Consider the following 55924-nt stretch of genomic DNA (forward strand, 5'->3'; position numbering starts at 1 on the left):
CACGACCGGAGGTCGTGTCGCGGCCGTTCACGGCCGCGGGCCTGTTCACGACCGCAGGTCGTGTCACCGCAACCGGCCGCGGAGGTGGCAGGGAGGCCGTTCACGGCCGACCGGTGGCTGACGGGAGCGGCGGGCCGTGCCCACGACGGACCGGAGCAGGCTGTTGCTGCCGGGAACGCCGAAGCGGCCGTGCGCCTCGGGAAACGTGAGGTGCACGGCCGCTTCGGCGGAACAGCGGGCTAGCGGAGCCAGGGGACGGAGCGGTCGAGCAGGCCGCGCGTCTTGAGCTCCTTGCGCAGCGGGATCTCCTCGTCGATGTACCCGTTCCAGTTGATGCCCCAGTAGTTGGCCGTGTGCGTGGCCTCGCCCAGCAGCTGGCGCTGGACGGGGGTGCGGTTGGCCCACCACTCGCCGTCGTAGTCGATCGGCATGTCGTCGAGGTTGCGGATCCACCGGTACGTGTACCCGACGAAGAGCATCTTGCGGGTGACGTCCGAGTAGTTCGGCGACCGCGAGTGCCAGAGGCGCCGGTCGAAGATGAAGCAGTCACCCGGGTTGGCCGTGATCTCCACGGTGCCCTCGGGGTCGGGGTTCTCGATCGTGGTGTCCGCGGGGCGGGGCAGCGAGTTCCAGAGGTGGCTGCCCGGGATGACCTTGGTGGCGCCCCGGCCGGTCTCCGACAGGTCGGAGATGACATAGCCGATCTTCAGCGAGAACATCGGCCGCGGCAGGTTGGGGTCCATCGTCTCCGGGTCGGAGTTCTGCCGGTAGCCGTCCTGGTGCCAGCCCCACGAGGGGGCCTCGGTCGCCGCCGCCGGCGGGGTGACGTCGAGGTGGTTGTGGTGCGTGTAGATGTTCCAGCCGGCCAGACCCCACATGTACGGGAACAGCGTCGGCTGGGTCAGCAGGTGCCCGAACAGTTCGTCGCGGGTGAGGAAGCCCAGCAGGTGCAGCGTGCCGTCCTTCTTCATGCTGCTGGAGCCGGCCGCCTGCTCCTCGGCGTAGACCCGGTCCATCGCCGCTTCGAGCTCGGCCCGGTGGTCTTCCTTCAGAACGTTGCGGACCAGCAGGAAGCCCTGATCCAGGAATTCCTTGCGGTCGGCCTCGCTGATCGGCTCATAGCCGGTCAGACCGCCGTAGTCGGGTGCAGCGGACGTCATGTCCTCCCCTTACTTTCGTCAACCAGGGAACGACCGATGGTAACGCGAGGTGCACATGAGGCCGACTCCGGAGTTGGCTGCCGGACAGTGCGGAAACCCCACCCGAACGGCCGACAACCTGCTGGTCGTCTGCAACGTCGTGGTCTGTCAGTAGACCTCGGCGACGACCTGCTGGGCGGCGGCGCCGCCACGCTGCGTGACCCGGGTCCAGCCGCCGCTCTTCGCGGTCCACTCCATGTCGTTGAAGACGACCCGTTTGACGCCGTGGTCCTGGGCGTGCGCCACCAGCCAGTGCGCATACTGCCAGCCGGTCTTCTGCTCGCGGACCTTGAGCGCCACGCCGACCAGGTCGGCGACGTCGGCGGTGCTGACGTTGCCCCAGTCGAGCTTCACGCCGGCGGTGAGGGTCTTCGCCGCCTCGGTGCCGTGGCTGGTGGTCTCGGTGACGGTGCAGGCGACCGCGCTGGTGGCCTCGCCGCTCAGCGCGCGGGCCATGATCTCCGACTCGTCGACCCACTTCTCGTACGCCTCGGGCAGGGCGCTGCGCTGGACCTCCTGCGCGGCGTCGGTGACCCGCATCTTCTCCCAGCCCTTGACCTTCAGCAGGGCGGTGTAGAAGGCGTTCGCCGCGTAGCGCGGGTCGGCGACCTGCTCGGGGGTGCCCCAGCCCTGGCTGGGCCGCTGCTGGAACAGGCCGATGGAGTCGCGGTCGCCGCCGCCGAGGTTCTCCAGCTTCGACTCCTGCCAGGCGGTGGCGAGGGCGACGACGAGGGCCCGCTGCGGCACGCCGCGGCGCAGCCCGACGGCGGTGATGGTCGCGGCGTTGGCGACCTGCTCGGCGTCCAGGGCGACGGCCGAGTCGGCGCCGGAGGAGGTGCCGGAGGCGGTGCCCTTCGCGTTGACCGAGGCGTTGCCGGCGTTGACCACGCAGGCGCGGCCCGGCGGCAGCAGCTGCGGCAGGTGGTCGCCGAGCCGCTGCACGAGCACGTAGACACCGAAGGCCGCGACGACGACGAGTGCCGTCAGGACCATCAGCACGTGTCGTGTACGCATCGTCACCTCCCGACCTTTGAGAACTTGACCAGCGTACGTCCCACTCGCCACTGCCTCCCCGCGTTACACCCGGGGTTGAGGCGAGTCGGGCCGTTCAGCCGACGCCGTCAGGGATCCAGTTTGGTGGTCTTTTGTCCCTGAATGCCGAGATTCCCTCGATTCCCTCCGCCGAACCGAAATACGACACGGACAGCTCGGTCATTGCCGCGAGCTCGTCACGGAACGTGTCGGCTTTTTGTCGGCGCAGGAGTTCCTTCGTGCCGCGGACGGCGCCGGGCGCTCCTCGCACCAACGCCGCGACGAACGCCTCGACGGCCGCGTCGACCTCGTCGGTGGGCACGGCGGCCGTGACGAGCCCGATCTCGCGGGCCCGGGCACCGTCGAACGTCGAGCCGGTCAGGAACAGCTCGGCCGCGGCGCGGGAGGACAGCCGCGGCAGCACCGTGGCGGAGATCACTGCCGGGATCACGCCGATGCGCACCTCGGAGAACGCGAACGTCGCCTCGAGCGCGCACACCGCGAGGTCCGCGGCGGCGACGAGGCCCAGGCCACCGGCCCGCGCGGGCCCGGTCAGCCGCGCGACGACCGGCTTCGGGCACTCCCAGATCGCGGTGAGCACCTCGCCCAGCCGGTTGATCGGCGGCTTGCCCGACCCGAACGCGGCGGCGGTCTCCTTCAGGTCGGCGCCGGAGCAGAAGACGGGGCCGGTGTGGGTCAGGACCACGACCCGCACCGCGTCGTCCCCGGCGGCGGCCGCGAGCGCGGCCAGGAGCTCCTCGATCAGGGCGGTCGACAGCGCGTTGCGGTTCGACGGGCTGTCGAGCGTGACCGTCGCCACGCCATGCGCCGTCTGTGACCGTACGAGTGGCATGCGGGCACACTAGTGAAATGCCCGGAACACTGCCAGAAGGCGAGCCGATCCCGCGCGACGGCGCGCTGCCCGACGGGGTCGCCGACGCGGCGGGGGAGGCCGGGTTCGGGGTCTACGTCCACGTCCCGTTCTGCGCCAGCCGCTGCGGCTACTGCGACTTCAACACCTACACCGCCGACGAGGGCGTGCTCAGCGCCGGCTACGCCGAGCAGGTCCTGGACGAGCTGGCCCTGGCCGCGAAGGTGGTCGCGCCGCCCCGGGTGGACACGGTCTTCTTCGGCGGTGGCACGCCGACGCTGCTGCCCCCGTCGGAGCTGGGCCGCATCCTCGACGGCATCGACCGCACCTGGGGGCTGGCCGGCGACGCCGAGGTCACCACGGAGGCCAACCCGGAGTTGGTCGACGCGGCCGGCCTGCGGCAGCTTCGCGCCGCCGGGTTCAACCGGATCTCGCTCGGCATGCAGTCCGTCGCGCCCGGAGTCCTGGCGGTGCTGGACCGCCGGCACACGCCGGGCCGGCCCGCGGCCGCGGTCGCCGAGGCGCAGGCCGCCGGCTTCGAGCGCGTGAATCTGGATCTGATCTACGGCACGCCCGGCGAACGGCCTTCCGACTTCGCCGCGTCGTTGCGCACGGTGATCGATTCCGGGGTCGACCACGTCAGCGCCTACGCGCTCATCGTCGAGGACGGCACCCGGCTCGCGGCCCGCATGCGCCGTGGTGAGCTGCCGTTCCCCGACGACGACGTGGCTGCCGACCGCTATCTGGCCGCCGAACAGGCCCTCACCGAGGCCGGGATGTCCTGGTACGAGGTGTCGAACTGGTCCCGCAACTCGCCCTGCCGGCACAACGAGCTCTACTGGCGCGGCGGCGACTGGTGGGGGCTGGGTCCCGGCGCGCACAGCCACGTGCGGGGCGTGCGGTGGTGGAACGTGAAACACCCGCACGCCTACGCCGCGCGGCTGGCGGACTCGGCGTCGCCGGGGCAGGCCCGTGAGGTGCTGACGCCGGACGAGCGGCACATGGAGGACGTCCTGCTGCGCATCCGCCTGGCCGACGGGCTCCCGCTCGGCGTGCTCGACGACGCCGGCCTGGCCGGGGCGCGGGAGTGTCTCGCCGACGGGCAGCTGGACCCGTCCGCGTTCGCGGCCGGCCGGGCGGTGCTGACCCTGCGGGGGCGGCTGCTCGCCGACGGGGTCGCGCGGGCCTTGACCTGAGCCGGCTCGGCATGCGGAAAAGGGGCGGCCGGGGCCGCCCCTTTGGTGTCTACGCGTCTTTTACTTGTTACTTGATGAAGCGGTAGGTCATCGGGTAGCGGTACAGCTCGCCGCCGTTGGCCTTCATGCCGCCGATGATGGCGAACACGATGATGATGATCCACGGCACGAAGAGCGAGATGAACAACGTGCACACGGAGAGCAGGGCACCCACGAACAGGATGATGCCCCACGTGATGTGGAAGTTCAGCGCCTCGTTGGCGTGCGCCTTGACCGTGGGCGACTCGTTGCCCTTGGCCAGCAGCGCGACGAGCGGGGCGAGGAAGCCGAAGAAGATGCCACCGAAGTGGGCGACCAGCGCCCAGGTCTTCTCGTCGCTGTTGGCGTAGCCGACCGGGCCGGCGCCGGGGTAGCCACCGGGCTGCTGGTAGCCGCCACCGTACTGACCCGGCTGCTGGTACCCACCGGGCTGCTGATACCCACCGGGCTGCTGGTAGCCGCCCGGCGGCTGGTAGGCGTTCGGGTCCTGGTAGCCGGCACCGCTGGTGGGCGGCGGGTAACCGCCACCGGAGACCGGCGGCTGCTGACCGTAGTCAGGCCCCGGCGGCGGGTACTGCGCCCCGCCCGGCGTCGAGTAAGGGTTGTTGGGGTCCTGCGGCACGCCGTATTCCCCGGGGCGAGGTGGTTCACTCATGGGGGCCACGGTAGGTGCACCGATCAAGTATGGCCAGCGACGCGGCATGACTTCTTTTGGACAAACTTGACGCAGACCGGCGCAATAGCGGCGGTTCACACACATGACGATCATTCCGTGGGCGGCGGGCGCGACGTAGACTGGCACTCGCAAAGTGGGAGTGCCAAGTTCTTGGGGAGGTGCGCATGGCTCTCGACGAGCGCAAGCTTGAGGTGCTGCGCGCCATCGTCGAGGACTACGTCGCAACCCAGGAGCCGGTCGGCAGCAAGGCCCTCGTTGAGCGGCACAACCTGCGCGTCTCGCCCGCGACCGTCCGCAACGACATGGCCGTCCTCGAAGAGGAGGGCTACATCCGGCAGCCGCACACCAGCGCCGGTCGCGTGCCCACCGACGCCGGCTACCGGCTCTTCGTCGACAAGCTGTCCCGGGTCAAGCCGCTGAGCCCGGCCGAGCGGCGGGCCATCGAGCGGTTCCTGATCGGCGCGGTCGACCTCGACGACGTCGTGCACCGCACCGTGCGGCTGCTCGCGCAGCTCACCCGGCAGGTCGCGGTCGTGCAGTATCCGAGCCTGTCGCGGGCCAGCGTGCGCCACTTCGAGCTGGTGCCGATCTCCACCACCCGGCTGATGGTGGTCATGATCGCCGAGACCGGCCGGGTCGAGCAGCGGCTCGTCGACCTGCCCGGCCCGATCCTCGCCGACGACGTGACCGAGCTGCGCCGCAGGATCAACGAGAAGCTGGTCGGCAAGCGCCTCGTCGACACCCCGCCGCTGGTCGTCGCACTCGTCGAGGAGTCCTCGCCGAGCCTGCGCCCGCCGATGACGGCCCTGTCGACCGTGCTGCTGGAGACCCTGGTGGAGCGCACCGAGGAGCGGATCGCCCTCGCCGGCACCGCCAACCTCGCCCGCGGCGGGCTGCTGGACTTCCAGGGTTCGCTGCGCCCGATCCTCGAGGCGCTCGAGGAGGAGGTCATCCTGCTCAAGCTCTTCGGTGAGGTCGAGCCGAGCATGACCCGGGTCCGCATCGGCGACGAGAACGAGATCGAAGACCTGCGCAGCGCCTCGATCGTGGCGACCGGCTACGGGCCGGGCTCCATTGTCGTGGGCGGCATGGGTGTGCTGGGGCCGACCCGGATGGACTACCCCGGCAACATCGCCACGGTGCGCGCCGTGGCACGCTACGTCGGCGATCTGCTGGGACAAAGTTGAACCTCATGGACGAGTCAGGGGCATAGGACTCAGTGGCGAAGGACTACTACGGGACTCTCGGTGTCAAGCGGGACTCCACGGCCGATGAGATCAAGCGCGCCTACCGGCGGTTGGCGCGCGAGTTTCATCCGGACGTCAACCCGGACCCCGTGGCACAGGAGAAGTTCAAGGAGATCAACGCGGCCTACGAGGTGCTGTCCGACCCGCGCAAGCGGGAGATGGTCGACCTCGGCGGCGACCCCCTGGCACCCGGTGGCGGTGGCGGCGGCCCGCAGGGCGGCGCGTTCGTCGGGTTCCAGGACATCATGGACGCGTTCTTCGGCACGACCGCCAGTCGCGGGCCGCGGCCGCGGATCCGGCCGGGCGCCGACGCGATCCTGCGGCTCGACCTGGACCTGCACGAGACCGCGTTCGGCGTCGAGGCGCCGATCACCGTCGACACCGCGGTGGTGTGCACCACCTGCTCCGGCGCCGGCACCGCGCCCGGCACCCACCCCACGACCTGCGAGATCTGCGGCGGTCGCGGCGAGGTCCAGTCGGTGCAGCGCACGTTCCTCGGCCAGGTCGTCTCGGCCCGGCCGTGCTCGGCCTGCCAGGGCTTCGGCACCGTCATCCCGCACCCGTGCGCGACCTGTGGCGGCGACGGCCGGGTCCGCACCCGCCGCACGCTGACCGTGAAGATCCCCTCCGGGGTCGAGGACGGCATGCGCATCCGCCTGGCCCAGCAGGGCGAGGTCGGCCCCGGCGGCGGCCCGCCCGGCGACCTGTATGTCGAGATCCACGAGCGCCCGCACGACGTGTATTCGCGCAAGGACGACGACCTGCACTGCCGGGTCACCGTCCCGATGACCGCGGCGGCGCTCGGCACCCGGCTGACGATCAAGACCCTCGACGGCGAGGAGACGGTCGACGTCAAGGCCGGCACCCAGCCCAACCAGACGCTGCGCATCCGCGGCAAGGGCGTCCCGCACCTGCGCGGCGCCGGCCGTGGCGACCTGCACGTCCACCTCGACGTGCGGACCCCGACCCGGCTGGAGCCGGAGCAGGAGAAGCTGCTGCGCGACTTCGCCCGCACCCGCGGCGAGGAGGTCGCCGAGCTGTCCAAGCAGGGCGGCTTCTTCTCCCGCGTGCGGGACGCCTTCAATGGCCACGCGTGAGCCTGCCGCTTTTCCTGGTCGCCGAGCTGCCATCGGGGGACCGGTGGCGGCTCGACGGCCCTGAAGGTCATCATGCGGCCAACGTGCAGCGTCTCTCCCCCGGAGAGGCGCTGCTGTTGTCCGACGGCCGCGGCGGGCTGCTCGAGGCCACTGTTGCCGCCGCGCACAAGGGCGCCCTCGATCTCGATCTCGGCGCGCTGACCCGGGTCCCCGCCTACGACCCGCAGGTCACCGTCGTGCAGGGGATCGCGAAGGGCGAGCGGGCCGAGCTGGCCGTGCAGCTCATGACCGAGCTCGGCGTCGACCGGATCGTGCCGTGGCAGGCGGCCCGCAGCATCGCCCGGTGGAAGGACGCCAAGCCGGTCGAGCGGTGGCGCGCCACGGTCCGCGAGGCGGTCAAGCAGTCCCGCCGGGCCTGGCTGCCCGAGGTCACCGACGCGCGGACCACGAAGCAGCTCACCCTGACCGGGACCGTCCTGCTGTTGCACGAGGAGGCGTCGGCGCCGCTGTCGACCGTCCCGCTCGACGGCGACATCACCCTCGTCGTCGGCCCGGAGGGCGGGATCGCGCCGGAGGAGCTGGCCGCGTTCCCCGACGCGGTGCCGGTCCGGCTGGGCCGCGAGATCCTGCGCACGTCGACGGCGGGCGCCGCCGCCCTCGCGGCGCTGTCGGTCCGCCTCGGCCGCTGGTAGACCCCGCCAGGGTCAGCGGAAAGGCACGGCGGGGTCAGCGGAAGTAGGACGCGCCGTTCAGGTCGAGCACGGCGCCCGAGGACCATTCCGAGCCGGCGAGGAACAGCACCGCCTCGGCGACCTCCTCGGGCCGGGCGACCCGGTTGAACGGGCTCTGCGCCCGGATCGCGTCGCCGTCCCCGGCGTCCATGATGGCGTTGCCCATGTCGGTGGCGACGAACCCGGGCGCCACCGCGTTGACCGCGATGCCCCGCGGCGCGAGGGCCAGGGCCAGGGACTGGGTCAGCGAGTTCAGCCCCGCCTTCGCCGCGCCGTACGCCGGGTAGCGGGGTTCGCCGCGGTACGCGCCGCGGGAGGACACGTTGACGATCCTGCCGCCCTCGCCGAGGTGCCGGGCGGCGCACCAGCAGACGTTGGCGGGGCCGGTCAGGTTGGCCGCCAGGGTCCGCTGCCAGGCCGCCTGCCACGCGGCGTAGCCGTCCTCCAGGATCGGGTGCTCGACCGCGACGGCCGCGTTGTTGACGACGACGTCGAGGCCGCCGAGCGACAGGGCGGCGCCGTCGACGAACGCCTGGACCGCGCCGGCGTCGGTCAGGTCGCCGGAGACGATCACGTGCCCGTCGCCGGGCAGCCCGTCGCGGACCTTCTCGGCGAGGTCGGCGGAGTCGCGGTGGTGCACCGCCACCACGTCGCCGTCGGCGGCGAACGCGCGCGCGACCGCCTCGCCGATACCGCGGGAAGCCCCTGTCACCAACACCTTGCGTCCAGACATGGCAGCACCCTACAAGCCGAATACGATGCGACTGTGACTGATGACTGCCTGTTCTGCCGCATCGTCGCGGGGGAGATCCCGGCGACGGTGGTCCACGAGACCGACGACACCCTGGCGTTCCGCGACATCGGACCGAAGGCGCCGGTGCACGTCCTGGTGATCCCGAAGGCGCACCACCAGGACATTGCCGCGCTCGCCGCCGCCGACCCGGCGCTCGCCGGCCGGGTCCTCGCCAGCTGCGCCGCGGTCGCCGAGAAGGAGGGGCTGACCGGGGACGGCTACCGGGTGATCTTCAACACCGGTGGCTTCGGCGGCCAGGAGGTCTTCCACGTCCACGGGCACGTCGTCGGCGGCCGCCCGCTCGGCCCGATGCTGTCCATATGACGGCGCTGGAGCGGTACGAGCGGCTCGCCCGCCAGGTCCAGGCCGACGCGCGGGTCCCGGCGCTCAGCGTGGCGATCCACCGCGCCGACCGGCCGCTGTGGACGTTCACCGTCGGCGCCGACGTCGACGCGCGCAGCCAGCTGCGGATCGGCTCGGTCACCAAGACGTTCACCGCGGTCCTGGTGATGCAGTGCCGCGACGAGGGACTGCTGGACCTCGACGACCCGATCTCGCGGCACCTGCCGGTGAAGGCGCACGGCGACCTGACCGTCGGCCGGATGCTGTCGCACCTGTCGGGGCTGCAGCGGGAGCCGTTCGGCGACGTCTGGGACACGATGCAGGCGCCCGACGTCGACACGCTGCTCGACCAGCTGGACCGGGCCGAGCGGGTGCTGCCCGCCGGGCAGCGGTTCCACTACTCCAACCTGGCGATCGCCCTGCTCGGCCACCTCGCCGGGCGGCTGCGCGGCGGCACCTGGGAGGAGGTGCTGCGGGAGCGGATCCTCGACCCGCTGGGCCTGGACGACACGGTCGTCACGCCGAGCCGCGCCGTCGTCGGGTATCAGGTCGACGCCTGGTCCGACTACGCGCACCCGGAGCCGCCCGACGACTTCGGCGCGGTCGGCCCGGCGGCGCAGCTGTGGAGCACCGCCGCCGACCTGGCGAAATGGGCGGCGTTCCTGGCCGACCCGAAGGCCGTCGACCAGTCCTCGGCGGTCCTGGCGGTGGAGACGGTCGAGGAGATGCGGGCGCCGCGGGCCGTCACCGAGGACGTCCTGTGGGCCCGGGGCCTGGGGCTCGGGCTGATCCTGCAGCCGCAGCCGGGCGCCGAGCGGATCGTGCACGTCGGGCACGACGGCGCGATGCCGGGCTTCCTGGCCGGCGCCTACGGGCGGGTCGGCGGCACCGGCACCCCCGGCGCGTTCGGTGCGGCGGCGCTCGGCTCGTCCGGCACCGCCGGTGAGGTCATCGACCTGGCGCACCAGCTGCTCGCCGCGGCGGTCGACAGCGACCCGGCCGACATCACGCCGTGGTCGCCCGCGCCGGCGCCGCCGCAGCGGTACCGCTCGGTGCTCGGCCGCTGGTGGGGTGAGGGCTTCGAGTACGTGTTCAGCTGGCACGGCGGCGCGCTGCACGCCCGGGCGGTGGAACAGCCGGCGAACCGGCCGCCGGCGGTGTTCGCGCCGGTCGACGGCCAGCAGGACGTGTTCCGCACCGTGTCCGGCCGGGAGACGGGGGAGCTGCTGCGGCTGACCCGCGCCGAGGACGGCACCGTCGAGCTGCTGCACTGGGCGACGTACCGCTTCACCCGCGGTCAGGAGACCTTCGACAAGTACCGGTTCTAACGGGAGATGACGGTGAACACGGCGCCGTTGGGGTCCACGACGACCGCGATGCGGCCGTGCGGAGAGTCGAACGGCCCGTGCTGGACCTGGCCGCCCGCCGACCGGACCCGGTCGGCGGCGCGGTCGGTGTCCGCGGCGGCGAAGTAGACCATCCAGTGCGGCGGGATGCCCTCCCACGCCTCGGTCATGGTGAGCCGCCCGGCGACGGGGTCGGCGTTGCCGAGGCTCCACGCCGTGTAGTCGAACTGCTCGTCGGCGTCGACCCGGGTCTGCCGGTACCCGAACAGGCCCTGGTAGAAGGTGTCGACGGCGGCCGGGTCCCGGGTGTTGACCTCGGCCCAGCACAGCGCGCCGTCCTCGTCGAACAGCTGCGAGCCGGTGTGCTGGCCGGGCTCCCACGCGCCGAACGCGGCGCCGGACGGGTCGAGGGCGAAGAGCATCCGGCCGTTGCTCGGGATGTCCATCGGCGCGACGATGACCTTGCCGCCACCGGTGTCGACCCGCCGGGCGGTGTCCTCCAGGTCGTGTGACATCAGGTACAGGCTCCAGGCGGCCGGGGTCTGCTCGGCGCCCGGCATCGGCGGGCTCATCCCGGCGACGACCTTGCCGTCCTTGAGGCACATGACGTAGTGCCCGAAGTCGGCGCCGGTGTCCAGGAACGTCCAGCCGAACAGCGTCGAGTAGAACCGCTGGGCGGCGGCGAGGTCGGGGGCGACCAGGTCGGCCCAGCAGGGCTCACCGTCGACGTAACCGCTGCGCTCGACCATCCGTGTGGGCCCCCTGCCGGTGAGTACAGCCGATGTCTCACCTGCCTCAGTACCACCGTGTGAGCGGGCCTGTCCGGACTTTCGGCGCGAACGACATGATCGGGCGACCCCGATCCGGGCGAGGCGGATGTTCGCCGTATCAGGTACGAACCGGACATCGGCAAGAAATGGGAACGGCCTGAGGGGCGGTCAGCCGATACCATGAAGAGCCTGGACATGAAGCCAGCAGGAGAGCGAGCCCCGGAAGCAGGTGCTTGAGGCCCACCGTGGCCGACGTATGACCGAGACCCCAACCCCCGCACCGGCAGTGTCGTCGGAGCAGCCCGTGCGGGCCATCAGCAAGATCACGGTCCCCGACCCGCACACGATGGTCAGGCTGCTCGGCGCGGGAGACGAGATCCTCAAGCTCGTCGAGCGGGCCGTCAGCAGCGACGTGCACGTGCGGGGCAACGAGATCACCATCACCGGCGCGGCCGCGGACAACGCCCTGGCCGAGCGCATCTTCGCCGAACTCATCGAGCTGGTGCGCAAGGGGGAGACCCTCACCCCGGACAACGTCCGGCGCACCGTCGGCATGCTCGAGCAGAACACCTCGGAGCGCCCCGCCGACGTGTTGACCCTCAACATCCTCTCCCGGCGCGGCCGCACCATCCGGCCGAAGACCCTCGGCCAGAAGCGGTATGTCGACTCGATCGACCAGCACACGATCGTGTTCGGCATCGGCCCGGCCGGCACCGGCAAGACCTACCTCGCCATGGCGAAGGCGGTCCAGGCGTTGCAGGCCAAGCAGGTCAACCGGATCATCCTGACCCGGCCGGCGGTCGAGGCCGGCGAGCGGCTGGGCTTCCTGCCCGGCACGCTCTACGACAAGATCGACCCCTACCTGCGCCCGCTCTATGACGCGCTGCACGACATGCTCGACCCGGAGTCCATCCCGAAACTGATGGCCGCCGGGACGATCGAGGTCGCGCCGCTCGCCTACATGCGCGGACGCACGCTCAACGACGCCTTCATCATCCTGGACGAGGCGCAGAACACCACGCCCGAGCAGATGAAGATGTTCCTGACCCGGCTGGGCTTCGGCTCGCGGATCGTCGTCACCGGCGACGTGACGCAGATCGACCTTCCTGGGGGCACCCGCAGCGGCCTCCGGGTGGTCCGTGAGATCCTCGACGGTGTCGAGGACGTGCACTTCGCCCAGCTCGGCAGCGCCGATGTCGTGCGCCACCGGCTGGTCAGTGAGATCGTCGACGCCTATGCCCGCTGGGACGAGGCACAGGAGGCGCAGCAGCCGCCGGTGCGTGCCGTCCCGGACCGCGGGCGACGCAGGTAGCCCCCTTCCAACAGGAGCAGTTGTTGTCCATCGAGATCGCCAACGAGTCCGGCGTCGACGTCAACCCCGACACCATTCTCGCGGTGGCGCGGCACGCCCTCGACGAGATGGGGGTCAACCCACTCGCCGAGCTGTCGATCCTGCTCGTCGACGTCGAGTACATGACGGAGCTCAACCATCGTTGGATGGACGGCGACGGCCCGACCGACGTGCTGGCCTTCCCAATGGACGAGGGCAGCGTCGACCACGGCCCCGGTGAGGGCGGTGGCGAGCCCGCGCTGCTCGGCGACATCGTGCTGTGCCCGGAGGTGGCGGCGAAACAGGCCGCCGCCGCCGGGCACGCCACGATCGACGAGCTGGCGCTGCTCACCGTGCACGGCACCCTGCACCTGCTGGGCTATGACCACGCCGAGCCCGAGGAGGAGGCCGAGATGTTCGGCCTGCAGGCGCGTCTCCTGGAGAGCTGGCGCAAGTGAGTGACATGACCTTGCTGACGACCGCCGCCGGGCTGGTCGTGCTGGCAGGGTTGTTCGCGATGTCCGACGCCGCGCTCAACGTGGTGTCCCCGGCCCGCGCCCACGAGCTGGCCCGCGAGGGCAAGCCGGGCGCCACCGCCCTGCAGGTCATCGCGGCCGACCCGGCCCGTTACATCAACCTGCTCCTGCTGCTGCGACTGCTGTGCGAGCTGACCGCGACCACCCTGGTCGCCCTGGTCACCGCAGCGGCCGTCGGCGGCGACCGGGACTGGCTGGCCGCGCTCATCACCGCCGGCTCGATGACGGTGGTCAGCTTCGTCGTCGTCGGGGTCGGCCCGCGCACCATCGGCCGCCAGCACGCCTACGCGGTGGCCCGGGTCGCCGCGCCACCGGTGCGCTGGCTCGGCACGATGCTCGGCCCCCTCGCCCGGCTGCTGATCCTCATCGGCAACGCGGTGACCCCCGGCAAGGGGTACCGCGAAGGCCCGTTCGCCACCACGATCGAGCTGCGCGAACTCGTGGACCTCGCCGAGCAGCGCGGCGTCGTCGAGCACGGCGAGCGCGACATGATCCACTCGGTGTTCGCGCTCGGCACGACGATCGCCCGCGAGGTGATGGTCCCGCGCACCGAGATGGTCTGGATCGAGACGCACAAGACCGTCCGCCAGGCCCTCATGCTCGCGATGCGCAGCGGGTTCTCCCGCATCCCCGTCGTCGGCGACAACGTCGACGACGTCCTGGGCATCGCCTACCTCAAGGACCTGGTCCGCCGCACCTCCGGCGGCGACACCGCCGCCGGGGACATGCCGGTCGCCCAGGTCATGCGCGACGCCACGTTCGTGCCCGAGTCGAAGCCCGTCGACGACCTGCTCCGCGAGATGCAGGCCGCCCGCACCCACATGGCGATCATCATCGACGAGTACGGCGGCACCGCCGGCCTCGTCACCATCGAGGACATCCTCGAGGAGATCGTCGGCGAGATCACCGACGAGTACGACGTCGCCGAACGCCCCCCGATCGAGGAGCTCCCCGACGGCGCGTTCCGGATCACCAGCCGCCTGCCGGTCGAGGACCTCGGCGAGCTGTTCGACGTGGAGCTGCCCGCCGACGAGGTCGAGACCGTCGCCGGTCTGCTCGCCCAGGCCCTCGGCCGCGTCCCGATCCCCGGCGCGACCGCCGTCGTCGGCGGCCTGGTCCTCGTCGCCGAGGGCACCACCGGCCGCCGCAACCGCATCGACACCCTCCTCGTCCGCCGGGCCGACCCCGACGACGAGGAGCAGGCCAGCCACGACAGCGAAAGGCAGCACGCCGATGCCTGACTCCCAGGTCCCCGCGCCCCTGTCGGCGGAAGACGCGAAGCTCGTCACCCTGGCCCGGGCCGCCCGCGCCCGCATCGGCGCCGTCGAGGGCGCCGCGGTCCGCGACGGCGACGGCCGCACCTACAACGCCGCCTCCGTCGCCCTGCCCTCACTGTCGATCACCGCGCTGCAGCTGGCGGTGGCGACCGCGGTCGCGTCCGGCGCCGGCAAGCTCGAAGCGGCCGCGGTCGTGACGGAGGCATCGTCCCTGGACACCGTGGGCCGCGCCGCCGTCCGCGACGTCTCCCCGGCCGCCCCGATCCACCTCGCCGCCCCCGACGCCACCGTCTTCGCCACCGTCACCGACTGACCGGGGCCGCGGGCGATCCACACATCCGACCGGCACCGCGCCGCCGTCCGGTGGCCCATCCTTCGTGGCTCCAGTCCGTCGTGGGCGCGGCCCGCCGCTCCCGTCAGCCACCGGGCCGGGGCCCAGCTTCGCCGGCCCTGGCCCTGCCACCTCCGCGGACAGTTGCGCCGCCACGACCTGCGGCCGTGACAAGCCCGCGGCCGTGAACGGCCGCGCCGCGACCTGCGGCCGCGACAACCCCCGCTGCGGGCTCGGAGCCGCCGGTCGTGATCACGGAACCGCACGGGGGCCGGGGCGCCACCGAAGTTCCGCGATCAGGGAGGCAGGCGCCGGGCGGCGCCCGGCGGCGGAGGCGTGAACTCACGACCGCGAACCTGTGACATAGGCTTTCAACGTGCGCAGGGACCGGGTCGACGAGGTCGTCGACGAGTGGCGGGTGCAGCTGCCCGACACCGTCGGGCCCGCGATGGAGCTCGGCAAGCGGATCCACCGCCTCGCCGGCCGGTTGCAGGAGGTCGTGCGCGCCGAGACCGCCGCGGTCGGGTTGACGCCGGCCGAGTTCGACGTGCTGTCGGCGCTGCGACGGGCCGGCGCGCCGTACGCGCTGAAACCCTCCGACCTGGCCAGCGGCCTGCTGCTCACGTCCGGCGGGATCAGCAACGTGCTGCGCCGGCTCCAGCAGGACGGCGTCATCGAGCGGGAGGCCGACGCCGCCGACGCGCGGGTCGCCTGGGTCAGGCTCACCCCGAAAGGCGTCACCGCCGCCGAGCGGGTCGTGCGGGCCGTGACGAAGGCGCAGGCGCGGCTGTTCGCCCCGGTGCCGCAGGAGCTGCAGCACGACACCATCCGCAGCCTGCGGGAGCTGCTGGTCGAACTGGGCGACGAAGCCGTACACGAAGGAGCCTGACGAACCGTGCTGCAACGCTACGACCCACGCAACGCCGACATCCGCTACTGGGTCGACGGCGTGCTGCGGCACCGCGACGAGCCCGGCATCTCACCGTTCGACTCGGTGGTGCAGGGCGGCGACGCCGTCTGGGAAGGGCTGCGGGTCTACGACGGCGGCATCTACGGCCTCGACGAGCACCTCGCCAGGCTCCGGCGTTCGGCGCGGGCGCTGGGCTTCGAGCAGGTCCCGGCCGACGCCGACATCGTGGCCGCGGTCCGGGCCACGCTGGAGGCCAACGACATGCGCGACGGCGTGCACGTGCGGCTCACCCTGACCCGCGGCGTCAAGGTCACCAGCGGCATGGACCCGCGGCTCAACCAGGCCGGCTGCACGCTGATCGTGCTCGCCGAGCACAAGCCGCCGGTGTACGACACGGGCGGGCTCACCCTCGTCACCGCCAGCGTCCGGCGGCCGGGCCCGGACGTGCTCGACCCGAAGATCCACCACAACAACCTGATCAACTCGATCCTGGCGAAGCTGGAGGCGAACCTCGCCGGCGCCGACGACGCGATGATGCTCGACGGCCGCGGGTTCGTCGCCGAGACCAACGCGACGCACCTGTTCGCGGTCGTGGACGCCCGCCTGGTCACGCCGCGCGCGGTCGCCTGCCCGGAGGGCATCACCCGCGACACGGTGCTGCGGCTCGCGCCCGGTGAAGGGTTCCCGGTGGAGGTCCGCGACGTGTCGCAGGTCGAGATGTACACCGCCGACGAGGTCTTCTGCACCGGCACCATGGGCGAGATCGCCGGCGTGGTGGCGATCGACGGCCGGCCGGTCGGCGACGGCACGGTCGGCCCGGTCACCGCCCGCCTCGCGCGGGTGTACACGGCGCACGCCCGCGCGCACGCTCAGAGGCTGTGGGCGGACAGCTCCGTGTAGAGCGGGGTGGCGGCCTCGACCAGCCATGACAGGTGCGGCGGGACGTCGGCGGGGCGCGGGTCGTACCCCGCGAACCCGGTCGAGGCCTCGACCGCCGCATACCAGTGCGGCGCCCACACCCCGTCCGTGTCGCGACGGCCGGCGGGCCACGCCAGCATCGCCGGGTCCCAGCCGATGCCGAGCGCGTCGCAGAGCCGCTCCAGGGTGCCCGCCGGGTCGCGCAGGACGTCGGCGGCGTCGACGACCGGCCCGCCGTACGCCCGGAAGATCTCGACCTGCTGCTCGTACCCGAGGTCGGCGAGGGTCGGTTCACCGCGGACCTTCGCGTACGACGCCACCACGTACGCGGGGTCCCGGATCAGGAACGCGTTGTGCACCGAGCCGAGCCACTCCCGGCCGATGTCCGGCAGCAGGTGGTGGGTCATGTGCTTCTGGTAGAACACCCCCGCCGGCACCGGCGCGAGCAGCGCCCCGGCCGCCTCCCGCCAGTCGACCGGCTGGGACGCGAGGATCTCCTCCCGGCCGGGGTGTTCCAGGCCGGTGACGGCCAGGTAGTGCGCGTACAGCGGCTCGTCGACGACGACCGTGTCGGGCCTGGCACCGAAGCTGCGCATCATCGCCGTGGAGATGTTGCGGGGGCCGGACCACATCGCCACTCGTACCGTCATGGGCAACGAGGGTAACCGACGTGGCATTCAGCCAGTTTTACTCGTGTATGTGACGGAATCCTGGTGCGCGTCGATGCGATCCACTGGGGCTTCCGGCGCCTACTGTCGGATGCGGAGCCCTGCAGTGCGCCCGCCCCGCCACCAGGCCTACTGGACAACGCCGACAGGTAGCCGACGGAAAAGCACTGCGCGGGAAGGAAGGGGCCGGTCGATGGACCTGCTGATCGACGTGCGAGTGGCGCGACGAGATTCCACGACGTCGTCCGAGACGGCCGGGTCGGCACACGACCGGACGGTCCGCCTGCGGGCAGATCACACCGGCACCGTCACCGACCTGATCGCCGCGCTCCTCGGCGGTCTCGACCCCGCCGACCGGCCGCAGCAGGCGACCTGGGCCTGGAACATGCGCACCGGCCGGCGGCTCAACCCGGCCCGCCCGCTCGGCGGGCAGGGGCTGCGCTGCGGTGACACGGTCGTGCTCGGGCCGCCCGAGCAGGCCCCGGACACCCCGATGACGCCGCCCGGCCCGGCCGAGCACCGCTTCGAGCTGCTGGTCGTCGCCGGCCCGGACGCCGGGCGGTGGCTGCCGCTGCCGGCGGGCGAGTTCGTCATCGGCACCGACCCGGCCTGCGACCTGCTCCTGGCCGACCCGACCGCCGGCCGCCGCCACCTTCACCTGGGCATCGGCAGCCACGAGGTCGCCGCGACCGACCTGCGTTCACCGGCCGGCACCAGCATCGACGGCGAGCCGCTGCACGGCACGGTGACCCTCACCGCCGGGCAGCTGCTGCGCCTCGGTGCGACCCTCGTCACCGTCGAGGAGGTCCCGGCGGCGCTACCCGCGCCGGCCGGCCCGCCGCCGGCGGTCTGGCTGCCCGCGGTGCCGCAACCGGCGAGGAAGCGGCGCCTGCAGTTCCGGCGTTCGACCCTCGACCCGGTGGTCGAGTTCGCCGCCGCCGTCGAACGGGCCGAGGCCGACGCCGCCGTCAAGCACCGCGCGGTGCTGCGGACGCGCCGGTCGGCGACGCCGAGCCTGGCGCACCTCGCGCGGGCCGCCGAGCGGTACGCCTCCGACATCGACGCCGCCGACCCCCGCACCGCCCGCGCCGAGGCCCGCGCTGAGGCGCGCGCCGACCCACGCGCTGAGGCTCGCGCTGATGCCCGTGCCGACCCGCGCGCTGAGGCTCGCGCTGGGGCCCGCGGCGCGGAGCCGCACCCGGCCGACACCGAGCGCACCGAGCGCACCGAGCGCATGGAGCGCACCGACCGAGCCGAGCACCGTGGGCCGGGTGGCAGCGGGCTGTGGATCCGCCGGCCCGACGACCGGGACTTCCTCACGCTGCGGCTGCGGACCGCGGACCTGCCCGGCCGGCTGCGGTTCGAGCAGCCGCCCGCGGGCCCCGGCGCCGACCCCGCGCACGTCGAACGCACCGACGCCCTGCGGGAACGCCACGCCGTCGACCGGGACGTGCCCGTCGAGGCCGACCTGCGGGTCCTCGGCGCGCTCGGCGTCGCCGGCCCGGCCGAGGTCGCCGACGGCGTCCTGCGGTCCTGGCTGACCCAGCTGGCGACCCTCGCCAACCCGACCGACCTCGCCGTCGTCGTGCTCAGCGACGCGCCGCAGTGGACGTGGACCGGCTGGCTGCCGCACACCCGGACGCTGACCGCCGCGATCGCCCCCGGCGCCCGGACCATCGCCGCCGCCGAGGAGGACCGCAGGCAGGTCCTCGCGCTCGTCGAGGCGCTCCTGCGGCAGCGCCGCCGCGGCCGGCACGCCATCGCGGAGTCGTTCGTGCCGCACGTCGTCGTCGTGCTGCCGGACCCGTCGCTGGTGCCGCCGGCGTCCCTGAACCGCCTCGTCGAGGAAGGGCCGCGCTGCGGGATCAGCCTGCTGATCGGCGCGCGGACCCCGGCGGAACTGCCGGCGGGCGTGTCCGTGCAGGACGGCGAGCCGCTGCCGGCCGACGTCGCGTCGCGGGTCGCCCACGCCCTCGCCGCGACCCCGGACGCCGCCGGTGGAGCCGCGCCCCGGGTGGCGCCGCTCGCCGAGGTGCTGAACCTGACCGACCTGAGCCCGAGCGCGATCGTGAAACGCTGGGTGCCGTCGACCCGCGACCGGGGCCTCGCCGCACCGATCGGCCTCGGCGGCACGGCCGCCGGCGGGGTCGGCCCCGTCACCGTCGACCTGCGCCGCGACGGGCCGCACGGGCTCGTCGCCGGCGTCGGCGGCTCCGGCCGGTCGTGGCTGCTGCGGTCCTACCTGGCCGCGCTCGCCGCCACGTACCCGGCGAACCGTCTCACGTTCGTCCTCGTCGACTGGCCGGGCCACGACGACGATGCCGCCGAGGAACCCGCGTCCGGCACGTTCGCGGAGTGCGTCGACCTGCCGCACACCGTCGGCGTGTTCACCGACACCGACGCGCACCAGACCCGCCGGGTCCTCGTGTCGCTCAACGCCGAGCTGCGCCGCCGCGAGGCGGTCCTGCGCCGGCACTCGGTCAAGGACATCGTGGAGATGGAACGCAAGTTCCCGGCGGCGGCGCCGGCGAACCTGCTCGTCGTCGTCGCCGAGTTCGTCGACGCACCCGCCGACTTCGTGCCGGGGCTGCGGGAGCTCGCCCGCCGCGGCCGGCACGCCGGGGTGCACCTGCTCCTGGCCACCGCGAAACCGCACGGCGCCGTCGACGACGACCTGCGCGCCGAGGCCGACCTGCGCATCGCGCTGCGGGTCGAGGAGGAGGCCGACAGCCTCGAGGTCCTGGAACGCCCCGACGCGGCGCACCTGTCGCCGCTGCTGGCGGGGCGGGCGTTCGTGCGGACCGTCGAGGGCGGCTTCCAGGCCGTCCAGGTCGCCTACGGCGGGTTCCGGTCCCCGGCCGGCCGCCGCGCGACCCCGACGACGGTGACCGAAGTGCGCTTCGAGTCCGGGCTCGTCGACCGGGAGGCGCTCGACGCGCCCGTCGGCGGCGACGACTCCGCGCCCACGGACCTGCAGCGCCTGGTGGAGGCGATCACCGCCGCGCACCGCGAGGCCCGCGTGCCCGACCAGCCCCGGCCGTGGCAGCCGCCGCTGGCACCCACGTACACCTTGCAGGAGCTGACACAGCCCGAGACGGGTGCGTTCGCCGCCGCGATCGGCATGGTCGACCTGCCCAACTCCCAGGCCCGCCAGGTCTGGCAGCTGGACCTCGACGAACTCGGCCACCTGCTCGTCTTCGGGCCCACCGGCGCCGGGAAGAGCACCCTGCTGGACACGGTCGCGGCGTCGTTCGCGCAGCGGTTCGACGGCACCCGGCTGCGCGTGTACCGGGTCGACGGCACCGCCGTGGAACCCGCCGAGGCGCTGCTCGCCACGATCGAGAAACTCGTTGTGGAACGGGCCGCGCTCGCCGAGCACGACGGCGCCCGCGTCCTGGTCCTCGTCGACGGCCACGACGTGCGGCTCAACGACGCGCTCATCCGCGTCGCCGTCGGCGGCAAGGCCGTCGGCGTGCATGTCGTCCTGGCGACCGAGCAGCGCAGCGCGGTGCCGACGTCGCTGTCGCGGCTCATGCCGGGCCGCATCGTGCTGCGATCCGCCGGCCGGGGGCTCGTGGAGGGCACGATCGAGCTGCAGGTGGCCCTCTCCGCGGCGGCGCACACAACACCTGCACAGCGCCCCCGCCAGTTGCAGCTCGAGGTCTGAGTACGCTGAACCATCGTGCAGCACAACTATCACGCAGGCTTCGCGTGTTTCGTCGGCCGGCCCAACGCGGGCAAGTCGACGCTCACCAACGCGATCGTCGGGCAGAAGATCGCGATCACGTCGGACAAGCCGCAGACGACCCGCCACACCGTGCGGGGCGTCGTCCACCGGGCGGACTCGCAACTGGTCCTCGTCGACACGCCGGGGCTGCACCGGCCGCGGACCCTGCTCGGCGAGCGGCTCAACGACCTGGTCCGGGCCACCTGGAGCGAGGTCGACGTGATCGGGCTGTGCCTGCCCGCCGACGAGGACATCGGGCGCGGTGACCGGTTCATCACCGGGGAGATCGCCGCGCTGAAGGCGACCGTCGTCGCCGTCGTCACCAAGACCGACCTCGTCGACCGGGGCAAGCTCGCGCAGCGGCTCATGGCGGTGCAGGACCTCGGCGAGTTCGCCGACATCGTGCCCGTCAGCGCCGTGTCCGGGGCGCAGGTCCAGACCCTGGTCGACGTCATGATCAAGCACCTGCCGCCGTCGCCGCAGCTGTACCCGGACGGCATGCTCACCGACGAGCCCGAGCAGGTCCTCATGGCCGAGCTCATCCGCGAGGCCGCCCTGGAAGGCGTCCGCGACGAGCTGCCGCACTCGATCGCGGTCCTCGTCGAGGAGGTCGTCCAGGAGGAGGGCGGACTGACCAGGATCTTCGCCGACATCTACGTGGAGCGCTCCAGCCAGAAGGCGATCGTCATCGGCCACCAGGCGAGCCGCCTCAAGGACGTCGGCACCCGCGCCCGGCGCGAGATCGAGGACCTGGTCGGCGGCCGGGTCTACCTCGACCTGCACGTCCGGGTCGCGAAGGACTGGCAGCGGGACCCGAAGCAGCTGCGGCGCCTGGGATTCTGAGGGTTCTGACATGTCCGGCGTCGGGTTCAAGGGCAAGCTGTACCGCGACGACGCGGTCGTGCTGCAGGTGCAGAAACTGGGCGAGTCCGACCGGATCATCACCCTGTTCACCCGCCGGCACGGCCGGGTCCGCGCGGTGGCGAAGGGCGTCCGGCGCACGATGTCGAAGTTCGGCGCCCGGCTCGAACCGTTCGGCCACATCGACGTGCAGCTGCTCGAAGGGCGCAGCCTCGACGTGGTCAGCCAGGTCGAAGGCATCGAGCTGTACGGCCGGCGGTTCCTCGACGACTACCCGCGCTACACGGTCGCGTCCGCGATCGCGGAGACCGCGATCCGGCTGACGCCGGTCGAGGAGGAGCCGTCGCTGCGGCTGTTCCACCTGACCCTCGGCGCGATGCGCGCCCTGGCCCTCGGCGAGCACGGCAGCAGCCTGATCCTGGACGCGTATCTGCTGCGGGCGATGAACGCCTCCGGCCTGGCCCTGGCGCTGCGGGAGTGCGCGGTGTGCGGCACCGCCGGACCGCACCGCGGGTTCTCCCTGGCGGCCGGCGGCGTGGTGTGCCCGGACTGCCGCCCGCCCGGCGCGTCGCACCCGGCGCCTGCGACGATCGAGCTCATGGCGGCGCTCTCGGAATCGGACTGGGTGCTCGCCGACGCCAGCGAGCCCAACCATCGGCGCGAGGCCAGCGGGCTGGTCGCAGCGCATCTGCAGTGGCACCTGGAGCGGGCGTTACGCTCACTCCCGCTCGTAGACCGGGACGACACCGCCCGGGGCCGAAAGGACAGCTCGTGAGCAAAGGCAGGGACTTCCGTCCGCCGTCGCAGCACCCGACCGGGGCCCGCCCGCCGGCGCTGCCGAAAGAGACCGTGCCGCAGCACGTGGCGATCATCATGGACGGCAACGGGCGCTGGGCCAAGCAGCGTGGCCTGCCCCGCACCGCCGGGCACACCGCAGGCGAGGCCGCCCTCTTCGACGTGATCGAGGGCGCGCTCGAGCTCGGCGTCAAGTACGTGAGCGCCTACGCGTTCTCCACCGAGAACTGGAAGCGTTCACCGGACGAGGTCCGCTTCCTGATGAACTTCAACCGCGACACGATCCACCGCCGCCGCGACGAGTTCCACGAGATGGGCATCCGGGTGCGCTGGGCCGGACGCCGGCCGAAGCTGTGGCGCAGCGTCATCAACGAGCTCGAGTACGCCGAGGAGCTCACCAAACGCAACGACCTGCTCACGTTCACCATGTGCGTCAACTACGGCGGCCGGGCCGAGGTCGCCGACGCCGCCGCCCGCATCGCCGCCGACGTGCAGGCCGGCCGGATCAAACCCGACCGGATCACGGAGAAGACGTTCGCCCGGTACCTGGATGAGCCGGACCTGCCGGACGTCGACCTGCTGGTGCGCAGCTCCGGTGAGATGCGCACCAGCAACTTCATGATCTGGCAGGCCGCGTACGCGGAGTTCGTGTCCGTGGACACGCTGTGGCCCGACTTCGACCGCCGGCACCTGTGGTACGCGTGCGAGGTTTACGCTAAGCGCGACCGGCGATTCGGTGGTGCCATCCCCAACCCGGTGGTGCCGACCCTGACCAGCTGAATCACGTTGGGTGACGAGCCCGAAGATCAATTTGCAGGTCTGGGGTACGGTGTGGATGAGGCAGCCCGACCGGCACCGGGGAGCCGTGTCCGTGGTCGTGGCAGCGTTTCAATGGTCGTGGCAGCAGGGGATCTGCGACTGGGCCTCGAACGGGGTCAGGACGCCTCCCCGGCCGAACTGGGTGACCAGCGTCAACACGCCGCCGCGCCAGATCGGCCGCACGAAGTCGCCCGTGTCGATCAGCATCTCCGGCACCGCGGTCAGCCCGCCGAGGATGACGACCTTCTCGATCGCGGAATCGGCCAGGACCGCTGACACCGCCACCACGCCGGTGAGCTTCTCCCAGCCGGCGAAGAGCACGGCGCGGGCGCCCTCGGGCGGGGTGCCGTCATAGCCGACCGAGACCTGACCGGCCTCGAAGTACGTGAACGCGGGGCGGCCGCCCACCAGGATGTGGTGGTCGGCCGCCTTGACGTCGGGAAATCCCATTACCGGGGCAGGACCCAGATCGGGTTCGCGTAGAACCAGAGGTCCTTCCACGGGTCGGCGTCGCCGACGACGTCGATCGCCGGGCCCACCGGGTCGATCGCCGCGCCGAGGTAGCCGGGGGCGGAGCGGTTGCCGTCGGTGCCGCGCAGGCGGACGTAGAACGGCTGGTCGACCGGGCCGAGGTCGTAGGTGAACGACACGGTGCCCGTCGACTTGTTGACCTCGAACGACTTGACGACCTTGGTGTTCGGGGCCTGCAGCGTGTCCTTGTCGGCCACGACGCCGGTCACGGCACCCTTGATCACGTCGACCCGGGCAAGGGTCGGCACGAAGTTCGCCCAGTTCGGCGTGTTCGCCAGGTTGATCTTGATGACGAGCTCGGCGCGCTGACCGCGACGGACCACGAGCGAGTCACCGAGGGTGACACCGCCGCCGTTGCCCTTGGCGCGGACCTGCACGTCCAGGCCGCTGATCAGGCCGCCGTGGTCGACCCAGACCCGGCCGGCACGCAGGCCGTCCATGACGGACGCGTAGCTGAAGCTGCGCGAGCCGACGTGGGTGCGGCTGTAGTAGCCGGGCCAGAAGTCGCCGGGGGTGAGGCTGGTCGGCTGCCCGTACACCGGGTCCGAGTGGAACCCGTTGGTGTTGAAGTCGGAGTTGTCGGGGCGCTTCGCGGTCTCCTCGTAGACGACGTGGGAGTCCGAGTTCGCGCTGATCCACCACGCCTTGCCCTCGGCGAGGAGGCTGTCCCACAGGCCGCCGACGGTGGAGGTCATCCAGTCGAAGCCGCCCCAGGTGCGGTAGCTCTCCAGCGGGTAGCCGGGGAACGACGCGGCGCCGGGCGCGTTGCCGTAGAAGCCGCGGGCCGAGCCGCCGCCGTTGGGCTTCGCGATGCCGGCGGCCTGGTGGCCGGGGGCGCCCTCGAAGCCGATCGCGATGCGCGGGTTGGCGTCACGCCAGCCGCGGATCTCGTGCGGCGAGTCGATGCCGTTGCGGGCCGGGTGGTTGGCCAGGAACAACGCGTCCTGGACCCGGCGCTTCGTGACCTGGTCGCCGAGGAACTTGATGCCGGCGATGGCGAGCGCCTCGGTGACCAGGGACGGGTCGACCGCGCCGACGGCCGAGCCGTCGAAGGTGTTCTCGAACTCCTTCAGCACCGCGACCTCGTTGGCACCGGGGTGCACGAAGACGGTGCCGTGCTCGGCGGCCGGGATGTTCCACTCCAGGCCCTGGAAGACCAGCATGTCCTTGTAGTCGTCGCGGGCGTCGCGGATGCCCGGGTTGACCTTCTCGACGCCGATCTTGGCGTGCTGGACGCTGCCGTGGTCGGTGATGACCATCCAGTCCAGGCCGTACGCGGAGGCGTGCTTCACGTGGTCGCCGACCCGGTACATGCCGTCGCTGGAGAACTGGGTGTGGATGTGGTGGTCGCCGGCGAGCCACTTGTAGCCGTTGCCGAGCGGGCGGCCGTGACCGTGCCGGTCGTAGCCGTCGAAGCCGGCGTGGTCGTCGTCGTCGCCGTGCGCGTGCGCGACACCGGCGTTGGCGAGCGCGCCACCGGCCGCCGCCGCGGCACCGAGCAGGCCGGCGCGGCGGAGGAAGCCTCGGCGGGAGACGTCGCCGGGGGAGAGCTCGCTGTCGGGGATCGAGGCGTCGAACACCGCGGGGACGTCGCCGCCGCCGAGCGGCATGTCCTCGTGGTGGTGATGGTGGCCGTGGCCCATGTGTGGGGCTCCGTTCAGGTCGATGGTCCTCACCCCGGAATCTCGACCGCCTGAACGAACATCAGGTAGCGACGTGGCTATGTATGCACGAACTTCAGCAAGATCAATGCTGCCGCGAGGGTCGCTCCAACGAGCACCACCGATCCGTCGGACCAGCCAAAACGGGCTTCCCGGGCACTGCTGCGCGGCAGCCCGCGGTCGAAGCCCCGGGCCTCCATCGCGGTCGCCAGCCGGATCCCGCGCCGGATCGCGCCGACCAGCAACCCGAACGTCGCCGATGCGAACAGCCGCAGGTGCGCGACGGGGTTCCAGCCGCCGTCGATGCCACGGGCCCGGCGGGCGAGCAGGATCAGCCGGTACTCCTCGGCGAGCAGCGGCACCAGCCGGAACGCGGCCAGGGCACCGATCGCGAACCGCGGCGGGACCTTCAGGTGCGCGATCAGGGAGTCGGCGAGGTCCGTCGGGTCGATGGTCGCGAACACCACGAACCCGGGCAGCCCGATCGCGATCAGCCGCAGCGCGTACCCGAGTGCCGGCCCGTGCACCTCGAACCCGGCGACGGTGCCGACGACCGGCCCCTCCTTCGCGCCGAGCAGCACCGTGAAGACCAGCACGACGGTCGCGGACAGCAGCAGCGGCCAGCCGCGCCGCCAGAGCTCGCGCGGCGTCAGCCCGGTCAGCGGCAGCAGCGCCAGCTCGACGCCGATGGCGACAGCGGTGACGAACGGGTCGACGGTGCTGAGCACGGCGGCGGTGAGCAGCGCCGCCGCGAGCAGCTTCGCGGTCGCGTCCCGGTCCCGGATCCAGCCGGTCACCGGCGCCTTTGCCTTCGCCTTCACCGTGACCGTCGTCGCCGCCTTCACCGGCGCCTTCGCCTTCACTGGCGCTCCAGCCTGAGCCGCCGGTCGCCGAGCGCCTCGGTGAGCTGCCGGTCGTGGGTGACGATGACCAGGCCGCGTCCCTCGTCGCGCAGGTCTGCCAGGAGGTCGACGAGCTCCCGCCACGTCAGCGGGTCCTGCCCGAACGTGGGCTCGTCGAGGACCAGCAGCTCCGGCGCCGCGGCCAGGGCCGTCGCGACGCTGAGCCGGCGTTGTTCGCCGCCGCTCAAGGTGTACGGGTTCGCCAGCGCCAGCCGGTCGAGGCGCAGCCGGCTCAGCAGCTCGTCGACGACCTTGGCGCTGCCGCCGCCGAGCAGCAGCTCACCGCGGACGGTCGCGGTGACGAACTGGTGCTCCGGGTTCTGGAACACCGAGCCGATCTTCGCGGCGAGCTTCGCGGCCCGCCAGCGGTGCGGCGGGCGCCGCTCGCCGCTCGCGATCACCCTTCCCGGCTTCGCCGGTTTCGTCAGGCCGCCGAGCAGCAGCGCCAGGGTCGACTTGCCCGCCCCGTTGGGGCCTTCGACGACGAGCGCCTCGCCGGCGCGCACCACCTCGTCGACCACGTTGCCCGTGTGCCGCAACGCCAGCCGCTCGGTGGTCAGCAGCACGTCGCCGGGGCCCGTGCGGGCCCTGCGGTCCGGCACGACCAGCGGCGGCTGCTCCGCGCCGAGGGTCACCACCCGGTCGACCAGCGTCAACGCCTCCTCGAGCCGGTGCTCGACCAGGATCATCGTGGCGTCGACGTCGTGCAGGGCCTTGCCGAGCGCCGCCCGTACCAGCTGCGCACCGTCGGGATCGAGATTCGCGGTCGGCTCGTCCAGCAGGAGCAGCTTCGGCTGCGACACGAGCACCCCGGCGATGGCGAGCCGCTGCTGCTCACCACCGGACAGCGCCGCCGTGTCGCGGTCCCGGCCGTACGGGAACCCGACGGCGGCAAGCGCGGCGTCGACCCGCGGCCAGATCTCGGCCCGCGGCACGCCCCGGTTCTCCAGGCCGAACGCGACGTCGTCGCCGCAGCGGCTCATGACCAGCTGCGTCTGGGGATCCTGGAACACGATCCCCGTGCCTGCCCTCGCCTGCCGGGCCGGCATGCCGTCGACGAGGACCGCACCCTCCTGCTCGCCGGAGTCCTCGGCGAGCAGGCCGGCGAGGGCGGCGAGCAGGGTGCTCTTGCCGGCGCCGGAGGCACCCGCGAGCAGCACCCGCTCACCGTGCTCGATCCGCAGGTCGAAGTGGCGGACCGCCCAGGCCTTACGCCCGGCGTGCCGCCACCCGAAACCCTTGAACTCGACCGTGCTCACGGCGCTTCGACAGTTGCCGGTCCGCGTCTCAGACAGTTGCCCGTTCGCGGCCCGACGGGAACCGGTCCAGCACACCGGTCGTGGCCAGGGACCGCTGCAGCGCCCACGAGCCGGCACCGGCGACGACCGCGCCGCTGGCCATGACGATCGCCGCGTACAGGGCCTTGTCGGTGTTGCTGAACGCGCCGTAGTACACGTTGAGGTCCAGCAGCGCCGCGCCGCCGCCGGCGAGGGCACCCGCGACGAGGGCGTTGCCGAGCTTGAAGCTGCGGTACCCCGTGAAGGCGAAGCCGAACTCGCCGCCGACACCCTGTACCAGACCGGACAGCAGCACGCCGAGACCCCAGGTCGAGCCGAACAGGGCCGAGACCAGCGCCGCGACGAACTCGGTGTAGAGCCCGGCGCCGGGCTTGCGGATGACCAGCGGGCCGAGCACGCCCGGGATCAGCCACACACCGTAGATGAAGGCACGCCACGGCAGCGCGACGCTGTCCATCGCGTTCCACAGGTTGTTCCACGCGTAGAACACGGCGGCGAACGCCACCGCGATGACCGAAGCGACGATGATGTCGACGGTCCGCCAGCGGGTTTCCATTGCAAGTGCCTCCTGGTTCGGGGGTGAGCCAGAAGGAGACGCGACGCCACGCCCCGGGTTACCTGGACGTGGCGTCTTGCGTGAGGTGACCGAGCTCCCTGCGCTGGCATTACCCAGATCAGGTTCGAGGGTCTGCGTCGGCCGTCCTCTGTCGGCCGCCGCACTCTCAGCGCTGTGCGCTCCCCTGTCGGATGTGCAGTTGTTTCCCGACGGTAACAGTGAAGGATGTTGACTTGGAGTGTCTGGTCGTCAAAATCACGGCCGACCACGGCCGGTGATCGTCTTGTTCCGGGCATAGCCTGCGCTACCCGCGGGTAATAACCTGGTGTGACAGGACTGACACCTGGGGGTGCCGCATGACGCAGGTTGCCGACGCTTCGTCGCACGCTGACGCTTCGGTTCACACGGAACGACAGGCCCGGAAAGTCATCGAAGCCAACCGCGAGACGGAATGGCGCAAGCCGAGCTTCGGCAAGGAGCTGTTCCTCGGCCGCTTCCGCCTCGACCTGATCGACCCACCGCCCGCCGACACGCGTGCCTCGGAAGGGCAGGAGTTCCGCGAGAAGCTGCGCGGGTATCTCGCCGGGGTCGACGGCCAGCAGATCGAACGCGACGCGCACATTCCCGACGAGGTGCTCCGGTCGCTGGGCTCGATCGGCGCCTTCGGCATGAAGATCGACCCGAAGTACGGCGGCCTCGGCCTGTCGAACCTCGACTACTGCCGGGCCCTGGCCCTCGTCGGCTCCGTCAACCCGTCGATCGGCGCGCTGCTGTCGGCGCACCAGTCGATCGGGGTGCCGCAGCCGCTGAAGCTCGTCGGCACCGACGAGCAGAAGGAGAAGTTCCTGCCCAGGCTCGCCGGCGGCGAGGTGTCGGCGTTCCTGCTGACCGAGCCCGAGGTCGGCTCCTACCCGGCGAATCTGCGCACCTCGGCCGTCCCCACCGAGGACGGCGACTACCTGCTCAACGGGGTCAAGCTGTGGGCCACCAACGGGACCCTGGCCACCCTGTTCGTCGTGATGGCGCTGGTACCGCGCAGCGACGGCCACCGTGGGGGCATCACGGCGTTCGTGGTCGAGGGCGACGCCCCGGGAGTGACGATCGAGCGGCGCAACACGTTCATGGGCCTGCGCGGCCTGGAGAACAGCGTGACCCGCTTCCACGACGTACGGGTGCCCGCCGCCAACGTCATCGGCGGCGAGGGCCAGGGCCTGCGGATCGCGCTCAGCACCCTGAACACCGGCCGGCTGTCGCTGCCGGCGATGTGCGTCGGCGCCGGCAAGTGGTGCCTCAACGTCGCCCGCGAATGGGCCGCCGAACGCGTCCAGATGGGCCGCCCGATCGGCACCTACGAGGCCATCGCGAAGAAGATCGCGTTCATCGCCGGCTCCACGTACGGCATGGAGGCGATGCTGGAGATCTCCTGCCGCCTCGCCGACGACGACCGCAACGACATCCGCATCGAGGCGGCGCTCGTGAAGCTCTACGCGAGCGAGCTGGCCTGGAAGGTCGCCGACGAACTCGTCCAGATCCGCGGCGGCCGCGGCTACGAGACCGCCGAGTCCCTCGCCGCCCGCGGCGAACGCCCGATCCCCGCCGAGCAGATCCTCCGCGACCTGCGGATCAACCGCATCTTCGAGGGCTCGACCGAGATCATGCACCTCGCCATCGCCCGCGAGGCCGTCGACGCCCACCTCTCGGTCGCCGGCGACATCATCGACCCCGACGCCCGCCTCGGCGCGAAGGCCAAGGCGGCGGGCAAGGCCGGCGGCTTCTACGCCAAGTGGCTGCCGACCCTGGTCACCGGCAAGGGCCAGCTGCCGTCCGGCTTCAGCGCCTTCGGCTCTCTGGCTCAGCACCTGCGCTACGTCGAACGATCCTCGCGCCGCCTGGCCCGCGAAACCTTCTACGGCATGGCCCGCTGGCAGGGCAAGCTCGAACACAAGCAGGGCTTCCTCGGCCGGATCGTCGACATCGGCGCGGAGCTCTTCGCGATGTCCGCGGCCTGCGTCAAGGCCCGCAGCGAGCAGGACGGCCGGCCCGAGGGGATCGAGCTCGCCGACCTGTTCTGCCGGCAGGCGACCCTGCGCGCCGAGGCGCTGTTCCGCGACCTGTGGGACAACGTCGACGCGATCGAGACCGCGGCCGCGAAGCGGGTCATCGCCGGGCGCTACCTGTCCCTGGAGGAGGGCATCATCCCGCCCGCGCCCGCGGGGCCCTGGCTGGCCTCCTGGGAACCTGGCGAGTCGGCCGCCGAGGACGTCCGCCGCCGCTTCTGAGGTCGTTGTGGTGTGCGTGTCGCGGGCTGCTTCTGACACTACCCGACCGGATCTAATTGATCTCCGACACCACTACCAACCGTAGTTTACCCAGCTGAACATGGGTGGCCCCGCCGGGTTCCGGTGGGGCCACCGCTCGCTACCACAGGCCGCGGCTGCCTCGCTGCCGCCGACTGCGGCTGCTTCGCTGCCGCACGCCGCGGCTGCTTCGCTACCGCAGGCCGAGGCTGCGGAGTTCCAGGCTGGCGAGTGCCTCGACCGCCTGCTTGTCGCCCTTGCGCCACAGTGCCGCGATCTCCGGGTCGATCTTCACCAGCTTGCCCAGCGGCTGCGTTGCCAGCGCCCGCAGCGCCAGCAGGTCCCGGCCCGCGGTCGCGTTGCGCAGCTTCGTCGCCGAGCCGGCCCGCCGCATCCACCGGATCCGCAACGGCAGCCACACGAGCACGACCATGGCGACCGTGATCCCGACCAGCATCACCGACAGTACCCAGGCCAGGTCGTTGACGATCTCCTGCTGCTGGCGGCCCGCGTCGGCGAGCGACCTCGCCGCGTCCGCCGCGCTGTTGAACGGGGCGGCGACCGAGTCAGGCACGCCCGGCACGCCATTGATCTTGTCGCCGGCCCCCTTGAGGTTGTCGGCGAGCCCGTTCCCGGCGCCCTCGAGCTTCTGCCCGGGCACCGCCAACTTCTGGATGAGGTCGAACAGCGTCATTCCCAGCCTGACCCAGACATAGACCCACACGACCACGAACACGTCGGTGAGGAACTGCCGCAGGGCGGTGGGGGCACGGTCGGCATAGAGCTTCACCGCTCAAGCCTGACGTACCCAACCTGTGCCCGCACTGTGTGACAGTGCGCCGGGTTGACCTTGGAGACTTTGACGCGCCAGAACGAGTCAAAGTCTCCAAGGTCAACTGGACGGTGACTCGCGGGCGTGGGAGACGGCGTCGGCGACGATGTGGGCGATGTGGTCGTCGGTCAGCGCGTACGCGATCTCCCGACCACGGCGGGAGCCCCGCACGACGCCCGCGCCGCGCAGGACCCGCAGGTGCTGGGAGACGAGCGGCTGCGGGGCGCCGAGGGTGTCGACGAGCTCGTGGACGCAGCGGGGGCCGTCGGCGAGTTCGGTCACGATGCGAATGCGCAGCGGGGCGGCGAGGGCACGCAACAGCTCGCCGGCCGCTTCGTAACCCTCAATGCTCGACATATGCGCAACGGTAACCGTTGTCAGTAACCATGGTCCACACGGTCAAGCACCACCTCGGGTTTGGTGCGGTCCGGCGCCGGTGGCTGAGGGCGGGCCCGGCGGCGGATCGCGCGCCACGTGGAAAGGCCGACGGTGACGGTGAAGAAGCCGGCGATCGCGAGGAGGACCACGGTCGCGCCGGGGCCGGTGTCGGCGACGGTGGAGATCCAGATGCCGCCGCCGGAGACGGTGAGGCCGAGCAATACCGCGACGAGCATCGTCATCTTGAAGCCGCGGGTGATCTGCTGCGCCGTCGCGACCGGCACCACCATGAGGGCGCTGACCAGCAGCAGGCCGACGGCCCGCATGGCGACGGTGACGGTGACGGCGGTCGTCACGGCGAGGACGAGGTTGAGGGCGCGGACCGGCAGGCCGGAGACCCGCGCGTACTCCTCGTCGTGGCAGACGGCGAAGAGCCACGGGCGGAGCAGGACGGCCACGGCGAGCACCGCGCAGCCGAGGATGAGCATGATCGTCAGGTCCTGCCGGCTCGTGGTGAGCGGTGAGCCGAAGAGGTACGTGACGAGGCTGCGGTTGCTCTGCTCGTCCGAAAGGTTCACGAGGATGACGCCGCCGGAGATGCCGCCGTAGAAGAGCATGGCGAGGGCGACGTCGCCGGAGGTCTTGCCGCGTTCGCGGACCAGTTCGATGACGACGGCGCCGAGGGCGGCCGCGACCACCGCCATGATCACGGGGGACTGGTGCAGCAGCAGGCCGAACCCGACGCCGGTGAGCGCCACGTGGCCGAGGCCGTCGCCGATGAGTGACAGCCGCCGCTGCACGAGGTAGATGCCGATGGCGGGGGCCGACGCACCGGTGATCAGCGCACCGACCAGGGCTCGGATCATGAAGTCGTACGCGAAGATGCTCATGCGCTGCCCAGGAGGCCGGGCGCCTCGACGGCGGCGTGGGGGTGGACGTGGTCGTGGCCGGGTTCGGCGTGGTGGTCGGCCGGCTCCGGGGGTGCCCCGTCGTGGATGATCTCGCCGTGGTGCACGACGACCGCGCGGGTGATCAGAGGGCGCAGCGGGCCGAGCTCGTGTGCCACGAAGACCACGGTGCCGCCCTGACCGACGAAATGGTGCAGGCAGGCGGCGAACGCCTCCTGGCTGGCGGCGTCGACACCGGCCGTGGGCTCGTCCAGGACCAGCAGCTCGGGCGCGCCGGCGAGGGCGCGGGCGATGAGGACCCGCTGCTGCTGCCCGCCGGACAGCACCGACACGGGCTCCCGGGCGCGGTCGGCGAGGCCGACGGCGGTGAGCGCCTCCTCGACCGCGCGCCGGTCGGCGCCGGACGGGAAGCGCAGGAAGCCCCGCCGCGCGAGGCGGCCCTCGGCGACGACCTCGCCCACGGTGGCCGGGACGCCACTGCCTGCGCCGACGCGCTGCGGGACGTAGCCGAGCCGGTGCCACGACCGGAACCGCTTGAGCGGGGTGCCGAAGAGGCGGACCTCGCCTTTCGTGAGCGGTACCAGACCCAGCGCCGACTTCACCAGGGTGGACTTGCCGGATCCGTTGGCGCCGAGGATCGCCACGACCTCGCCCACGTCGACCCGCAGCGACACGCCGTCGAGCACCGGCCGCCCGTCGTAGGCGACGACGGCCCGGTCCACCTCAAGTACCACGCTGCCGAGCGTGCCTGATAATGGGAATCGTTGTCAACTTCAGGTGAGCTTCATGACCGCCAGCAGCACGACGAGCCCCAGGATCGCCAGCCGTATCACCCGGGCCCGCGCCGGATGCAGCCGCCACGTCTGGGCGAGCAGCCACCCGGCGCCGGCGGCCACGGCGAGCAGCACCAGGCCACCCACCGGGCCCGGGAGGACCAGCGCCACGAACACGAGCACGCCGACGCCGAGGAACGCGGACGTCGGGCTGATCCGGCCCAGCCGGGTCAGAACACGCTGGGTCATCTCGGGTGGGCTCCTCGGGTCCGTATGCTCGCGGCATGCTGGTCGTGACAAGGTTCGTGCTGGACGACGGCGCCGACGAAGGATTCGCGGAACGCGCGCACACCGCGCTCGGCGCCCTCGCGGCCTGCCCAGGGTATCTCCGTGGCCGGCTGGCCCGCGCGTACGACGACCCGACGCACTGGAGCATCGTCACCGAATGGCAGTCGGTGGGTGCCTACCGGCGGGCGCTGTCGGCCTTCGACGTGAAGATGTACGCCACGCCGCTGCTCGCCCAGTCCCTCGACGAGCCGTCCGCGTTCGAGGAGCTCGCCGAGGTGGCCCCCGGCGGTGCGCTCACCGTCACCGCGAGCGACCGTGCATAGGTGACCGGGTAGTTGGCTAATGTTGGGGGCATGATGCCCTCGCCGACCGAGGTGCCGGCGCCGCCGCCCGGCCCCGGTGTGGTGACGCCGTTCGCGGCGCCGCCCCGTGACCGGGACCTGCGCGGCCTGTGGATCGGCCTCGGCATCGGCGGGCTCGTGCTCGTCCTGTGCTGCGTCGGCGGGGCGCTCGGCGGCGGGTTCCTGCTCGGCGGCCTCGAAGGCGTCGCCCGCTCGCAGCTGTCCAGCGTCGTCGACGACTACCTGACTGCGCTGCGCGCACAGGACTATGAGACCGCCCGCAACCAGCTGTGCCCGGAGCAGCAGCGCATCCACACCGTCGGCTGGTATGACCAGCACTACCGCGGCTCCGAGGTCACCAGTTTCACCGTGCACGAGGACGAGGTCGACGTGAACCTCGTGCAGGTCCCGGCGACGGTCGAGCGCCGGGGACAGGGCGAGGTCCTGATGACATTCACCATGCTGCAGCAGACGACCCGGTGGGTGATCTGCGGAGGGGTCGACTGATCGCGCCGCGTAACCCTGCGGATAATCTGGTGCGGCTCGTTCGGGCGTAACCGTAGCGTCGATGTGGACGTTGACGGTTTGCCCGTCCTGACCGACCTTCAGCACCCGACACCCGCCTTGCCGACAGCCAGTCGCCGTGAGGCCGAGGAGGAACCATGGCCGCAGATCGCATTGATTCAGTCGTCAGCCTCGCGAAGCGCCGCGGCTTTGTCTTCCCGTCCAGCGAGATCTACGGGGGCACCCGCTCCGCCTGGGACTACGGCCCCCTGGGCGTCGAGCTCAAGGACAACGTGCGCCGGCAGTGGTGGCGCACCATGGTCCAGCAGCGTGACGACATCGTCGGCCTGGACTCCGCCGTCATCCTCTCCCGCGACGTGTGGGTCGCCTCCGGTCACGTCGACGCGTTCGTCGACCCGCTGACCGAGTGCGCGTCCTGCCACAAGCGGTTCCGCGCGGACCACCTCGAAGAGGCGTTCGTCGAGAAGCATGGCGAGGGCAAGCCCTTCGCCCTCGCCGAGATCAACTGCCCCAACTGCGGCAACAAGGGCACGTTCAGCGAGCCGCGCATGTTCAACGGCCTGATGAAGACCTACCTCGGCGCGGTGGAGAACGACGAGGGCCTGCATTACCTGCGGCCCGAGACCGCGCAGGGCATCTTCATCAACTACAAGAACATCGAGGGCGCCGCCCGCAAGAAGCCGCCGTTCGGCATCGCGCAGGTCGGCAAGAGCTTCCGCAACGAGATCACCCCCGGCAACTTCATCTTCCGCACGCGCGAGTTCGAGCAGATGGAGATGGAGTACTTCGTCGAGCCCGGCAAGGACGAGGAGGCGCACGAGTACTGGCTCCAGGAGCGCTGGAACTGGTATCTCGACCTCGGCCTGTCCGCCGACAACCTCCGCTTCTACGAGCACCCGAAGGAGAAGCTGTCGCACTACTCGAAGCGCACCGTCGACATCGAGTACCGCTTCCGCTTCGGCGGCCAGGAGTTCTCCGAGCTCGAAGGCATCGCCAACCGCACCGACTTCGACCTGACCACGCACTCCAAGCACTCCGGTGTCGACCTGTCCTACTTCGACCAGGAGAAGAAGGAGCGCTGGGTTCCCTACGTCATCGAGCCCGCCGCCGGTCTCACCCGCGCGGTCCTCGCGTTCCTGCTCGAGGCGTATGACGAGGACGAGGCGCCGAACACCAGCGGCAGCGTCGACAAGCGCACCGTCATGCGCTTCGACAAGCGGCTCGCACCGGTCAAGGCGGCGGTGCTGCCGCTGTCGCGCAACGCGGACCTGTCGCCGAAGGCCCGTGACCTGGCCAAGCAGCTGCGCAAGCGGTGGACCGTCGACTTCGACGACGCGCAGGGCATCGGCCGGCGGTACCGGCGCCAGGACGAGATCGGCACGCCCTACTGCCTGACGGTCGACTTCGAGACGCTCAACGACAACGCCGTGACGGTGCGTGACCGGGACACGATGACGCAGGAGCGGGTGTCGCTGGACCAGGTCGAGACGTACCTGATCGAGCGGCTGCCCGGCTGCTAGAAGGCCGTTCCGCCCGGTCGTCCGTTCCGGTCCGCGAGGAGGCCGGCGAGGGTCGCGAGCGCGATCTCCGCCGGCGTCTTCGAGCCGATGTTCAGCCCGATCGGGCGGTGCACCCGGGCGATCTCGTCCTCGCTCACGCCGAGGCCCCGCAGGGCTTCGACGTGCGGGCCGGCGTGCCTGGGGCTGCCCATCACCCCGATCCAGCGGGCCGGCGTCGTGAGGGCGTCGCGCAGCACGAGGCCCAGCTCGGGGCGGTCGTGGTCGGTGACGACGACGTCGGTCTCCGCGTCGACGGCCACCCCGGTCAGATCCGGGTCGGCGAGCGCGACCCGGTAGCCGAGGGTCGCCGCGAAGTGCAGCAGGTGCGCGGCCACCGGCGAGTCGAACACCGCCACCACGGCCCGGCCGTCGGCGGCGGGCTGGACGGTGCCGTGCGCGAGCGCGCAGGCCGCGTCGAATTCCGGTGGCGTGGTCATGCGCTTCGCCGAACTGTCATACCGGAACGGTAGCCCCCAGACGTGACGTTGACCCAGCAGTCGGACCCGCCGGCCGCCGCCAAACCGCGGCGGAGGATCGGCTCGGTCGAAGTGCTCGCCGCGCTGCTCGTGGTGGTGGTGCTGCTCCGGGGGCCCCTCACCGACTCGCTGTCGGCGCCCGTGCTGCAGACCTGGCTGACGGTGTTCGTCTCCGTGATGACCCAGGCGATTCCGTTCCTGGTGTTCGGGGTCGTGCTGTCGGGGATCATCGCGGTGTTCGTGCCGCCGTCGTTCTTCGCCAAGGCGCTGCCGAAGCACCCGGCGCTCGCCGTGCCGACCGCGAGCGTCGCCGGGGTCGTGCTGCCCGGCTGCGAATGCGCGTCGGTGCCGGTCGCCGGCGCCCTGGTCCGCCGTGGTGTGACCCCGGCGGCCGCGTTCGCGTTCCTGCTCGCCTCGCCGGCGGTCAACCCGATCGTGCTGGTCTCGACCGCGGTCGCGTTCCCCGGCCAGCCGCGGGTCGTCGTCGCCAGGGCCCTGGCCAGCCTCGTCGTCGCGTGCCTGATGGGCTGGCTGTGGCAGGCGTTCGGCAAGGGCAGCTGGCTCAAGATGCCGTCGCGGTCGCACCTCGACGGGATGGAGAAGTGGCCGGCGTTCTGGGCCAGCGTCCGGCACGACGTGCTGCACGCCGGCGGGTTCCTGGTCATCGGCGCCGCGTCGGCCGCCGTCATCGCCGTCGTCGTGCCGAAGTCGTGGCTGACGCACCTCGCCGCCGACCCGGTGATCGCGGTCGTGGTGCTGGGCCTGCTCGCCGTGCTGCTGTCCATCTGCTCGGAGGCCGACGCGTTCGTCGCCGCGTCGCTGACCCAGTTCTCCATGACCGCCCGGCTGGCGTTCATGGTCGTCGGTCCGATGATCGACCTGAAGCTCTTCGCCATGCAGGCCGGCATCTTCGGGCGCGGGTTCGCGCTGCGGTTCGCGCCGGCGACGTTCGTGCTCGCGATCGGGGTGTCCGCGGTGGTCGGGACGGTGCTGTTGTGAACAGGCAGGCGCAGGCCGTCATCCTGCTGCTCGTCGGTGGTGCGGTGCTGCGCGCCAGCCTCACCGACCAATACCTCAACTACGTCAAGCCGGGACTCCAGCCATATCTGATCCTTGCCGGGGCGATCCTGGTCGTCGCCGGTCTCTTCTCCCTCTGGTACGAGTTGCGCCCCGCCCGCCCCACCCTGGCCGGTGTGCACGCGGACGGCGCTGGTCCGCACGGGCCCGATGAGCACGACGACGGGCACGACGGGCATGTTGCCGGTCCGGCTGATGGCGGCGACGACGGGCACGGGCATGGACCCGGGGGGCCGAAGGTCGCGTGGCTGCTGCTCGCCCCGGTGCTCGGCCTGCTGCTGGTCGCGCCGCCGGCGCTCGGGTCGTATGCGGCCGGGCGGTCCGGGTCGGCGCTGGTCGAGAAGTCCGACTTCGCGCCGCTGCCGGCCGGCGACCCGATCAGGCTGACCATGCTCGACTACGCGTCCAGGGCCGTCTTCGACCGCGGGGTGTCGCTGGGGGAGCGCCGCATCGAGCTCACCGGTTTCGCGATGCGGGGACCGGAGGGCACCTGGCTGCTGGCCCGCATGATGGTCAGCTGCTGCGCCGCCGACGCCCGGCCGGTCAAGGTGGCGCTGGCCGGGCAACTGCCCGACGGCCTCGCCGAGGAGCAGTGGCTGCGGGTCACCGGTGGTTACACGGGCCGGCAGGTGAAGGACACCGTCAACGCGGAGACGATCCCGTTCATCGAGGTTGCCGAGGTCACGTTGATCCAGACGCCGGCCGAGCAATACGAGTCGTAGCCCGCGCGACCCGGACCGGTTTCTCGTAGGCGTTGGCGCGGCTCGGACCCGGCTGCGCGGCCCGGACCTGGCTGCACGGTCCGACCCGGCGGCGTTGGCGCGGCTCGGACCTGGCGGCGCGGCTCGGACCCGGCTGCGCGGCTGGGACTTGGCTGCGCGGCTCGGACCTGGCTGCACGGTCCGAACCCGGCGGTGTTGGCGCGGCTCGGACCTGGCGGCGCGGTCCGAATCCGGCTGCGCGGCTGGGACTTGGCTGCACGGTCCGAACCCGGCGGTGTTGGCGCGGCTCGGACCTGGTGGCGCGGCTCGGACCTGGTGGCGCGGTCCGAATCCGGCTGCGCGGCTCGGACCTGGCTGCACGGTCCGAACCCGGCGGTGTTGGCGCGGTCCGGACTTGGCTGCGCGGCTCGGACCCGGCTGCGCGGCCTGAATCCGGCGGCGGCCCGGACCCGGCGGTCCGCGCGGTCCGGGAACGGGGAAGCGGGCCGACGGCAGGATCGGGTTTCCCCCCGGCAGGAGGCGCGCGTTGTGTGCGAACCCGCAGCGCTCGCCACGGGGCACGGGGCACGGGATGGCCTGGCCTCGGGCAGTTCGGCGGTCGGGCGGCGGTTCAGCATGAGCAGCGGCAGTATCGATCATGAGGGGTGTGAGGTGCGGCACCCCGGCGGCGTCCAGCGTCGCGGTGTTCCGCGGCGGCGGCCTCGCGTTCGGCGCGAAACAGGCATGCGCCGCACGGTCGGCCTGGGGCGGCGGCGCGAGCATGGGAGTGCGACAGTCGAGGGCGTGAAGCCTTGCCGCTTTCTGGCCGCAGGCCGCTGAGGAGGAGACAGGTGACCAAGCGTCCGGCACTTCTGGTGCTCGTCCGGCATGCCGAGTCGGCTCGCAACCATGCGAAGAAGGGCAGCGTCTACTTCGCCGACGACGCGGCCCGGCAGGTGGTGCGTGGGGTGCCCGACCATCTCATCGACCTGACGGCCGACGGGCACAAGCAGGCGGAGCAGACCGGGCACGCGATCCGGGAGCGGTTCGGGGTGTTCGACTACGTCTACACGAGCGGCTACGCGCGGACGGTGCAGACCGCCGAGGGCGTGCTCGGGGCGTACACGCCGCAGGAGCGTGAACGGATGCGGGTGCGCACCAACATCTTCGTGCGCGAGCGGGACCCCGGGTTCGCCTATGACATGACGACCGCCGAGGCCGAGGCGGCGTTCCCGTGGCTGAACGAGTACTGGCAGACGTTCGGCGGGTTCATGGCGCGGCCGCCGGGCGGGGAGAGCCTCGCTGACGTGACCGGGCGGGTCCACACGTTCCTGGACACGCTGTTCCGCGACCGGGCCGGGCAGAAGATCATGGTCGTCACGCACGGGGGGACGTTGCGCTGCTTCAGGTTCCTGCTGGAGCGGTGGGGTTACCAGCAGGCGCAGCGCTGGCCGGAGGGGCAGACGCCGGCCAACTGCGGCGTGACGACGTATCGGGTCGCGGCCTCCGGTGAGCAGCTCGAGCTGGAGGACTACAACCGCGTCTACTGGACGGTTGGCTCGGCCACCGACGGTATCTGACCCGTCCCGTCCCGGCCCCGGGGCGGCGACCGCACCCCGTCCCACGGCGCACACAGGTGTACGGTGTGCGCGGCGACGGGGGGAGAACGATGCATATCAGCTTCACGGTCGAGCCGGACCAGGCCCGTGCCCGCCGTGCCATCCAGACGACGATGGGCGGCAAGCTGCTGCGCCTGTACATCCTCGGCGCGGTCGTCGCCGCGATCGGCGTGGTGATGTTCGTCAATGACGTTCCGTCGGGTGCGGCGCCGGTGGCGCTCGGGGCCGGGCTGCTGTGCTTCCCGTGGCTGGTGTCGCGGGCCGCGTCGCAGGCCAGGACCGGCATCCTCGGCGAGACGGCGACCTACGAGCTGACCGACGTCGACGTGCAGGCGCACACCAGGAGCCTCAACGTCGGGTACCGCTGGGAGTCCGTGCAGGCGGTGCGGGAGACGCCCGAGTTCTGGGTGGTGACGGTCGCCGGGATCAACCCCCTGGTGCTGCCGTGGACGCAGCTGCCACGGGCGGAGGCCGCCGAGGCCAGGGCGTTCCTGGTCGGCCGCGGGCTGCTCGCGGCCAGCCGCGAGTCGACCCTGGGACGCTGAAACCCCGCGAACCCGCCGAAGCCCCGAACCCGCCGAAGCCCGGAAGCCGCGAAGCCCGGAAGCCGCGAAGCCCGGAAGCCGCGAAGCCGCGAAGCCGTCAGGGCGTACGGTCGGCCAGGGCCAGGAAGCGGTCGGGGGCGTCCTCGTAGCCGGTGAGCCGCCAGCCGGACCGGGCTGCCGCATCGGTCAGCGGGCCCTCGGCCAGCGGCTCGTCCGGGCGTAGGACCCGGCCGTGCCGGGCGGCGAGCGCGGCCCGGCCCGTCGGGTGGAAGAGCACCAGCCGCCCGCCCGTCCTGGTGACCCGGGCGAGCTCGCGGAGCCCGCCGACCGGGTCCGGCAGGTGCATGACGAGCCCAGCGGCGAACACGGCGTCGACGCTGCCGTCCGCGAACGGCAGGCGGCCCGCGTCGGCGAGGACGAGCCCGCCGTTGCCCTTCTCGCGGGCCTTGGCGAGCATCTGCGGCGTGTGGTCCAGCCCGATGACCGTCCCGGCCGGGCCGACCGCGGCGCGCAGCGCGGGCAGGGCGCGGCCGGTGCCGCAGCCGGCGTCGACGACGACCCCGCCCGGCGGCAGGGCGGCGGCCTCGACGGCGGCGGCGTACGCGGGCAGGTCGTCGCCGAACTTCGCGTCCCAGGTGGCGGCGCGGACCCCGAAGAACGCCCGGGACTCCGCGAGGTGCCACCGGTCGTGCGGCAGGAGCCGGGGCGCGAGGTGCCGGATCACCGGCCAGTCGGGGTCGTACAGGTCGATGACGACGTCCGCGGTGTCGCCCCTCGCACCGTCGGCGGCGTGCTGCCGGCGTGACGTACGCAACCAGATGACGACGTCCCACCCGCCGTCCGGTGGGGTGTCCCGCGCGTCGGGCCCGGCGGCGACCAGCACCGCACCGGCAGCGGACGGCAAGCGGGTCGACAGGCGGCCCGCCGAGCGCAGCGCGAGCGCGAGCCGGTCGGCCACCTGGCCGGCGGTGTCCGCATCGGTGCCGTCGACGACCACCGCCGCGGAGCCGGCCGGGATCGCCTCCACGAGCAGCGTCATGACCTCGTCCCACCGGTCCTGTGTCATCGGTCCATCATGCAGAAGCGCCCGGGCCGCCTGACATCATGGGCCGGTGCGAAAGGTACTGATCATCGGAATCGGCGCGGGCGACCCGGACCACGTCACCATGCAGGCGGTCGAGGCCATGAACGCCGTCGACGTGTTCCTCGTCCTGGACAAGGGGGAGACGACCGCGGACCTGACCGAGGCGCGCCGGGCGATCTGCGAGCGGTTCGCCACGCGGCGGCCGTTCCGGACGGTGGTCATCGCCGACCCGCCTCGCGACCGGACCGCCGCGGACTACGAGGGCGCCGTGCGGGACTGGCGCGACGAACGGGCCAGGCTGATCGAGGAAGCGATCCTCGCCGAGGACGGTGTCTTCGGCATCCTCGCCTGGGGGGATCCGGCGCTGTACGACGGCACGATCCGCATCCTCGACACCATCGCCGCCCGCGGCAACGTGGCCGTCGACTATGAGGTCATCCCCGGCATCACCAGCGTCCAGGCGCTCACCGCCCGGCACCGGATCATGCTGAACCGGGTCGCCGGGCCGGTCCACATCACCACCGGGCGCCGCCTCGCCGCCGGCTGGCCCGACGGCTGCGACGACGTCGTCGTCATGCTCGACGCGGACCTCGCCTGCCGCGCGTACCGCGACGAGGACGTCGACATCTACTGGGGCGCATACCTCGGCACCCCGGACGAGCTGCTCGTCGCCGGCCGGCTCGGCAAGGTCCTCGACGAGATCGACGCGGTCCGCCGCGAGGCCCGCGCCCGCAAGGGCTGGATCATGGACACGTACCTGCTGCGCCGGGTCTAGGCGGCCCGGTTGGCGTGTGCCTGGCCCTGGATCAGGCGCAGCGGGGCCGGAGCCGGCGGTTCCTCGAGAAGGTCGAGGGCCGGTGGGCGGCCCCACCGGTGCGAGGGGCGTTGCCGGTCGGCGGGTGGGCGGCCCGGGTCGAGGGCGGGCCGGGACAGGGCGACCACGATCGCATACCCGGCCAGGACGAACCCGTGGCTCACCAGCCGTTGCGTCTCCACCGCCCCGGCGAGCAGGTCGTTGGCGGACAGCAGGGCGAGCAGCGCCACGAACGCGGTCAGCATCGGCAGCGCACCCGCCGGGGTGCCCCGCCGGGTCGCGATCCAGGCGAACCCGGCGCCGATCGCCACGTTCCAGGCGGCCGACTCGTGGAACACGTGACCGGCGCCGTGCACGTGGGCGGTCGCGGCGTTCGCGGCCTGGGCGATGCCGAGCACGAACTGGGCCGCGCCGAACCCGCCGAGCAGCACCCGCAGCGAGAACACCAGCCGCCGCCGGGTGAGCATCCTGAGCACTCCCCGAAGCGAAAAGCGGGGCGACGGGGCGAAGCCCGCCAGGAGGCGTTCAGCCGGTGGCGGAGCAGTGTCCAGCGGCCACAGCCGTACCATCCTCGTCGCCGCGAACGCCTGCTCCTGCCATTGCCGGCACGCGCCGCACTGTGACAGGTGCGCGTCGACCAGCGCCGGCGCGACCGCCTCGTCCTCGCCGTCCATCCGCGCGGACAGCGCTTCCCGGAACCGCATGCACTCCACGGACAGGTAGTCGCCGCCGCGGCCAGGGAAGTTCCCGCGTGGCTACGATTGCGCCGGGCATCGGTCGAGATCACGGGGGTTGCGATGCGGTACCGGACGTTCGGGCACACCGGGCTGCGCGTCTCAGAGCTGTTCCTGGGCGCGATGACATTCGGCGAGCAGGGCGGCGTCGGCGCGCCGATCGAAGAATGCCGCAAGATCCTCGACGCGTACGCCGATGCGGGCGGCAACGTGATCGACACCGCGATCAACTACCGGGGCGGCGCGAGCGAGGAGATCCTCGGCGAGCTCCTGGAAGGCCGGCGGGACCGGTTCGTGCTGGCCACGAAGTACAGCGTCACCCGCGACGCGGCCGACCCCAACGGCGGCGGCAACCACCGCAAGAACCTGCGGCTGTCCCTGGAGACGAGCCTGCGCCGGCTGCGGACCGACCACCTCGACGTCTACTGGGTGCACATCTGGGACCGGCACACGCCGGTCGAGGAGACGATGCGTGCCCTTGACGACGCCGTGCGCTCCGGGAAGGTCCTGCACCTCGGCATCTCCGACGCGCCCGCGTGGGTCGTGTCCCAGGCCAACACGCTCGCGCAGTGGCGCGGCTGGACCGCGTTCGCCGGCCTGCAGGTGCCCTACAGCCTGCTCAACCGGGACGTCGAGCGGGAGCTGCTGCCGATGGCCGAGTCGTTCGGGATGACCGTCGCCGCGTGGAGCCCGCTCGGCAACGGGGTCCTGTCCGGCAAGTACACCGGCGGCAGCTCACCGACCCGGCGGCTCGACCCGTCCTCGATCTCCGAGCACGACCTGTCCGTGGCGCGGGCCGTGCAGGCCGTCGCGGACGAGCTGGGCGTCACCCCGGCGCGGGTCGCGCTCGCGTGGACCAGGGTCCGGTCCCGGGCCGTCCACCCGATCGTCGGCGCCAGGTCGCTGGAGCAGCTCACCGACAACCTCGGCGCGCTCGACGTCGAGCTGCCGGCGGAGCACGTGACCCGCCTGGAGGAGGCGACGGCGTTCAAGCTCGGCTTCCCGGCGGACTTCATCGCGCAGACCACACCGTGGGTGTTCGGCGCCGCGGCCGCGGTCGAGGACTGAAAACAGAACCGCGGCCGCGGTCGAGGACCGAAACCGGGAACCGCGGCTGCGGTCGAGGACTGAAAAATCCGGGAACCGCCGCGCGGCGGTCGGGCAAGTACCGGGTGTACTGACCGACAGCCGAGAGGCCTGATGTCCGATGACCAGACCAACCGAGACGGTGGTGGCCACCGAACCGGTGGCCGACGCCATGATCATCGCGCGGTCCCTGGATGAGCCCGAGCTCTTCGCCCTGATCTTCCGCCGGCATGCGCCGGTGATCCAACGGTACGTGACCCGCCGTCTCGGCCCGTCCCTCGCGGAGGACGTCTGCGCGGACGTGTTCCTCGCGGCGTTCCGGCAGCGGCACCGCTACGCACCCGACCGGCTCGACGCCCGGCCGTGGCTGTTCGGCATCGCCACCAACCTGGTGGGCCGGCAGCGCCGCGCCGAGATCCGGGCGCTGAAGGCCCTGACGCGCACCGGCATCGACCCGGTGACGGAGGGGTTCGAGGTGTACAGCGATGCCCGGCTGGGCGCGGGTGCCGTCAACCAGCGGCTCGCCGCGGCGCTCGCGGGCCTGCGTCCCGGGTACCGCGACGCGCTGCTGCTGGTGGCGTGGGGTGACCTCACGTACGAGGAGATCGCGGTCGCGCTCGACGTGCCCGTGGGAACGGTGCGGTCCCGGGTGAACCGGGCTCGAAGCAGGATGCGCGCGGCACTCGGCGGGGCGGACCCGACGTCCATCCAGGAGGACCTGTGAACGACATGCGACAACTCCGCGAGTTCCGCGGCGAGGTGCCGGAGCTGTCCGGCACCGTACTGACGGAGGCCGAACGGTCCTTCGTGACGACGCTGCGCCGGGAAGGGACGGCGCGGCCCAGGAGGTCACGGCGGCCGCTGCTGGCGGTCGCGGGCCTTGCCACGGCGGCGGCCGGGGTGGCCGTGGCGGTGCTGCTGACCTCGACGACCCCGGTGACGACCCGGCCGCCGGTCGCCGGCGGCCAGCCCTCGGTCGGCGCCTCGTCGCCGGCGGTCAGGCTGAAGCCGGTCTCCGTCGCCGAGGTGCTCGACCTCGCCGCGGCCGCCCCAGTGGTCACGCCCGGCCCGGGGCAGTTCGTGGTCACCGAGTCGATCGTGCAGGACCAGGCGTTCGCCGGTGACGACGGCCGCTACCTGTACCGGGTGAAACGGACCACCTGGATCTCCGCGGACAACACGAAGCCGGGTGCGATCCGGGCCGAGAACCTGGAGCCGCTGCCGTTCCCGGGCCGGCCCGTCCCGGCGGGCGTGCCCGCGGCCGGCACGGTGAACACCAACGTGCTCTGCCCGGCGAAGGGCGGCGAGATCAGGCAGGACTACGCGTTCTACGGCACCTTGCCGGCCGACGCACAGGGCATGCTGACCTACTTCAGGAAGTTCCCCGGCGGCGGCGCCGACAAGAACTACTACCTGTGGAAGGCCGGCACCGAACTGGCCGCCGCCGCGATGCCCGCGGCCCAGCACACGGCGGTGTTTCAGGCGTTGAAGCTCGTCCCCGGCGCCCAGCTGGTCGGCGACACGAAGGACGCCGCCGGCCGCGACGGCATCGCGGTCGGTTACGTCAGCACCACCCAGGGTCTCCGTTTCGAGCTGATCTTCGACTCGGCCACGTTCGGATACCTCGGCTCGCGCGCCGTCGTCGTCGACGCGGCCACGGCCGGGGCGCCGGCCGGCACCCAGCTGGCGGCGACCGCCCAGCTGTCGGTGACGGTGACGGACGAGACGCCGCCGGCGGCGCTCGGCCCGAAGCAGCAGCCCTGCGCGTGACCCGGTAAGGGCGGGACGGGTGCGGACATATCGACTAACCTGAGCGTCACCACGACGCCGTGTCGCGAGGGGGAGTTCGTTGTGACCGGACAGGACCGGATCGACACATCGGTGCCGCACCCGGCTCGCCGCTACAACTACTGGCTCGGCGGCAAGGACCACTTCGCCGCCGACCGCGCGTCCGGCGACGAGATCGCCGCCGCGTTCCCGACCGTGCGGACGGCGGTGCTGGCCAACCGGGCCTTCCTCCGCCGTGCCGTGCGGTTCCTGGCCGAGGAGGCCGGCATCCGCCAGTTCCTCGACATCGGCACCGGCCTGCCCGTCCCGGACAACACCCACGAGCTCGCGCAGCGCGCCGACCCGACGGCCCGCGTCGTCTACGTCGACAACGACCCGATCGTGCTCACCCACGCGCGGGCGCTGCTCACCGGTACCCCCGAGGGCAAGACGGCGTATCTGGAGGCGGACCTGCGCGACCCGGCCGCGATCCTGGGGCACCCCGAGCTGCGGGCCACCCTCGACCTGGACCGTCCCGTCGCCCTGCTGCTGGTGGCCATCCTGCACTTCATCCACACCGACGAGGCCGCCCTGCCGATCGTGCGGACCCTGCTGTCCGCGTTGCCGTCCGGCAGCTACCTGGTCGCCACGAACGCCACCGTCGACTTCGCCGACGAGGCGGGCGCCGCCGCGTACCGGGCGATGTTCGCCGCCGGCCGTACCGACGGCTACGCGCGCACCGCGGCGCAGTTCGGCGCCTTCTTCGACGGCCTGGACCTGGTGCCACCGGGCGTCGTGGCGGTCAGCGACTGGCGTGGCTCCTACCCGGACGCCACCCCGGCCGAGGTCGCCATCTACGCCGCGGTGGGCCGCAAACCGTGACCGCATCACCGGCGAAACCGTGACCGCATCACCGGCGCGGCCGGCCGGCGGGCACCCGTTCAGCGGCCGCCGGAGACGGTGACGTCGCTGCCGGTGACGAACGACGCCGCCGGCGACACCAGCCACGACACGGTCGAGGCGACCTCGTCGGGCCGGCCCATCCGGCCCAGCGGGCTGCGCGCGACCGCTTCCTGCGCCGCGTCCGGCACCGCCGCGATCGCGTCCGTGGCGATGATGCCCGGTGACACGCTGTTGACCCGGATCCCCTCGGGGGCGACCTCGTTCGACAGTCCCTGGGTGAACGTCACCAGGGCGCCCTTCGTGGCCGCGTACGGCACCGAGCCCGGCAGCCCACCCGTCCGCGCCGCGACCGACGCGACGTTGACGATGGAGCCGCCGTTGCCGCCGTACGCCGTGGACATCGCCCGCACGGCGTGCTTGGCGCAGAGCATCGCCCCGACGACGTTGACCATCATGAGGTGCTGCAGCTCCTGCGCGCCCCGGTCCGCGATCCGGGCCGGCTCACCGAGCATCCCGGCGTTGTTGACCAGGGCGGTCAGCGGCCCCATCTCCTGCCGCGCCCGCTCGAACATCCCGGTGACCTGCTCGGGTTCCGCCACATCTGCCTGCACGGTCATGGCCCGCCCGCCCCGTGAGCGGATGCCGTTGGCCACCGCCTCGGCGCCGCCGGCGTCCGCGGCGTAGTTCACCACCACGCCGTACCCGTCCATGGCGAGCCGCTCGGCGATCGCGGCGCCGATGCCCCGGCTCGCACCCGTGACGATGACGGTGCCTCGCTTGTCCGCAGGTGTGGTCATGTCTGCAATGCTCGCCGCGGTGCGCACCGGCCGGCGACACCCGGCCCGGGGGATCGCCCCCCGGGCCGGGTCATGACGGCTTCGCGATGACCAGGAACTTGTTCTCGGCGTGCCGGGCGAACTTCAGGAACCCGCGCAGCCCCGGGATGCTCTCCATCAGCCCGAAGATCGGGATCAGCAGGATCACCGCCAGGGACTCCCACCACTTGCGCCGGCCGTCGGCGGACACCTCGGCGTTGACCCGCAGGCCCTCCCAGTACATCCAGATCACGTACGCCATGTTCAGCGCCCAGAGCGGGATGACGAGCAGCGTCACCGGCGAGGTGTTGGGATCGGCGATGAGCACCCCGATGAGCATGACCACGCCGACGTTCTGGATCGGGCCGACCACCCAGGACATCACCGAATATCCGAGCAGCAGCCGGTTGCGCAGCTGCAGCGACGGGTTGAACACCAGCCCTGCCAGCCCCCAGGACCAGCGTTCACGTTGCCGGAAGAAGTCGCGGAGGCTGGCCGGCGACGCGCCGTAGCAGCGGCCCCCGAACCAGCCGCTGCGACCCTCGTAGCGGGCGCTGAAGATCAGCGCGAACTGGGCGTCCTCGACGATGCTGCGCGGCCCGAAGTCCCAGCCGATCGTCGCCTCGATCGAGGCCCGCACCAGCAGCAGCTCACCGTGGACGCCCGCGCGCGGCGTGCCGCTGCCGGTCCAGGCGGAGAAACGCCCCACGTCCTCCGCCGGCCGGGCCGAGTCCGCGAGCCAGGTGAGCCAGTTGACGGCGTACTCGCGCGGATACGTCAGGATGCCCTGGGCCAGATGCTTGGCGTCGCGACCGGCCTGGGCCTGCTCCTCGATGAACCGGGCAACGGCCAGCGCGGTGTCGGGACCCACGCCGGTGTCGTCGTCCATGTGCAGCACCCACGCGTCGTCCTGGTTCTCGTGCTCGTGGATGCGCAGCTCGTGCGAGTAGTGGGTGGCGCGTGCCTTGAACCGCGTGCCGTTGGCGGTGCGGTACCCCGCCGGCACGGTGACCAGCCGTATCAGCGCGCTTCCCGCGGCCAGTTGGGCGATCCGGCCCGTCGCCTCGCAGCCCTCGTCGATGACGATGTCGATTCTGAGCCGCGGGAAGCAGCGGGGGAGGAAGGTGGTGAAGGACAGCACGGAGCGCTCGAGCGCCGGGTAGGTGTCGTGCCGCCCGATGGTGGGGACGACGACGATCAGGAAGCTGTCGCTGGTCGTCAGCCCTTGGCCGGACCATCGGGCCGCCGACGTGCGCAGCGCCTTACGGGTCCGCCGGATGCCGATGATGCCGGTGAGCGTGGTGAAGATCGGCCACGTCCACATCACCGTCAGCGGCCAGCCGAGCATCCCGGCGATCGGCCCGGCAAACCAGAAGTCACTCGCCATAATGACCAGGTAGGCGAGAATCAGCGGTCGGTACGCCGGCCTCCAGCGGGCGAGCCTGCGGTGCAGCTCGCCCGCCTGCCCCGGGCGGGGCGTTGTCTCCGGTCTTCCCACGTCAGTTCTCCCTCCGTGCCCGCCAGCCGCGGGGCGATGAGTGACTACCCGTGGACAAGTTCGAGATCGGTTCGGGTGATGGTGCGGAAGCGCCGTACCTTCGGGCTAGTACCGGCGTACCGTGCCGGGACTGTCCGATCTATCTGGCCTATCTGGCAGCTGCCGCCCCGCTGCCGTAGACGGTGGCCTCCTTGGCGGTCGCCCGGATGCCGTTGGCGCCGTCGAAGATGCGCCGGCCCCATTCGGTCAGCTGGCCGGCGTCGAAGCCGGCGGCCATGTCGAGGTACTCGACGCCGCCGCTGTTGCCGCTCCACGACCAGCCCAGGTATCCGATTCCGCGGGCCTGCGCCTCGTTCATGATGGTGTCGGCGTCCACGGCACCGTCGGAGTGCTTCCACCCGAACTCACCGACCACCAGCGGCAACCCGGCGTTGCGGAAGGCGTCGTAGTAGTCGGTGACCTTGGCGGCGGTGCCGTACACGCCGTACATGTGGACCGAGAACACGGTGTTGCGCAGCGGGTCGCTGCCGAACACCGACGGGGCGTTGTCGCGCATGATGCCCGACCAGTCCTGCCCCCAGTTGGGCCCGTCGACCATGATGAGGTGCTTCAGGCCGGCGCGGCGCAGCTTCGCGACCGCGGCGGTCGTCGCACCGGTCCAGCCGGCGGTGCCGGTGTTGCCGTACGGCTCGTTGCCGACGTTGATGACGACGTAGTCCTCCTGGCCGGCGAGCACCTGCCGCAGCCCGGCCCAGTAGTCCGCGGCCGCGTCCAGCGTGACGGAGGCGGCGTCGTCGCCGTATCCGGTGGTGCCGTGGTGCTCCAGGACGCAGATCAGCCGGTGCTGCTTGCACGTCGAGATGACGTCGGACACCTCGTCCGCCCCGACGTCGGCCGTCAGCACCACCCGCACGGTGTTGGCACCCAGCCGTTTGATGTCGGCGAACGACTGCTGCTGGTCCTTGTGCCAGGCGTACGAGTGGCTGACCCCCCGCATGACAAAGGCGGCTCCATTGCCCTCGACGATGGTCCCGCCGCTGACATGCAGGCCGCCCCCGCTCCGCAGGGACTGCGTCGACCTGCTCTGCCGTCCGGCGGCGAATCCGAACGCGATGAGTGCGGCGCACACCACTCCGACGATAACGGCTGACCTTCTCATGATCTCCCTAGGCTCGGGTCCGATCCCGGACGGGCACGGGTGACCCCACACCGCCGGGCAGGTACGCCCGGCGGCGCTGGGTCAGGCAGGGAAGCCGGTGGCGCCGCACCCCGGAAGGTGCGGGCCGGTGCCATCCGGTGTCCACCTCGAATCCCGGTGGACACCTGGGATCCGGCAAATGCCGTCGAGTGTACGACCCGGCCAATCACCCGCAAAGCCACCCGAATACGCCGGATACGCACCGCCTCGCCGACGGCCAGCCGGCGTTCAGCGACTGTTCAGCGGAGCGGGAGGGTGAGCGTCAGGACCATCGGCCGGGGCGCGGCCGGCCTGCTCGCCGAGGGGGTTCGGGTGATCCGCGACGCGCGGAAAGTCGGGTGCTCCGCGACCGCGCGGAATGTCGGGTGCTTCGCGACCGCGCGGAATGTCGGGTGCTCCGCGACGCGCGGAATGATGCGCGAACGCACGCGGCCGACCGGCGGTATGCCGGTCGGCCGGATCGCGGCGACGCGTCGGGCGTGCTGTCGGGGTGCTACTGGGTGTGCGCGGCTCGCGCGGCGACGAAGTCCTGGACGCTGGTCGCCGGTCGGCCGGTGACCACCTCGACGTCGTGGGTGAGCCGGTCGTAGCGGTTCTCGTGATGCAGCCGCGCCATGGTGACGAGGTGGTCCTGCAGGTGCTGCGGCAGGCCGAGCGGGGTCAGCTTCTCGTCGATCCACTGCCGCAGCGGCACGTCGACGTAGGTGACCGGCCGGCCGAGCGCGGCCGAGAACTCCGCCGCCATCCCCGTCATGTCCTGCGACCGGGGGCCGGTCAGCTCGTAGACCTTTCCGATGTGCGGCGCCGGGTCGGCCAGCACCGTGGCAACCACCTGGGCGACATCATCCGCCGCGACCGGTGCGGTGCGCCCCGAGCCGAACGGCAACCGGATCGCGCCGCTGCTCGCGATCGACCCGGCGGCGATCGTCGTGAACAGCGGGTTGTCGAGGAAGACCGTCGGCCGCAGGTACACGACCGGAAGCCCCGACCAGTCGAGCGTCTGCTCGGCGAGCCAGTGCAGGCGCTGCTGCTTCGACTCGGTCGTGCTGGTCAGCGTCATCTGCGAGACGGTCATCTGCGACATGTTGACCAGCGCCTCAAGGTCGCCCTGCGCCCGGGCCACGGCCGCCACGGTGACAGTTGCCTGCAGGTACTGCGGCGACACGCTCATGCCGAAGTACATGCGCCGGCACCCGGCGAGCGCGCGCACGACGTCGCCCGCCTCGGTGAGATCCCCGGCCACGACCTCGGCCCCGACGGCCCGCAGCCCATCGGCCCGTTCGTCCTCGTGGTGCACAAGCGCGCGGACCGGCACGCCCTGCCGTCGCAGCAGCTCCACCACGGTCCTGCCGACGGACCCCACCCCGCCCGCCGCACCGGTGACGAGCACGGGCGTCGCGCGCCCGGCCGCGGATGTTGTCATGTTCACAATGCTCAGCGCGTTCAGCGCGGCCGGCGACACCCGGCCCGGGGGACGTCATCGTCGTTGTCACGTGAGCAGGAAGGGGTACCCGGCGGCCCGGGTACCCCTTCCTTACTCCTACCTACGACCAGCTGGTGGTCGACCAGTCGTCCGCGGACCAGTAGTGGCCGGACCAGTAGTGACCGGACCAGTAATGACCGGTCCAGTAGCGGTCGTTCAGGGCCATGTCGTTCCACGTGCCGCTGCCCGTCCACGGTGACCCGGGCCAGGTCGCCGCGGCCCAGGTCCGCGACGTGTACGGCGGGACCCACCGCTGGTTGTCCTGCGGCACGCAGTCCCAGATCTGCAGCTGCAGACCGTTGGCGGTGCCCCAGTTGTCGACGTCGAGGCACTTGCCCGACGCGATGTTCACCAGCTGCCGGGCGCTGTTGACCTGCCATTGCTGGCTGGCGAAGCCGGCGCAGTCCCAGAGGTGCACCTTCGAGCCGTTGGTCTTGGCGCCGTTGACCACGTCCATGCACTTGCCCATGGCGCGGGCGGTGCCGTCGGCGGCGAGCACCCAGTACTGCGCGTTGGTGTTGTTGCAGTCGTACAGCTGGATCCGGGTGCCGTTCGAGGTCCCGCTGGCCGCCACGTCGACGCATTTGCCGCCGTATCCGGAGATCTGCCCGGTGCCGCCGGTCCCGCCGGCACCGGTCCAGGTGTCACCGGCCATCCGGTACCCCATCCAGACCCCGCCGTTCCACGAGGTCTTGGCCGCCGCCTGGCCGGCCCAGGCACCGACGGCGAACGGGCCGAAGATGGTCCGCTCGCCGTTGAGCTCGACGCCGTTGAGGGTGAGGTGGTTGCCGCCGCGGACGGTCTCCACCGAGCCCGTTCCGGTGCCCTTGCCGAAGGTCTGCGACGTGCCGGGGGTACCCAGGGCGACCGACGCGGCCACGTTGAGCTCCTTGAGCCCCTTCTGCCCCGCGGTGCCGGTCGTCAGCGCGGTCGCCCCGGAGATCAGCAGCTTCTTCACCTGGTCGGGAGTCAGCGACGGGCGCTGCTGCAGCAGCAACGCCGCCGCCGCGGAGGTCACCGCCGCGGCCTGTGACGTGCCGGAGCCCTTGAACCCGGTCTCGCCGACCCGCGCCGACGGGTACTGCTCGTCGATGTTGGAGCCCACGTCGCGCAGCGACACGATCGACGTGCCGGGCGCAAGGATGTCCACCTTGCGGGCCGCGTTGGAGTTGTTGCTGAACGTGGCCAGGTCGTCGTCGGTGGTCGCGATCGTCTGGTTCGTGGTCGAGGCGCCCACCGCGATCACGAACGGGTCCATTGCCGGGTTGGTCAGCACGGTGGTGCCGTTGCCGTCGTTGCCGGCGGCGACGACGACCACGATGCCGGCCTGCCACGCCTGCTCGACGGCGAACATCAGCGGGTCGATCGTGGAGGCCGACATGCCGCTGGAGCCGTACGACAGGTTGAGCACCCGGATCGGGCTGGCCGGGTCGTGGTTGCGATTCTGCACCACCCAGTCGATCGCGGCGATCATCTGGGTCACGTCGTTCGCGCCGTTGGCGGTGCCGACCTTCACCGAGGTCAGCTTCGCCTTCGGTGACAACCCGACGGTGCCGGTCGCGGTGTCGTTGCCGACCATGATCCCGGCCATGTGCGTGCCGTGCCCGAACGTGTCCAGATAGCGCAGCTGCGCCGACTGCGACTCGAACGACAGGTCCGGGCCGTTGACCAGCTGCGCCGGCGGCAACCCGGCGACCGGCGCCACCCCCGTGTCGATCAGGGCGATGCCGACCCCTTGCCCGGTCAGCGACGCCGCCGGCCCGGTGTCCGCCTTGACGATCGACCGCACGCTGCGCAGCGTGGTACCGGCCGTGGCGGGCCACTCGTCGGCCGACCAGCCGCCACCCAGCCTGGCGCTGCCACCGCCGGCCTCCGGGCTGATCGCGGCGCCGGCCGGGCCGGCCACCCCCAACAATCCCAGTGACGTCGCCACGGCCAGGCCCGATGCGCCAATGCGCAGCCTGGCCCGGCCCGTTCTCGACTTCCCCATCCGCGTCTCCCCGTCCGTGGGCAACAACAGCACGCTTACTCTTTGCATCTGAAACACCACGATGCGGTACCGCCCGCTACAAGTCATTGCCCCGCGGCAAGAACGCTCCGAACGCCCGACAGAGATTCCGGCCTGCTGTCAGCCGGCACGCGCGCCCATCCCCCTAGCTGGCTGACACGACCCCGGCGGCCACTCGACGGGCCAGGGGGCTCGGTTGCTCGCGATCATCCGTCGCGTCCTGCGACGGGTGCGTGCACCGTCACCCCGAACGGTGTGAGCGTAAGCAGTGCAGCAGTCCGCGAGGTCGTGAGCATGTGCCGCACAGCTGGATGGGGGCAACTGATGGGTGCGACAGCACAGGCGCCGGTCCGCAGTGCCGACCGGGTGGTGGAGGCCATTCGGGCGGCGGGGGTGCGGCACGTCTTCGGCGTTCCGGGCGCGAAGATCGACGCCGTCTACGACGCGTTGACGGACTCGGGTCTCCAGGTGGTCGTGTGCCGGCACGAGCAGAACGCGGCGTTCATGGCGGCCGCGGTGGGCCGGCTGACCGGCGTGCCGGGCGTGGTGCTGGTGACGTCCGGACCCGGCACCGCCAACCTGACGACCGGCCTGGTGACCGCCAATACCGAGCAGGACCCGGTGGTCGCGTTGTGCGGCGCCGTGAACCGCGCGGACCGGCTCAAACGCACGCACCAGTCGATGGACGCCGCCGGCCTGCTCAAGACCGTCACGAAGTTCACCGGCGAGGTCGATCACCCGGACGACGTCCTGGAGACGGTGGTCAACGCGTTCCGCGCGGCCGCCACGGCACCGTGCGGGTCGTCAGCGGTCGTCCTGCCGATGGACGTGCTCGCCGAGACGACCTCCACCGGCCCCGTCAAGGCGCTGCCACCGGCGACGTTGGGCCCCGCGCCGCACCAGGAGGTCCAGCGTGCGCTGCAGATCATCCGCGGCGCGCAGCGGCCGGCACTGCTGGTCGGGGCGCGCGGCGCCGACCCGGACAGTTGCGCCGCGATCCGCAGGCTGGTCAGCGACACCGCGCTCCCGGTGATCGAGACCTTCCAGGGCGCGGGCGTGGTCTCACACGATCTGGAGGACCACTACGTCGGCCGGGTCGGGCTGTTCCGCAACCAGCCGGGCGACGTGGTCCTGGCCCGCGCGGACGTGCTGATCACCGTCGGATTCGACCAGGTGGAGTACGACCCGGCGCTGTGGAACGCCGGCACCGACCGTCCGATCGTCCACGTCGACTCGGTGCCCGCGGTCATCGACACCTGCTACCAGCCGGCGGTCGAGCTGCGCGGCGACGTGGCGGCCACGCTCACCGACATGGCGAAGTCGCTGTCCGGGATGCAGGTGGCCGACGCGTTCAAGACCGAGATCGCAGGCCAGCGGCGGGCGCTGCGCGCGATCGACGACGACGCCGTCCAGGGGGGAGTGGACACGCCCCGCGGTCTCAACCCCGCGGCGCTCGTGCTGCGATTGCGGGAGCTGCTCGACGACAACGCGACGGTGGCGTGCGACGTCGGCTCCAACTACATCTACATGGCCCGGCATTTCCGGGTGTACGAGCCGCGGCACCTGCTGTTCTCCAACGGCCAGCAGACCCTCGGCGTCGGCATGCCATGGGCCATGGCCGCGAGCATGGTGCGCCCCGGCACCCAGGTCGTGTCGGTCTCGGGCGACGGAGGCTTCCTGTTCTCCGCACAGGAGCTGGAGACCGCCACGCGGCTCGGCCTGACGTTCACCCACGTGATCATGCGGGACAACAGCT

General features: G+C 71.9%; 55 protein-coding genes and 1 riboswitch (1 of these 56 cut by a window edge). Of the genes, 30 read left to right on the forward strand and 25 right to left on the reverse strand.

The window, feature by feature from the left end; all coding sequences use genetic code 11:
• Positions 1-239: 239 nt before the first annotated feature.
• The 3 genes from AB0K00_RS29040 to AB0K00_RS29050 all read right to left on the reverse strand — a co-directional run bounded on the left by AB0K00_RS29040 (position 240) and on the right by AB0K00_RS29050 (position 3084).
• Positions 240-1160, reverse strand: a complete 921-nt coding sequence (locus AB0K00_RS29040) for a phytanoyl-CoA dioxygenase family protein (protein ID WP_363526257.1) — start codon at positions 1158-1160, stop codon at positions 240-242.
• Positions 1161-1307: 147 nt separating this feature from the next.
• Positions 1308-2219, reverse strand: coding sequence for a hypothetical protein (locus AB0K00_RS29045; protein WP_363526260.1), 912 nt, complete (start codon positions 2217-2219; stop codon positions 1308-1310).
• A gap of 88 nt (positions 2220-2307) precedes the next feature.
• Positions 2308-3084 (reverse strand): enoyl-CoA hydratase-related protein, encoded by a 777-nt coding sequence (locus AB0K00_RS29050; RefSeq protein ID WP_363526262.1) that lies wholly within the window; start codon positions 3082-3084, stop codon positions 2308-2310.
• Positions 3085-3101: 17 nt separating this feature from the next.
• On the opposite strand from AB0K00_RS29050, the gene hemW reads away from it, so the two are divergent.
• Complete coding sequence (hemW, locus tag AB0K00_RS29055; protein WP_363526265.1) at positions 3102-4298, forward strand: radical SAM family heme chaperone HemW; 1197 nt, start codon at positions 3102-3104, stop codon at positions 4296-4298.
• Between the two features lie 67 nt (positions 4299-4365).
• Here hemW and AB0K00_RS29060 read toward each other — a convergent pair whose 3' ends face one another.
• Positions 4366-4992 carry a DUF4870 domain-containing protein gene (locus AB0K00_RS29060; protein WP_363526268.1) on the reverse strand — a complete coding sequence of 209 codons (627 nt, stop codon included), beginning with the start codon at positions 4990-4992 and terminating at the stop codon, positions 4366-4368.
• Positions 4993-5177: 185 nt separating this feature from the next.
• Here AB0K00_RS29060 and hrcA point away from each other — a divergent pair, with 185 nt between their 5' ends.
• From hrcA to AB0K00_RS29075, 3 genes are read left to right on the forward strand one after another with little or no spacing between them, the layout of a single operon-like run.
• Positions 5178-6200 carry a heat-inducible transcriptional repressor HrcA gene (gene hrcA / locus AB0K00_RS29065; protein ID WP_363526271.1) on the forward strand — a complete coding sequence of 341 codons (1023 nt, stop codon included), beginning with the start codon at positions 5178-5180 and terminating at the stop codon, positions 6198-6200.
• Positions 6201-6232: 32 nt separating this feature from the next.
• Positions 6233-7357 carry a molecular chaperone DnaJ gene (gene dnaJ, locus AB0K00_RS29070; protein WP_363526274.1) on the forward strand — a complete coding sequence of 375 codons (1125 nt, stop codon included), beginning with the start codon at positions 6233-6235 and terminating at the stop codon, positions 7355-7357.
• The gene (locus tag AB0K00_RS29075; RefSeq protein ID WP_363526277.1) at positions 7354-8049 is read left to right on the forward strand and encodes a 16S rRNA (uracil(1498)-N(3))-methyltransferase; all 696 of its coding nucleotides are present in this window, start codon (positions 7354-7356) and stop codon (positions 8047-8049) included. The genes dnaJ and AB0K00_RS29075 overlap by 4 nt, the downstream gene beginning before the upstream one ends.
• 34 nt (positions 8050-8083) lie before the next feature.
• Here AB0K00_RS29075 and AB0K00_RS29080 read toward each other — a convergent pair whose 3' ends face one another.
• Positions 8084-8821 carry an SDR family oxidoreductase gene (locus AB0K00_RS29080; RefSeq protein WP_363526280.1) on the reverse strand — a complete coding sequence of 246 codons (738 nt, stop codon included), beginning with the start codon at positions 8819-8821 and terminating at the stop codon, positions 8084-8086.
• A gap of 33 nt (positions 8822-8854) precedes the next feature.
• Between AB0K00_RS29080 and AB0K00_RS29085 the strand changes: the two genes are divergently transcribed.
• On the forward strand, positions 8855-9205 hold the full coding sequence (locus AB0K00_RS29085; RefSeq protein ID WP_363526283.1) for a histidine triad nucleotide-binding protein: 351 nt from the start codon (positions 8855-8857) through the stop codon (positions 9203-9205).
• On the forward strand, positions 9202-10551 hold the full coding sequence (locus AB0K00_RS29090) for a serine hydrolase domain-containing protein (protein ID WP_363526286.1): 1350 nt from the start codon (positions 9202-9204) through the stop codon (positions 10549-10551). The genes AB0K00_RS29085 and AB0K00_RS29090 overlap by 4 nt, the downstream gene beginning before the upstream one ends.
• Here AB0K00_RS29090 and AB0K00_RS29095 read toward each other — a convergent pair.
• Positions 10548-11318, reverse strand: a complete 771-nt coding sequence (locus tag AB0K00_RS29095; protein ID WP_363526289.1) for a VOC family protein — start codon at positions 11316-11318, stop codon at positions 10548-10550. The genes AB0K00_RS29090 and AB0K00_RS29095 overlap by 4 nt on opposite strands.
• A gap of 277 nt (positions 11319-11595) precedes the next feature.
• Here AB0K00_RS29095 and AB0K00_RS29100 point away from each other — a divergent pair, with 277 nt between their 5' ends.
• The 6 genes from AB0K00_RS29100 to AB0K00_RS29125 all read left to right on the forward strand — a co-directional run bounded on the left by AB0K00_RS29100 (position 11596) and on the right by AB0K00_RS29125 (position 16623).
• Positions 11596-12651, forward strand: coding sequence for a PhoH family protein (locus AB0K00_RS29100; RefSeq protein WP_363526292.1), 1056 nt, complete (start codon positions 11596-11598; stop codon positions 12649-12651).
• A 23-nt stretch (positions 12652-12674) separates the two neighbouring features.
• The gene (gene ybeY / locus AB0K00_RS29105) at positions 12675-13127 is read left to right on the forward strand and encodes an rRNA maturation RNase YbeY (protein ID WP_363526295.1); all 453 of its coding nucleotides are present in this window, start codon (positions 12675-12677) and stop codon (positions 13125-13127) included.
• 5 nt (positions 13128-13132) lie between these two features.
• Entirely contained in the window at positions 13133-14446 is a 1314-nt protein-coding gene (locus tag AB0K00_RS29110; protein WP_363526298.1) for a hemolysin family protein, read from the forward strand.
• A complete protein-coding gene (locus AB0K00_RS29115) occupies positions 14439-14795 on the forward strand; it encodes a cytidine deaminase (RefSeq protein ID WP_363526301.1) in 357 nt (118 codons plus the stop codon). Before AB0K00_RS29110 ends, AB0K00_RS29115 begins: the two co-directional genes overlap by 8 nt.
• A 394-nt stretch (positions 14796-15189) precedes the next feature.
• A complete protein-coding gene (locus tag AB0K00_RS29120) occupies positions 15190-15702 on the forward strand; it encodes a MarR family transcriptional regulator (protein ID WP_363526304.1) in 513 nt (170 codons plus the stop codon).
• A gap of 6 nt (positions 15703-15708) precedes the next feature.
• Positions 15709-16623, forward strand: a complete 915-nt coding sequence (locus AB0K00_RS29125) for an aminotransferase class IV (protein ID WP_363526307.1) — start codon at positions 15709-15711, stop codon at positions 16621-16623.
• Here AB0K00_RS29125 and AB0K00_RS29130 read toward each other — a convergent pair.
• Entirely contained in the window at positions 16593-17291 is a 699-nt protein-coding gene (locus tag AB0K00_RS29130) for an HAD family hydrolase (protein ID WP_363526309.1), read from the reverse strand. The genes AB0K00_RS29125 and AB0K00_RS29130 overlap by 31 nt on opposite strands.
• Positions 17292-17502: 211 nt before the next feature.
• Between AB0K00_RS29130 and AB0K00_RS29135 the strand changes: the two genes are divergently transcribed.
• The 4 genes from AB0K00_RS29135 to AB0K00_RS29150 are packed head-to-tail and all read left to right on the forward strand — an operon-like array spanning position 17503 to position 23472.
• Positions 17503-20976: an FtsK/SpoIIIE domain-containing protein gene (locus tag AB0K00_RS29135; RefSeq protein ID WP_363526312.1), complete on the forward strand. Its 3474-nt coding sequence runs from the start codon at positions 17503-17505 to the stop codon at positions 20974-20976.
• Positions 20977-20991: 15 nt separating this feature from the next.
• Positions 20992-21879 carry a GTPase Era gene (gene era, locus AB0K00_RS29140; protein WP_363526315.1) on the forward strand — a complete coding sequence of 296 codons (888 nt, stop codon included), beginning with the start codon at positions 20992-20994 and terminating at the stop codon, positions 21877-21879.
• Positions 21880-21889: 10 nt separating this feature from the next.
• Positions 21890-22672: a DNA repair protein RecO gene (recO, locus tag AB0K00_RS29145; protein WP_363526318.1), complete on the forward strand. Its 783-nt coding sequence runs from the start codon at positions 21890-21892 to the stop codon at positions 22670-22672.
• Positions 22669-23472, forward strand: a complete 804-nt coding sequence (locus AB0K00_RS29150) for an isoprenyl transferase (protein WP_363526321.1) — start codon at positions 22669-22671, stop codon at positions 23470-23472. Before recO ends, AB0K00_RS29150 begins: the two co-directional genes overlap by 4 nt.
• Positions 23473-23580: 108 nt before the next feature.
• Here the strand turns inward: AB0K00_RS29150 and AB0K00_RS29155 are convergent, their stop codons facing one another.
• The 5 genes from AB0K00_RS29155 to AB0K00_RS29175 form a co-directional block, all read right to left on the reverse strand.
• The gene (locus AB0K00_RS29155) at positions 23581-23961 is read right to left on the reverse strand and encodes a hypothetical protein (protein ID WP_363526324.1); all 381 of its coding nucleotides are present in this window, start codon (positions 23959-23961) and stop codon (positions 23581-23583) included.
• A complete protein-coding gene (locus AB0K00_RS29160) occupies positions 23961-25685 on the reverse strand; it encodes a PHP domain-containing protein (protein WP_363526327.1) in 1725 nt (574 codons plus the stop codon). The genes AB0K00_RS29155 and AB0K00_RS29160 overlap by 1 nt, the downstream gene beginning before the upstream one ends.
• Before the next feature lie 77 nt (positions 25686-25762).
• Positions 25763-26524 carry an energy-coupling factor transporter transmembrane component T gene (locus AB0K00_RS29165; RefSeq protein WP_363526670.1) on the reverse strand — a complete coding sequence of 254 codons (762 nt, stop codon included), beginning with the start codon at positions 26522-26524 and terminating at the stop codon, positions 25763-25765.
• A 38-nt stretch (positions 26525-26562) separates the two neighbouring features.
• A complete protein-coding gene (locus AB0K00_RS29170; protein WP_363526330.1) occupies positions 26563-27864 on the reverse strand; it encodes an ABC transporter ATP-binding protein in 1302 nt (433 codons plus the stop codon).
• 28 nt (positions 27865-27892) lie between these two features.
• Positions 27893-28459 (reverse strand): ECF transporter S component, encoded by a 567-nt coding sequence (locus AB0K00_RS29175; protein ID WP_363526332.1) that lies wholly within the window; start codon positions 28457-28459, stop codon positions 27893-27895.
• Positions 28460-28536: 77 nt separating this feature from the next.
• A riboswitch (TPP riboswitch) is annotated at positions 28537-28655 on the reverse strand.
• Positions 28656-28815: 160 nt separating this feature from the next.
• Between AB0K00_RS29175 and AB0K00_RS29180 the strand changes: the two genes are divergently transcribed.
• Positions 28816-30738, forward strand: coding sequence for an acyl-CoA dehydrogenase family protein (locus AB0K00_RS29180; protein ID WP_363526335.1), 1923 nt, complete (start codon positions 28816-28818; stop codon positions 30736-30738).
• A 211-nt stretch (positions 30739-30949) separates the two neighbouring features.
• Here AB0K00_RS29180 and AB0K00_RS29185 read toward each other — a convergent pair whose 3' ends face one another.
• From AB0K00_RS29185 to AB0K00_RS29205, 5 genes are all read right to left on the reverse strand, one after another.
• A complete protein-coding gene (locus AB0K00_RS29185; protein WP_363526338.1) occupies positions 30950-31546 on the reverse strand; it encodes a hypothetical protein in 597 nt (198 codons plus the stop codon).
• Positions 31547-31648: 102 nt separating this feature from the next.
• Positions 31649-31945 (reverse strand): metalloregulator ArsR/SmtB family transcription factor, encoded by a 297-nt coding sequence (locus AB0K00_RS29190; RefSeq protein ID WP_363526341.1) that lies wholly within the window; start codon positions 31943-31945, stop codon positions 31649-31651.
• Between the two features lie 20 nt (positions 31946-31965).
• Positions 31966-32856, reverse strand: a complete 891-nt coding sequence (locus AB0K00_RS29195) for a metal ABC transporter permease (RefSeq protein WP_363526344.1) — start codon at positions 32854-32856, stop codon at positions 31966-31968.
• Positions 32853-33608 (reverse strand): metal ABC transporter ATP-binding protein, encoded by a 756-nt coding sequence (locus AB0K00_RS29200; RefSeq protein ID WP_363526347.1) that lies wholly within the window; start codon positions 33606-33608, stop codon positions 32853-32855. Before AB0K00_RS29200 ends, AB0K00_RS29195 begins: the two co-directional genes overlap by 4 nt.
• A 39-nt stretch (positions 33609-33647) precedes the next feature.
• Complete coding sequence (locus AB0K00_RS29205; RefSeq protein WP_363526350.1) at positions 33648-33896, reverse strand: DUF6703 family protein; 249 nt, start codon at positions 33894-33896, stop codon at positions 33648-33650.
• Positions 33897-33931: 35 nt separating this feature from the next.
• Here AB0K00_RS29205 and AB0K00_RS29210 point away from each other — a divergent pair, with 35 nt between their 5' ends.
• The 3 genes from AB0K00_RS29210 (at position 33932) to AB0K00_RS29220 (ending at position 36321) form a co-directional block, all read left to right on the forward strand.
• Entirely contained in the window at positions 33932-34258 is a 327-nt protein-coding gene (locus tag AB0K00_RS29210) for an antibiotic biosynthesis monooxygenase (RefSeq protein ID WP_363526353.1), read from the forward strand.
• 30 nt (positions 34259-34288) lie between these two features.
• Positions 34289-34783, forward strand: coding sequence for a hypothetical protein (locus tag AB0K00_RS29215; RefSeq protein WP_363526355.1), 495 nt, complete (start codon positions 34289-34291; stop codon positions 34781-34783).
• A gap of 155 nt (positions 34784-34938) precedes the next feature.
• The gene (locus AB0K00_RS29220) at positions 34939-36321 is read left to right on the forward strand and encodes a glycine--tRNA ligase (RefSeq protein WP_363526358.1); all 1383 of its coding nucleotides are present in this window, start codon (positions 34939-34941) and stop codon (positions 36319-36321) included.
• Here AB0K00_RS29220 and AB0K00_RS29225 read toward each other — a convergent pair.
• Positions 36318-36797 (reverse strand): XdhC family protein, encoded by a 480-nt coding sequence (locus AB0K00_RS29225; protein ID WP_363526361.1) that lies wholly within the window; start codon positions 36795-36797, stop codon positions 36318-36320. The genes AB0K00_RS29220 and AB0K00_RS29225 overlap by 4 nt on opposite strands.
• Before the next feature lie 42 nt (positions 36798-36839).
• On the opposite strand from AB0K00_RS29225, the gene AB0K00_RS29230 reads away from it, so the two are divergent.
• From AB0K00_RS29230 to AB0K00_RS29245, 4 genes are all read left to right on the forward strand, one after another.
• A complete protein-coding gene (locus tag AB0K00_RS29230; RefSeq protein WP_363526363.1) occupies positions 36840-37835 on the forward strand; it encodes a permease in 996 nt (331 codons plus the stop codon).
• On the forward strand, positions 37832-38635 hold the full coding sequence (locus tag AB0K00_RS29235; RefSeq protein ID WP_363526366.1) for a TIGR03943 family protein: 804 nt from the start codon (positions 37832-37834) through the stop codon (positions 38633-38635). Before AB0K00_RS29230 ends, AB0K00_RS29235 begins: the two co-directional genes overlap by 4 nt.
• Before the next feature lie 830 nt (positions 38636-39465).
• Positions 39466-40194, forward strand: coding sequence for a histidine phosphatase family protein (locus tag AB0K00_RS29240; protein WP_363526369.1), 729 nt, complete (start codon positions 39466-39468; stop codon positions 40192-40194).
• An 89-nt stretch (positions 40195-40283) separates the two neighbouring features.
• On the forward strand, positions 40284-40778 hold the full coding sequence (locus tag AB0K00_RS29245) for a hypothetical protein (RefSeq protein WP_363526372.1): 495 nt from the start codon (positions 40284-40286) through the stop codon (positions 40776-40778).
• Positions 40779-40875: 97 nt separating this feature from the next.
• On the opposite strand, the gene AB0K00_RS29250 is transcribed toward AB0K00_RS29245, so the two are convergent.
• Complete coding sequence (locus AB0K00_RS29250) at positions 40876-41844, reverse strand: methyltransferase domain-containing protein (RefSeq protein ID WP_363526374.1); 969 nt, start codon at positions 41842-41844, stop codon at positions 40876-40878.
• 46 nt (positions 41845-41890) lie between these two features.
• Here AB0K00_RS29250 and cobF point away from each other — a divergent pair, with 46 nt between their 5' ends.
• The gene (cobF, locus tag AB0K00_RS29255; RefSeq protein ID WP_363526376.1) at positions 41891-42637 is read left to right on the forward strand and encodes a precorrin-6A synthase (deacetylating); all 747 of its coding nucleotides are present in this window, start codon (positions 41891-41893) and stop codon (positions 42635-42637) included.
• Here cobF and AB0K00_RS29260 read toward each other — a convergent pair.
• On the reverse strand, positions 42634-43380 hold the full coding sequence (locus AB0K00_RS29260) for a zf-HC2 domain-containing protein (RefSeq protein ID WP_363526379.1): 747 nt from the start codon (positions 43378-43380) through the stop codon (positions 42634-42636). The genes cobF and AB0K00_RS29260 overlap by 4 nt on opposite strands.
• 93 nt (positions 43381-43473) lie before the next feature.
• Here AB0K00_RS29260 and AB0K00_RS29265 point away from each other — a divergent pair, with 93 nt between their 5' ends.
• From AB0K00_RS29265 to AB0K00_RS29280, 4 genes are all read left to right on the forward strand, one after another.
• Complete coding sequence (locus tag AB0K00_RS29265) at positions 43474-44478, forward strand: aldo/keto reductase (RefSeq protein ID WP_363526382.1); 1005 nt, start codon at positions 43474-43476, stop codon at positions 44476-44478.
• Positions 44479-44617: 139 nt separating this feature from the next.
• Positions 44618-45220, forward strand: coding sequence for an RNA polymerase sigma factor (locus tag AB0K00_RS29270; RefSeq protein WP_363526385.1), 603 nt, complete (start codon positions 44618-44620; stop codon positions 45218-45220).
• Between the two features lie 5 nt (positions 45221-45225).
• Positions 45226-46266, forward strand: coding sequence for a CU044_5270 family protein (locus tag AB0K00_RS29275; RefSeq protein WP_363526673.1), 1041 nt, complete (start codon positions 45226-45228; stop codon positions 46264-46266).
• A gap of 81 nt (positions 46267-46347) precedes the next feature.
• A complete protein-coding gene (locus tag AB0K00_RS29280) occupies positions 46348-47145 on the forward strand; it encodes an SAM-dependent methyltransferase (protein WP_363526388.1) in 798 nt (265 codons plus the stop codon).
• A 59-nt stretch (positions 47146-47204) separates the two neighbouring features.
• Here AB0K00_RS29280 and AB0K00_RS29285 read toward each other — a convergent pair whose 3' ends face one another.
• The 5 genes from AB0K00_RS29285 to AB0K00_RS29305 form a co-directional block, all read right to left on the reverse strand.
• Positions 47205-47963 carry an SDR family oxidoreductase gene (locus AB0K00_RS29285; RefSeq protein WP_363526391.1) on the reverse strand — a complete coding sequence of 253 codons (759 nt, stop codon included), beginning with the start codon at positions 47961-47963 and terminating at the stop codon, positions 47205-47207.
• A 70-nt stretch (positions 47964-48033) separates the two neighbouring features.
• Positions 48034-49479, reverse strand: a complete 1446-nt coding sequence (locus AB0K00_RS29290) for a glycosyltransferase family 2 protein (RefSeq protein ID WP_363526394.1) — start codon at positions 49477-49479, stop codon at positions 48034-48036.
• 148 nt (positions 49480-49627) lie between these two features.
• Complete coding sequence (locus AB0K00_RS29295; protein ID WP_363526396.1) at positions 49628-50638, reverse strand: glycoside hydrolase family 5 protein; 1011 nt, start codon at positions 50636-50638, stop codon at positions 49628-49630.
• Between the two features lie 532 nt (positions 50639-51170).
• The gene (locus AB0K00_RS29300; RefSeq protein ID WP_363526399.1) at positions 51171-52100 is read right to left on the reverse strand and encodes an NAD(P)H-binding protein; all 930 of its coding nucleotides are present in this window, start codon (positions 52098-52100) and stop codon (positions 51171-51173) included.
• Positions 52101-52221: 121 nt separating this feature from the next.
• Complete coding sequence (locus tag AB0K00_RS29305) at positions 52222-54150, reverse strand: S8 family serine peptidase (RefSeq protein ID WP_363526401.1); 1929 nt, start codon at positions 54148-54150, stop codon at positions 52222-52224.
• Positions 54151-54492: 342 nt separating this feature from the next.
• On the opposite strand from AB0K00_RS29305, the gene alsS reads away from it, so the two are divergent.
• Positions 54493-55924, forward strand: the 5' portion of a protein-coding gene (gene alsS / locus AB0K00_RS29310) for an acetolactate synthase AlsS (RefSeq protein ID WP_363526404.1). Its footprint extends 251 nt past the window's final position; 1432 of the gene's 1683 nt are visible here — the first part of the coding sequence; its start codon is at positions 54493-54495; the stop codon falls past the right edge of the window.

The sequence above is a fragment of the Dactylosporangium sp. NPDC049525 genome, assembly GCF_040676755.1.
GTDB lineage: Bacteria > Actinomycetota > Actinomycetes > Mycobacteriales > Micromonosporaceae > Dactylosporangium.

What these genes read in the sequence shown, in the direction of transcription:
- AB0K00_RS29130 (WP_363526309.1), bottom strand. Translation starts at nt 17,291, where the DNA reads ATGACGGTACGAGTGGCGATGTGGTCCGGCCCCCGCAACATCTCCACG.
- AB0K00_RS29260 (WP_363526379.1), bottom strand. Translation starts at nt 43,380, where the DNA reads ATGCGGTTCCGGGAAGCGCTGTCCGCGCGGATGGACGGCGAGGACGAG.
- AB0K00_RS29270 (WP_363526385.1), top strand. Translation starts at nt 44,618, where the DNA reads ATGACCAGACCAACCGAGACGGTGGTGGCCACCGAACCGGTGGCCGAC.
- AB0K00_RS29135 (WP_363526312.1), top strand. Translation starts at nt 17,503, where the DNA reads ATGGACCTGCTGATCGACGTGCGAGTGGCGCGACGAGATTCCACGACG.
- AB0K00_RS29265 (WP_363526382.1), top strand. Translation starts at nt 43,474, where the DNA reads ATGCGGTACCGGACGTTCGGGCACACCGGGCTGCGCGTCTCAGAGCTG.
- hrcA (WP_363526271.1), top strand. Translation starts at nt 5,178, where the DNA reads ATGGCTCTCGACGAGCGCAAGCTTGAGGTGCTGCGCGCCATCGTCGAG.
- AB0K00_RS29040 (WP_363526257.1), bottom strand. Translation starts at nt 1,160, where the DNA reads ATGACGTCCGCTGCACCCGACTACGGCGGTCTGACCGGCTATGAGCCG.
- AB0K00_RS29295 (WP_363526396.1), bottom strand. Translation starts at nt 50,638, where the DNA reads ATGAGAAGGTCAGCCGTTATCGTCGGAGTGGTGTGCGCCGCACTCATC.
- AB0K00_RS29090 (WP_363526286.1), top strand. Translation starts at nt 9,202, where the DNA reads ATGACGGCGCTGGAGCGGTACGAGCGGCTCGCCCGCCAGGTCCAGGCC.
- recO (WP_363526318.1), top strand. Translation starts at nt 21,890, where the DNA reads ATGTCCGGCGTCGGGTTCAAGGGCAAGCTGTACCGCGACGACGCGGTC.
- AB0K00_RS29050 (WP_363526262.1), bottom strand. Translation starts at nt 3,084, where the DNA reads ATGCCACTCGTACGGTCACAGACGGCGCATGGCGTGGCGACGGTCACG.
- AB0K00_RS29110 (WP_363526298.1), top strand. Translation starts at nt 13,133, where the DNA reads ATGACCTTGCTGACGACCGCCGCCGGGCTGGTCGTGCTGGCAGGGTTG.
- AB0K00_RS29205 (WP_363526350.1), bottom strand. Translation starts at nt 33,896, where the DNA reads ATGACCCAGCGTGTTCTGACCCGGCTGGGCCGGATCAGCCCGACGTCC.
- AB0K00_RS29275 (WP_363526673.1), top strand. Translation starts at nt 45,226, where the DNA reads ATGCGACAACTCCGCGAGTTCCGCGGCGAGGTGCCGGAGCTGTCCGGC.
- AB0K00_RS29250 (WP_363526374.1), bottom strand. Translation starts at nt 41,844, where the DNA reads ATGACACAGGACCGGTGGGACGAGGTCATGACGCTGCTCGTGGAGGCG.
- AB0K00_RS29180 (WP_363526335.1), top strand. Translation starts at nt 28,816, where the DNA reads ATGACGCAGGTTGCCGACGCTTCGTCGCACGCTGACGCTTCGGTTCAC.
- AB0K00_RS29285 (WP_363526391.1), bottom strand. Translation starts at nt 47,963, where the DNA reads ATGACCACACCTGCGGACAAGCGAGGCACCGTCATCGTCACGGGTGCG.
- AB0K00_RS29195 (WP_363526344.1), bottom strand. Translation starts at nt 32,856, where the DNA reads ATGAGCATCTTCGCGTACGACTTCATGATCCGAGCCCTGGTCGGTGCG.
- AB0K00_RS29095 (WP_363526289.1), bottom strand. Translation starts at nt 11,318, where the DNA reads ATGGTCGAGCGCAGCGGTTACGTCGACGGTGAGCCCTGCTGGGCCGAC.
- AB0K00_RS29060 (WP_363526268.1), bottom strand. Translation starts at nt 4,992, where the DNA reads ATGAGTGAACCACCTCGCCCCGGGGAATACGGCGTGCCGCAGGACCCC.
- AB0K00_RS29220 (WP_363526358.1), top strand. Translation starts at nt 34,939, where the DNA reads ATGGCCGCAGATCGCATTGATTCAGTCGTCAGCCTCGCGAAGCGCCGC.
- AB0K00_RS29190 (WP_363526341.1), bottom strand. Translation starts at nt 31,945, where the DNA reads ATGTCGAGCATTGAGGGTTACGAAGCGGCCGGCGAGCTGTTGCGTGCC.
- AB0K00_RS29300 (WP_363526399.1), bottom strand. Translation starts at nt 52,100, where the DNA reads ATGACAACATCCGCGGCCGGGCGCGCGACGCCCGTGCTCGTCACCGGT.
- AB0K00_RS29305 (WP_363526401.1), bottom strand. Translation starts at nt 54,150, where the DNA reads ATGGGGAAGTCGAGAACGGGCCGGGCCAGGCTGCGCATTGGCGCATCG.
- AB0K00_RS29155 (WP_363526324.1), bottom strand. Translation starts at nt 23,961, where the DNA reads ATGGGATTTCCCGACGTCAAGGCGGCCGACCACCACATCCTGGTGGGC.
- AB0K00_RS29175 (WP_363526332.1), bottom strand. Translation starts at nt 28,459, where the DNA reads ATGGAAACCCGCTGGCGGACCGTCGACATCATCGTCGCTTCGGTCATC.
- hemW (WP_363526265.1), top strand. Translation starts at nt 3,102, where the DNA reads ATGCCCGGAACACTGCCAGAAGGCGAGCCGATCCCGCGCGACGGCGCG.
- AB0K00_RS29100 (WP_363526292.1), top strand. Translation starts at nt 11,596, where the DNA reads ATGACCGAGACCCCAACCCCCGCACCGGCAGTGTCGTCGGAGCAGCCC.
- AB0K00_RS29080 (WP_363526280.1), bottom strand. Translation starts at nt 8,821, where the DNA reads ATGTCTGGACGCAAGGTGTTGGTGACAGGGGCTTCCCGCGGTATCGGC.
- AB0K00_RS29160 (WP_363526327.1), bottom strand. Translation starts at nt 25,685, where the DNA reads ATGGGCCACGGCCACCATCACCACCACGAGGACATGCCGCTCGGCGGC.
- AB0K00_RS29215 (WP_363526355.1), top strand. Translation starts at nt 34,289, where the DNA reads ATGATGCCCTCGCCGACCGAGGTGCCGGCGCCGCCGCCCGGCCCCGGT.
- AB0K00_RS29210 (WP_363526353.1), top strand. Translation starts at nt 33,932, where the DNA reads ATGCTGGTCGTGACAAGGTTCGTGCTGGACGACGGCGCCGACGAAGGA.
- AB0K00_RS29245 (WP_363526372.1), top strand. Translation starts at nt 40,284, where the DNA reads ATGCATATCAGCTTCACGGTCGAGCCGGACCAGGCCCGTGCCCGCCGT.
- AB0K00_RS29115 (WP_363526301.1), top strand. Translation starts at nt 14,439, where the DNA reads ATGCCTGACTCCCAGGTCCCCGCGCCCCTGTCGGCGGAAGACGCGAAG.
- AB0K00_RS29225 (WP_363526361.1), bottom strand. Translation starts at nt 36,797, where the DNA reads ATGACCACGCCACCGGAATTCGACGCGGCCTGCGCGCTCGCGCACGGC.